This window comes from Actinomyces bowdenii, assembly GCF_017592395.1.
Taxonomy (GTDB): domain Bacteria; phylum Actinomycetota; class Actinomycetes; order Actinomycetales; family Actinomycetaceae; genus Actinomyces; species Actinomyces bowdenii.
Window position 1 is genome coordinate 1 of sequence record NZ_JAGFOU010000004.1, and the last position, 57,671, is coordinate 57,671.

Sequence of the window (57,671 nt, forward strand, 5' to 3'; positions counted from 1 at the left end):
ACCAGCCAGACCCAGCGCGAGACCGCCTACCAGGACTGGCTGCACTCCTACAATCACCACCGCCCCCACACCGCCCTCGACGGCCAAACCCCCGCCAGCCGCGTCCACAACCTCACGGGGAAGTACATCTAGGCCTGGAGCCTAGGCCCCGCGGGCTCCGCCTCAGTCGCCGAGGCCGCTACTGCCGGCGCTGCTGCGGCATGGCGACGGCCCGGTGATCATCCGTGATGGACGATCACCGGGCCGTCGTCGGTCTCAGCCCGCCTCAGGAGCCGGTCATGCGGATCAGTAGCCGATGAGGGCCTCGGGCTGGGCGGAGTCCCGCACCTTCGTGGGGTGCAGGCCGCCCTTGCCCGCGTCGATGTCCTCGGCATTGATCCGCTTGGCGAAGACCTTGTAGCTCCAGATGGTGTAGGCCAGCACCCCGGGCACGAAGACCACCGCGGCCGCCGTCATGATGATGAGCGTGGTCTCGGCACTGGCCGCCTGGGTCAGCGTCAGGGAGTAGGCCGGGTCGATGGAGGAGCGCATGACATCGGGGGCCATGGAGGCGAAGATGAAGACCACGGCCATGGCGATGCCCACGAAGTGCAGGGCGAAGGCCCAGCCGTCGCGGCCGGTGGCACTGGCGCTCATCGAGGCCAGCAGCCCGACGGCGGCGATGATCAGCGGCAGCCAGGACAGCGCGTTGGGGGAGTGGGCGATCTGCGCCCAGACCGCCCAGACCGCGGTCACGGCCGTGGCGGCCGGGCCCAGGCGGCGCGAGAGCCGCAGCGCCCGCTGGGACAGCTCGCCGGTGGTCTTCAGGGCGATGAACAGGGCCCCGTGGTTGAGGAAGAGCAGGCAGGTGACCACGCCGCCCAGGAGGGTGAAGGGCGTGATCATGGAGAGGAACCCGCCGGTGATCTGGTGGGAGCTGCCGTACAGCAGGGTGCCGGCAGGGACGTCGGCGGCGGGCACCACCTGCCGGGTGGTCATGTCCAGCACCTCGATGCGCATGCCCTGCACCAGGTTGGCGAAGGCCACGCCCCACAGGATCGAGGGCACCCAGGCGCTGACGGTGTGCGCCCAGTCCCAGCGGTCCCTCCAGGTCTGGGAGTTGATCTTGGGCCTCCACTCGATGGCGCACACGCGCACGATGAGGCACAGCAGGATGCACAGCAGGGGGATGTAGGCCCCGGAGAACAGGGTGCCGTACCACTCGGGGAAGGCCGCGAAGGTGGCGCCTCCGGCGGTCAGCAGCCACACCTCGTTGCCGTCCCAGTGGGGGCCGATGGCGTGGAGCATGGCGCGGCGCTCCTTCTCGTCGCGCCCGAGGATCTTGAGCAGCATGCCCACCCCGAAGTCGAATCCCTCCAGGGCGAGGTAGCCGATCCACAGGATGGCGATGAGGACGAACCAGAGGATTGCCAGAGTCATGGGGTTCTACCTTCCTTGGCTCGATCGTCAGTAGGCGAAGGACAGCGCGGGCGCATGGGCCCCCGGCTGGTCCTTCTTCCCGTCCGTGGGCTGAGGGGACTGCTCCGGGTCCACGGGGGTGTGCACGCCCTCGCGGATGTAGCGGCGCAGCAGGACGAACCAGACCACGCCCAGGGCGGCGTAGAGCAGGGTGAAGATGATCATCGAGCTCAGGACCGTGCCCGCGGAGACCACCGAGGACACGCCGTCGGCGGTGAGCATGTAGACCTGGGAGACCGGGTCGGCCAGGTTGGGCACGATGACCCAGGGCTGGCGGCCCATCTCGGTGAAGATCCAGCCGAAGGAGCAGGCGATGAAGGGCAGCCACATGGTCCACAGCGCGGCCCTGCCCAGGGAGGGCCGGCTGATGAGCCTGCCCGAGCGGGTCAGCCACAGGGCCAGGACCCCGATCGCCATGGAGGCCATGCCCAGGCCGATCATGAGGCGGAAGGACCAGAAGGTCACCATGACATTGGGGCTGTAGTCGATGGGCCGGCCCTGGGAATCGGTCTCGCCGAACCGCTCCTGGTACATCTCCTGGGCCTCCTGGAGCCCCATGACCTCAGCGTTCATGTCGTTGGTGGCCATGAAGGAGTAGACGCCCGGCACGGAGATGAAGCGGGTCATGCCCTCATCGCAGTCCCCGAAGGCGATGGCGGTGAAGGGCGCCCCGGACTCGGTGTGGCACAGGCCCTCGGCCGCCGCCATCTTCGCGGGCTGCTCCTCGACCACCAGGTGGCCCTGGAAGTGCCCGGAGGTGGCGGTGATGGCGCCGGCCAGCACCATGGTGACGGCGCCGAAGCGGGCCAGGCGGCGCCACAGGTGGCGGGCCTCGTACTCCTGCTCGGCCCGCACCGCCTTGGTCATCCACCACACCGAGACGCCCAGGATGACGGCGGCCGCCACGAGGAAGGCCGAGGCGATGACGTGGACGACCGTGGTCCACAGGATCGGGTTGGACAGGACCTTTCCGAAGCCGGCCAGGCCGTCGAGCTCGGCGCGGCCGGTGGTGGGGTTGACCACGGTGCCCACGGGGTGCTGCATCCAGGAGTTGGCGGCCAGGATGAAGAAGGCGGAGAAGTTGGTGCCGGCGGCCACCGCCCACATGCACAGGTTGTGCAGCCTGGGGGAGAGGCGGTCCCAGCCGAAGATCCACAGCCCCAGGAAGGTGGACTCCATGAAGAAGGCCAGGAGGGCCTCGAAGGCCAGGGGGGCGCCGAAGACGTTGCCGACGAACCGGGAGTACTCCGACCAGTTCATGCCGAACTGGAACTCCTGGACGATGCCGGTGGCCACGCCCAGGGCGAAGTTGATGAGCAGGATCTTGCCGAAGAACTTCGTGGCCACCAGCCACTGCTTGTCGCCCGTGCGCCTCCAGAGCGTCTCCATGAGGGCGACCAGGGGCGATAGCCCGATGGTCAGCGGTACCAGGATGAAGTGGTAGACGGTGGTGATGCCGAACTGCCAGCGAGCCAGGTCGAGGGAGTCCAGCGCCATCGGTGCGAGGTTCATCGACACCACCTTTCAAAAGGATGGCGAAACTTATAGGAAGTGCTGCGGTCCCTTCCGCAGGTGCGATAGGGCAACCATAATGACACGCTGACGCCTTGTCATCAAAGTGTCAATAAGGTTCGATAACGATCGTCGGTGCGGCCGCGGGGGCCCGGCGTCCGCGCAGGTGGGGCGCTCATGGGGGCGGCGGCGGGGTGTGCCGCCGCCTGCCGCCCGGGTCCCGGGCGCCGGCGGGGACGGCGCCGCGGTCCCGTTCGCGCCCCAGTTGCGCCCACAGGTGAAGAGGTGCGGGATGGCGGCTGCCTGCGGCACCCGGGGGCGGGGATGTGAAATACTCTCCTCGGCTCCGAGTGCCCCGTACCGGCACCTGGTGCCCGGGTCCTCGGAGACGAACCCGCCCGGGATTCTCGCGCCGCTATGAGCGCCGCCGCGAGTCCGGCGCGTGCGGACGCCTTCGGGGCAGGCGCCCCATGGCGCCGCACCACTGAGACTTCATGAACTCGCCCTCGCGCTCGCGCAGGGGCACAACCGCGCTGATGCGCCGGGGGTACGACGGCGCCCCAGCGCCCGGAGAGTGCAGCCCACCATGGCACGTCGCACCGAATCAACAGAATCAACAGAATCGGCCGAGACCCGAGGCGAGTCGGTTCCCGCCGTCCAGGCGCAGGCCCCCACCGGTTCCGCCGCCGGGGAGGGAGCGGACCAGGAGCAGCCCCAGGAGCCCGCGAAGGCTCCGGTGCGCCGTCGGCGCAAGGCCACCGCCACCAGCACCACCCCGCCCGCTGAGCGTCCCGCGCGCTCGCGTCGCGCCACCGGTGGGGATGAGCCTCCGGCCTCCGGGGATGACGAGGCGCCCGCCGTCGCCCAGGCCCCGATCACCCGCAGCGCCGCGGCAGCCGGCAGTGCTGCGAAGGACGACGGCGCCCAAGCGCCCGAGCCCCCGGCCCCGCCCGCCCGCCGGCGGCGCCGGGCCACCGCCCCTGCGGCGGCGCCCGAGCAGGCCCCGGCCGCGCCCCCCGCCGCCCAGGCCCCCACGCCGGTCCCGGACCAGGACGGCGAGGCCCACGATGATGGGGCGCCCGAGCAGGCCCCGGCCTCCCAGCAGGGCAAGGCCCCCGGGGATGCCGGGAGTGCGGGGGAGGCCGAGGAGGCCGCCGGGGAGGCCGAGGAGGCGCCCCGGGCCGACGGTGCCGAGGAGCAGGATGAGGCCGAGGACGAGCCGGCGCAGGATCCCGAGGACGATGACGAGGAGGGGGCTCGGGACCGCCCCGAGGACCTCCCCGAGGCGGAGCCGCTGCGGCTGCCCGCCGCCTCCCTGCTCTTCCAGGCCCCCGACCCCAGCCGGGCGCGACGCCGCCGCCGGGTGACCGCGGCCGCAACCTCCCCCGAGCCCCAGGAGGCGGGTCCCCAGGACGCCGATCCCCAGGCCCCCGAGTCCAGGAGCGGGAGGCGCCGCTCCGCCCGGGGCCAGGAGGCGCCGTCCGACCAGGGGGCGCAGCGGGGGCGCTCGCGCCGCGGCCGGTCGCAGGCGCCCCAGGACTCCGAGACCGCCGGGCAGGGGCCCGGCAGCGCCGACCACGACCAGCCCTCCGATGGCGCCCCCGCCGGCGGTGCCGAGGCCGGCGCCGAGGACTCCGCCCCCACGGCCCCGTCCGGCCGCCCCAGGCGCCGCCGTCGTGCCACCTCCTCCACCGCCACCCCGACCGCGGCCCCGGAGCCGACGGGACGGGACGAGGAGCCCCAGTCCGATGAGGGCGAGGCGGACCCCCAGGAGGCCGCTGGTGAGGAGGCCGCCTCCGGGCGCCGTAAGCGCCGCAGGGGAGGGCGCGGACGCCGCTCGCGCCTGCGTGAGGACGAGCGCGACTGGAATGCCGAGGGCGATGAGGATGCCGGGGCCGCCGGGGCCGCTGAGGCCGGGCGGGCCCAGGACGCGCCGCCCTCGGGGGAGGCGCGGGAGGGTGCTCAGGAGGACTCCGGTGAGGAGGGGGCCGAGCAGGGCTCGCGCCGTCGTCGTCGCCGCTCCCGCACCCGCAGCGAGACCGGCAGGGAGGCGCGTGACGAGGTCACCGCGCTCAAGGGCTCGACCCGCCTGGAGGCCAAGCGCCAGCGGCGCCGCGAGGGGCGCGCCGCCGGGCGCCGCCGCCCCATCATCACCGAGGCCGAGTTCCTCGCCCGCCGCGAGAGCGTGGACCGACAGATGATCGTGCGCGAGTCCGATGGCCTCAACCAGATCGCCGTCCTGGAGGACGACCTGCTGGTCGAGCACTACGTGGCCCGCCACACCCAGACCTCGATGGTCGGCAATGTCTACATCGGCCGGGTCCAGAACGTCCTGCCCTCCATGGAGGCCGCCTTCGTGGACCTGGGCAAGGGGCGCAACGCCGTCCTGTACGCCGGGGAGGTCAACTGGGACGCCGCGGGCATGGAGGGCAAGCCCCGCCGCATCGAGGACGCCCTCAAGAGCGGGGACACCATCCTGGTCCAGGTCACCAAGGACCCCATCGGGCACAAGGGCGCCCGGCTGACCAGCCAGATCACCCTGGCCGGCCGCTTCCTGGTGCTCGTGCCCGGGGGGACCATGACCGGCATCTCCCGCAAGCTGCCCGACACCGAGCGCTCCCGCCTGAAGAAGATCCTCAAGCGCGTGGTGCCCAAGAGCGCCGGCGTCATCGTGCGCACCGCGGCCGAGGGCGCCACTGAGGAGCAGCTGGCCGCCGACGTCGCCCGCCTGGTCGAGCAGTGGGAGGCCATCGATAAGAAGGCCGGCTCCGTGCTCAAGGGCTCGGGCAAGGCGCCCGTCCTGCTCAAGGGGGAGCCCGAGCTGGCCGTGCGCGTCGTGCGCGACGTGTTCAATGAGGACTTCCGCCGCCTCGTCGTCTCCGGGGACCAGGCGTGGAGGACGATCTCGGGCTACGTCGGCGAGCTCAGCCCCGAGCTGGTCGACCGCCTGGAGCACTGGACCGGGCCCGACGACGTCTTCGCCGCTCACCGCGTGGACGAGCAGCTGGCCAAGGGCTTCGACCGCAAGGTCTGGCTGCCCAGCGGCGGCACCCTGGTCATCGACCGCACCGAGGCCATGACCGTCATCGATGTCAACACCGGCCGCTTCACGGGTGCCGGGGGCACCCTGGAGGAGACCGTCACCCGCAACAACCTGGAGGCCGCCGAGGAGATCGTGCGCCAGCTGCGGCTGCGGGACATCGGCGGCATGGTGGTCATCGACTTCGTCGACATGGTCCTGGAGTCCAACCGCGACCTGGTCCTGCGCCGCCTGGTGGAGTGCCTGGGGCGCGACCGCACCCGCCACCAGGTCACGGAGGTCACCTCCCTGGGCCTGGTCCAGATGACCCGCAAGCGGGTGGGCCAGGGGCTCGTCGAGGCCTTCTCCACCACCTGCGAGTCCTGCAACGGCCGCGGCTTCATCGTCCACGACGAGCCCGTGGAGAACCAGCAGGCCGACATGTCCGCCTCGGCCTCCCGGGGCCGCGGTCGCGGGCGCAAGCGCCGCGAGGAGGAGCAGGGCGGCGCGCAGGCGGCGACCGCGCCTGAGCCCAAGAAGGCCAGGAAGCCCGGTCGGAAGGGCAAGGAGACCCAGGACGCCCCGGAGGCCGAGGGTGTCGATGAGCAGGCTCGGGCGGCTGTGCGCGGAGCCCTGGCCCAGATCGCCGCCGCTGCGGAGCAGGCCCACGAGCAGGCGATCCAGGACGGCCAGGCCCATGAGGACGGCGCCACTGGCGACGACGGCCGCGCCAGTGCTGAGGGCGGGCGTGAGGACGGTCCCGAGGGGGCTGACGGCGCTGCTGCCGAGAGTGCCGCGCCCGCGACGAGGAAGGCTGCCAGGGCCAGCAGGACCCGCAGGAGGAGCACCTCCCGGGCGGTGGCGGCCGCGCCGGCTGAGGTGCAGGAGCCCGCATCGGCGGCTGCGCCGGCTGAGGTGCGGGATCCCGCTCGGGCCGACTCCGAGGACTCCGGTGGGGCCGGGGCCGATCAGCCCAAGGATGATGGTGCGGCCCCCGCGGAGTCCAAGGCCACCAGGAAGCCGCGCCGTCGAGCGGCCTCCGCGCGCAAGGCCGCTGCTCAGGAGCCCGGCACTCAGGGTGCGGCGGAGGGGACCGGTTCGGAGGCGGGCGAGGGGCCCGACCAGGATGCGGAGCCCGCCCGGGACCCCGGGGCTGAGCCGGGCACGACCGGCAAGACCGGCGCATCCGGCAGGGCCAGCGGGACCGGCAGGGCCACCAAGGCGGGAAGGACTGCCGGCAGGGCCGGGAAGGCCACCGCCTCCGGTGCGGACTCCGAAGGGGCCGGCGTCCCCAGCCGGGCCTCCCAGGCCGGTGAAGGCGCCGGTGAAGACCCGGCCGAGCCCAGCACGGCCGACCAGGACGCCGGCACGGCGGGCCAGGAGGCACCGGTCAGGAGCGCGCGCAAGCCGCGCCGTCGCGCCGGCTCCCCGGCCACCGCGCCCGGGGCCTCGGCCCCGACGGCGGCTGAGCCGGCATCTGGGCCGGCCGACGAGGCCGCCGCCCAGGCGGGCGATGCCGGGGGCCCCGCGCCAGAGGGCGACTGAGGGCCCGTGCCCAGGCCCCGAGCCGCTCGTGGTTCTTCCCTGGGAGGAGCGATCGGGGCGGTCGGCTCGTGCCCCTCTCCCGGCCCGGGAGGGGCGGGGCGATCGGATCACCGTCATGGGTGTACCAGCGGGCCCCTCTCCCGGCCCCGGGGGGTCCGGGGTGTGGATCGGGGCTCTGGGCTCGGCGGCCTTGGCCGCTGGAGGGCTCCGGGATGGCCACGGGCTCGGGAGGGTGGTTGGGGCTTCAGGTTGGGCGTCGCTTCGCGGAAAGCGCGTCACTTCGCGACTTGGACGACACCTGTAGGTACCGTCCAAGTCGCGAAGTGACGCCTCTGTCGCGAAGTGACGTCCCACCGAACCCGCCCCACCACGGCCCTGGCCCGCCACCGGCCCTGGCCTTGCCAGAGGGAGGTCGTGCCCAAGAACACAGGATGATGGGTGGCTGGGAGGTTGGACGGCCGCGGTGCATCGCCTAGAGTTGCCTGTCGGTGCGTCTTGCACCATTGCCCAGGGGATGCCCCTCCTGCACAGGAGGCGGGGCATTCAGAAATCACGACAGAGATGAGCATTCAAGTGGTCTACGCGATCGTCAAGGCCGGCGGCCGTCAGGAGAAGGTCTCCGTCGGCGACGTCGTGGTTGTCGACAAGCTCGCCGGCGAGATCGGTGACGAGGTCTCCCTCGCCCCCCTCATGCTGGTGGATGGCGACAAGGTGACCACCGCCGCTGCCGACCTGGCCAAGGCCTCCGTCACCGCCGAGATCCTCGGCGAGGAGAAGGGCCCCAAGATCAACATCCTGAAGTTCAAGAACAAGACCGGCTACCGCAAGCGCCAGGGGCACCGCGCGCAGCTGACGGCCGTCAGGGTCACCGCTATCAAGTGACCCTCCGGCCGGGGAAACCGGCCATCTGAACGCACACGATCGAGAAGAAAGAAGCCCGAGATGGCACACAAGAAGGGTCTTGGCTCCTCCCGCAACGGCCGCGACTCCAACGCCCAGCGCCTCGGCGTCAAGCGCTACGGGGGCCAGTTCGTCAAGGCCGGTGAGATCATCGTCCGCCAGCGCGGCACCCACTTCCACCCCGGGAGCAACGTGGGCCGCGGCAACGACGACACCCTGTTCGCCAAGGCCGCCGGCAACGTCGAGTTCGGCACCTTCCGCGGCCGCAGGGTCGTCAACGTCGTGCTCCCCGAGGCCTGAGCCTCAACGGGACGCACCCCCATCTTTCCTCGCGAGGGCGGACGGCTCGGGCCGTCCGCCCTCGCGGCATAGGCACACCCGAGACCAGGAGGACCCCATGCCCAGCTTCATCGACCGAGTGGTCCTCCATGTCGCCGGGGGCGACGGCGGTCACGGGTGCACCTCGATCCACCGCGAGAAGTTCAAGCCCCTGGCCGGGCCCGACGGCGGCGACGGGGGCCACGGCGGCGACGTCGTCCTGAGCGCCGATCCCTCGGCCACCACCCTGCTGAGCTACCACCGCTCCCCCCACCGGCGCGCCGGCAACGGCACCCCCGGCATGGGGGACTGGCGGCGGGGCACCGACGGGCAGGACCTCGTCCTGCCCGTGCCCCAGGGCACCGTGGTCAAGGCCGAGGACGGGACGGTCATCGCCGACCTGGTCGATCCCGGCAGCACCGTCGTCGTCGCCCGGGGCGGCACCGGGGGCCGCGGCAACTTCTCCCTGGCCTCCCCCCGACGACGCGCCCCCGGCTTCCACCTCCTGGGCGAGCCCGGCCAGGCCCGCGACGTCACCCTGGAGCTCAAGACCATCGCCGACGTCGCCCTCGTGGGCTACCCCAGTGCCGGCAAGTCCTCCCTCATCGCCGCCATGAGCGCGGCGCGCCCCAAGATCGCCGAGTACCCCTTCACCACCCTGGTGCCCAACCTGGGCGTGGTGGAGGCCGGATCCGTGCGCTACACCATCGCCGATGTGCCCGGGCTCATCCCCGGGGCCTCCCAGGGCAGGGGACTGGGCCTGGAGTTCCTGCGGCATATCGAGCGCTGCTCGGTCATCGCCCACCTCCTGGACTGCGCCACCCTGGAGCCGGGCCGCGACCCCCTCAGCGACCTGGACGTCATCGAGGCCGAGCTGGAGGCCTACTCCCGGCGCCTGAGCGCCCAGGAGGCCGACCCCGCCCTGACCGGCCTGGCCCCGCTCATGGAGCGCCCCCGCGTCGCGGTGCTGACCAAGATCGACATTCCCGAGGCCGCCGAGCTCGCCGACTTCGTGCGGGCCGATCTGGAGGCCCGCGGCATGCAGGTCTTCGAGGTCTCGGCCGTGGCCCACACCGGGCTCAAGGAGCTGTCCTTCGCCCTGGCCCGGCTGGTGGAGCAGGCCCGCGCCTGCGCCCCCGCCGCGCAGGCGGGGCCCGAGCGCCCGGTCATCCGGCCGCGGGCCGTGGGGCGGCGCGGGCCCGAGCCGGTGGCCGAGGTCCGCCAGGTCACCCACCCCAGTGAGGGCAGCGTCTACCAGGTGCGCGGCGATAAGCCCGAGCGCTGGGTGCGCCAGACCGACTTCTCCAACGATGAGGCGGTGGGCTATCTGGCCGACCGTCTGGCGGCCGCCGGGGTGGAGGACGAGCTGGTCAAGGCCGGGGCCCGGGCCGGGGACGCCGTGCTCATCGGCGAGGTGGAGGGCGGAGTGCTCTTCACCTGGGAGCCGGCCATGTCCACCGGCCCCGAGCTACTGGGCGCCCGCGGCACCGACCTGCGCATCGACCAGAGCCACCGGCGCACCAACGCCCAGCGCCGCGAGCAGTACCACGAGATGATGGACGCCAAGGAGGCGGCCCGCGCCGAGTTGCGCCAGGAGGCCGCCGAGGGCCTGTGGACCGACGCCTCCCACTGGGATGAGGGGGAGCGGTGAGCCGGGCGCCCTCACCGCAGGACGGCGGGATCGGCAGCGGGACCACGGTGCCCACGGCCCGCCCCGGGCGCCTGGCGCCGGGCGCCCGGGTGGTGCTCAAGGTCGGCTCCTCCTCCCTGACCCGGCCCGACGGCGGACTGGACCTCAATCGCATCGACATCCTCGCTGGGCTCACCGCGGGCCTGCGGCGCCGGGGCCACGACGTCATCCTGGTGACCTCGGGGGCGGTGGCCGCGGGCCTGACACCCCTGGGCCTGGAGGCGCGGCCCCAGGAGCTGCGGCTGCTCCAGGCGGCCGCCTCGGTGGGGCAGGGCAACCTCATGGCCCGCTGGCAGACCGCCATGAGCGCCTACGGGGTGGTGGCCGCCCAGGTGCTCCTGACCGCCCAGGATGTGGCCGTGCGCAGCCACTACCGCACCGTGCGCGCCACCTTCGACGCGCTGCTGTCCCTGGGGGCGGTGCCCATCGTCAACGAGAACGACGCCGTTGCCACCGACGAGTTCTCCCTGGGGGACAACGACCACCTGGCGGCGCTGGTCTCCCACCTGGTGACCGCCGATGTGCTCGTGCTGCTCACCGACGTCGACGGTCTGTGGACCGCCCGCCCCGGCACCCCCGGCGCCAGGCCCATCCGCCACGTGCGCAGGCCCGCCGACCTGGAGGGGGTCTCGGTCTCCGGGCGCGGCTCGCAGGTGGGCACCGGGGGCATGACCACCAAGGTCCAGGCGGCCACGATCTCCTGCGCCTCGGGCACGGCCACCCTCATCGCCTCCGCCGACGACGCGGCCGCCCTGCTGTCCGGGCCCGATCTGCCCGTGGAGGTGGGCACCTGGTTCGACCCCACCGGCCCCCACCGGCCCAGCCGCCGGCTGTGGATCGCCCACGCCTCCATGCCCGAGGGCCGGATCCTGGTGGACGAGGGGGCGGCCCGCGCCCTGACAGTGGGGAAGAAGTCCCTGCTGCTTCCGGGCGTGACGGCGGTCAGCGGCGACTTCGAGTCGGGGGCGGTGGTCGATGTCGTCGGCCCCGAGCGCACCGTGGCGCGCGGCATCTGCCGCTACTCGGCCGCCGAGCTCGGGGAGGTCCTGGCGGCGCGCTCCGCCGGCACGCCCGCCCCCGATCATGTGGCCCCCGTGGTCCACCGCGACGACCTGGCCGAGCTGCCCCGCACCGCCGGCGCCTGAGCCGGCGGTGCACTCCCGCTGGATCAGCGGCTGCGGTCCTGGGCCTGGAGGATCTGCTCGCGCATGAGCTCGAGGCGGCCGATGGCCCGCTCCAGGCTCGGGCTGTGATTGCGGGCCCGCTCCACGTTCCAGTGCTCGCGGGCGAAGCCGTTGATCCTGGCGACGTACTCCGGGCCGGGCGTGCCGTCGCGGCGCACGAGGTCGCGGCGCACTGACGAGGATCGTGAGTGCTGGCACAGCCTCAGCAGCTCGCGCTTGGCATGCTCCAGATCATCAGGGCGGTCCGTGATCTTCTTCATCGGCACGTGGAAGAAGCGTGAGAAGCCGTCAGCATCAGCCAGGAGCCAGGCCTCCATCATTGAGCACGCCAGGCGGAGCTCGAAAGCGCCGTCGTGCGGGTGAGGGCCGATGAGCTCCTCACGCAGGGCGACCGGGCAGTGCCGATCGGCATCACGGAACACGATCCACGGGTGATGAATGGTCGTGCGCGCAAGACCTGGAATGATGCCATCGAGCCTCGCCGCGCCCCGCTTGACGAGGCACGGCCGGGCCAGGGCGAGGCGGGCATCGACCATGCCCCGGTCGGACTCCCCCTTGATCGCGAGCCTGTACCGCCAGGTGTGCTCCCCCTCTTGAAGGGTGACGTCAATGACCAGGCGGCCCCTGGCGTGGTTCCGGGCGAAGAGGCTGCGGACCTTCTTCAGGCCCCCGCGGTTCTCGATCGCACTGGCAAGTCCGCCCTTCGGGCCGGCCACGTCTGACAGGAAGCGGAAGATATCGAGAAGATTCGACTTTCCCGCTGCGTTGGGGCCGACAATGAAGAGCCGGTCGCCGATGTCGAACTCAACATTCTCGAAGTTCCGCCAGTTGCTGGCAGCGAGATGGGTGATCCGCATCGATGCTTGCTCCCCCTCGTGGCGTGGTTGGCGAGTCTCGGGCCGGGGCGATTCTACAGGCCGCCTGTGGCGGCGCTCCGGCATCAGGGGCGAACAGGGGCCATGACCTGATCGCCGTGATCCGAGGCAGGCAGTACTGGGTGATCTCTGTCTCGCCGTGCTGAGCCCTGCGCGACCTGGCGGTTCTCTTGATGGGCCGGCTCGCAGTCGATGATGGCGGATCCCGCCCCGCTGGCGCTCTTAGGCTGACCCTCTATGGTGGGAGCATGAGTTCTGGACGGATCCCTCAGGCCCCCGGCGGTGCCCAGGGCGCCGGCGCGAGCACCGCTGAGAGCCCGGAGCGGGCCACGGCCCTGGTGGCCTCGGTGACCACGGCCGCCCGCGCCGCCCAGCGGGCCATTGCCGGCGCCCCGCGCGCCGTGAAGGACAACGCCCTGCACGCCATGGCCGATGCCCTGCTGGCCCAGGCCGGGCCGATCCTCGCGGCCAATGCCGCCGACCTGGCCCGCGGCCGGCAGGAGGGGATGAGGCCGGGCCTGCTGGACCGCCTCGCCCTGGATCCCGAGCGCCTGGAGGCGATCGCCGGGGCCCTGCGCGAGATCGCCGCCCTGCCCGACCCCGTCGGCCAGATCGTCGACGGCTCGGTCATGCCCAATGGCCTGCGGGTGCGGCGCGTGCGCGTGCCCATGGGCGTGGTCGGCATGATCTACGAGGCCCGCCCCAATGTCACTGTGGATGTCGCCGCCCTGGCCATCAAGTCCGGCAACGCCGTCGTCCTGCGCGGCGGCAGCGCCGCCGAGGCCTCCAATGCCGCCATCGTCGAGGCCCTGCGCGGAGCCCTGGCCGCCCAGGGCCTGCCCGCCGACCTCGTCACCACCGTGGACTCCGCCGGGCGCGAGGGCGCCCGGGCCCTCATGCACGCGCGCGGCCTGGTCGATGTGCTCGTCCCGCGCGGGGGAGCGGGCCTCATCCGCGCCGTGGTGGAGGAGTCCACGGTGCCGGTCATCGAGACCGGCTCGGGCAACTGCCACATCTACGTCGATGCCAGTGCCGAGCCGGCCTCCGCCGTCGATATCGTCGTCAACGCCAAGACCCAGCGGGTCGGGGTGTGCAACGCCGCCGAGACCCTCCTGGTCCACCAGGGCATCGCCGCCTCCTGGCTGCCCCGGGCGGCCCAGGCCCTGTGGAGCCGGGGAACCATCCTGCACGCCGACGCCGCCGCCCGCGAGATCCTCCGGGGCCCCGCCGCGGCCGACTCCCACCAGGACCTCCTGGTGGAGGCCACCGAGGAGGACTGGGGCACCGAGTACGGCTCCCTCGACCTGGCGGTGCGCGTGGTGCCCGACCTCCAGGAGGCCATCGAGCACATCCGTGCCCACACCACCGGGCACACCGAGGCCGTCCTGGCCCAGGACACCGCCGTCATCACCGCCTTCATCGCCGGGATGGACTCGGCCGCCGTCATCGTCAACGCCTCGACCCGCTTCACCGACGGCGGACAGCTCGGCCTGGGCGCCGAGCTGGGCATCTCCACCCAGAAGCTCCACGCCCGTGGGCCCATGGGCCTGGCCGAGCTGACCACCACCATGTGGATCGTTGAGGGCGACGGCCACGTGCGTCCCTGAAGGAGGGTGCAATGAGGACCCTGTTCCGCCCCCGAGGCCGCTTCATCGCGGTCCTGACCATCCTGGTGACCTCGGTGCTGCTGACCTGGGTGACCTGGTCCGCCATGAGCTCGCCCAGCGGGACCACCAGTGGGCCGGGCATCGACATCACCCCCAGGCCCTTGCCCTCGGGGCAGTCCGCCCCCGCCTCCCACGGCGCCACCGAGACCGCGACCCCGAGCGCGCACCACAGCCCGCAGGTCGTCGAGCCCCCCGCGCCCGCCGCCGTCGACCCCCAGGGGCAGAGCGGCCAGGGGGGCCATGCCGAGCAGCCGGCGGCGCCGCAGGAGGCCCCTGCCGCGCCCCAGGCGCCCCCCGCAGCGCCCCAGGCGCCGTTGGAGGACGACGACGCCGACGACGATGATGTTGAGGACGCCGCGGAGCCCGACGACTGAGGCCCGCGGCGCGGAGGGCTCACACGAGGCGGTAGCCCATGCCCCGCACCGTCTGGAACGTGTCCTTGCCGAGCTTGTTCCGCAAGTAGGACATGTAGACCTCGACGACATTGGAGCCCGGGTCGAAGTCGTAGCCCCACACGGTGCTCAGGAGCTGCTCGCGGCTGAGGACCTGGCCGGGGTGTCGCATGAAGGTCTCCGCCAGGGCGAACTCGCGGGCCGAGAGCTCGATGGTGGCGCCGTCGACCTCCATGGTCCGGGTGCGCAGGTCGAGCACCAGGTTGCGGTGGCTCAACCGCATCGATTCGGCGGCGGGCTGGGCGGCCTCGGCGCGCAGCCGGACCCGGATGCGCGCCAGGAGCTCCTCGAAGGAGAAGGGCTTGGGCATGTAGTCATCCGCCCCTCCCTCCAGGCCCGCGACCCGGTCGGCCACCGAGGTGCGGGCGGTGAGCATGATGACAGGGGTGGTCACTCCCTGGCCGCGCATCTGCTCCAGGGCGGTGAACCCGTCGATGTCGGGAAGGCCGACGTCCAGGATGATGAGGTCGATCTCCCCGCGGGCGGCCAGCTGGACCGCCAACTCCACCGCCTCGATCCCCGAGGCCGTCGTCTGAGCGGTGAATCCGGCTGATCTGAGTCCCTTGACGAGGAAGGCGGCGATGCGCGCCTCGTCCTCCACTACCAGGATGCTGCTCATGGGTCGCCTTCCCTTCGCGATCGGGGCTGGTGGGCGCTACCGGCCATGGTGGTTGATCGGCAGCATGAGGGTGAACACGGAGCCGACCCCCGGCTGGGAGCTGATCTCCATGGTGCCCCCGTGGGCGTAGATGATGTTCTCCACGATACTCAGCCCCAGGCCGGTGCCGGGCGCCCTCTGCTCGGCCTCGGCGCTGCGCCCGAAGCGCTGGCGCACCCGCTCCATGTCGGCCTCGGCGATGCCGATGCCCTCGTCGGCCACCCACAGGCGCGCCTGACCGTCCTCGACGCGCGAGCCCAGGGCGATGCGCGAGCCCGCGTCGGAGTACTTCACGGCATTGGCGGCCAGTTGGAGCCAGGCCTGGGTCAGCCGCGCGGGGTCCGCCTGGCACACGGATGTGGCCGACTCCTCCAGCACCCACTGGCGCTCGCCCAGGGCCCGAGCCTTGTCGAAGACCTGCACCGTCAGCTCGGAGAGCTGTGTGGCACGGGGGCGGAAGAAGCCGGACTCGGTGGTCTTGGCCAGCTCCAGCAGGTCGTTGACCAGGGTGCCCATCCGGTCCAGCTCGTCAATGGCCAGGCACCGGGTCTGGATGACATCCTGGGTGTCCTCGGGGTCCAGGAGCTCCATGTGCCCCCGGATGATCGTGATGGGGGTGCGCAGCTCATGGCCGACGTCGTCGAGCAGGCTGCGCTCGGCCTCCACCGAGCGCTGCACCCGGTCCAGCATCCCGTTGATGGCCCGGGCCAGGGCGCTGAGGTCATCGCGGCCCTTGACCGGCACGCGGGAGGTCAGGTCATTGGCACCGATCGACTCGGTGGCGCGGCGCAGCACCCCGATGGGGTGAAGGAGGCGCTCGACCCCGAACCAGGCCAGGGCGGTGACCAGGGCGACGGTGAAGACCGCGGCGGCCGCGTAGAGCACCATGGTGCGGCGCAGGTTGGCACTGGCGTCCTCCATGTCGATGACCTGGGCCAGGGCCGCCTGGGTGCTGCCGTCGCGCAGGGGCACCACCATGACCCGGTAGGAGCCCGAGGGGGTGGTGATCGTGGTGATGGTGGCCTGTGGCTCGGTGCTCAGCTCTCCCAGGCGCTCCACCAGCGCTCTGTCCTTCTCCGGGCGCAGGGTCACCTCGGCGGAGGGGAACCAGCGCAGCTCCTCATCGACGAAGCCCAGCTCGCTCTCGCCGGGGCGCACCACGGAGCGCTGGATGTGGGTGTAGACCACCTGGGAGGCGTCGGTGAAGGGCGCGCCGGTGGCCGGGTCGACGCCCTCGGTGGCCAGCACCTCGAAGCGGTCGCGGCTGCGCTGGAGGTGCTCATCGATGTCGGCGCGCAGGGTCTGCTGGCCCAGGACCCACACGATGGCGCCGCAGCTGGCCAGGGCGATGCCGGCCACCAGGATGATGGCGGCCAGGACCCGTGCGCCAACCGTGGCCGAGGGGGAGATCTTCTCGGCGTTCACGGCTGCATTGTGCCCCGCGCCACTGCCCCGGTGGTAGGTGCTCATGCCGGGCCCATCACCGGGGTGGCGCGGGGCCTGCCGGCGCTGCCGGACCGCCCGCTCATCTGCCTATGCCCCGGTAGTCCCAGCCGGCCTCCCGCCAGGCCGTCGGATCCAGGGCGTTGCGCGCATCGATGATCACCGGCCGTGCCACCAGCTGGGCCGCGCGGTGGGGATCCAGGCCGGTGAACTCCGCCCACTCGGTGGCCAGGATGACCAGCTCGGCGCCCTCAAGGGCCTGCTCGGGGTCGGAGGCGGCGTGGAGGCGGGGATGGTCCTGGCGCACCCGGTCCATGGCATGGGGGTCGTGGATGGTCACTCGGGCGCCGTGATCGGCCAGGCGCTCAGCCACCTCCAGGGCGGGGGAGTCGCGCAGGTCGTCGCTGTTGGGCTTGAAGGCCGCCCCCAGCATGGTCACGGCCGCCTGGGAGGGGCCGCTCCCCAGGAGCTCCAGGGCCAGGTCCACCACGTGGTCGCGCTGGTCCTGGTTGATGGTGTCGACCTGCTCCAGCAGCTCGGCCAGGGTCTGGGCGCCGTGGGTGGTGGCGCTGGCCCGCAGCGCCCGGATGTCCTTGGGCAGGCAGCCCCCGCCGAAGCCCACCCCGGCGTGCAGGAACCGCCTGCCGATGCGCTCGTCGAGGCCCAGGGCCCGGGCCAGGACGGTGACGTCGGCGCCGGTGGCCTCGCACATCCTGGACATGGCGTTGATGAAGCTGATCTTGGTGGCCAGGAAGGAGTTGGCGGCGGTCTTGACCAGCTCTGCGGTGGCGTAGTCGGTGAGGATGCGGGGGGTGCCCTCCTCCAGCATCGGGGCGTAGACCTCGTCGAGGGCCGCGCGCGCGGCGTCGGCCTCCTGGGGGTCCTCGGGCAGGCCGTAGACGATCCGGTCGGGGTGGAGGGTGTCCTTGACGGCGAAGCCCTCGCGCAGGAACTCCGGGTTCCACACCAGTCGGGCGCGCCCCTCCAGGCGGCCCGCCGCCTGGAGGGCGGTGCCCACCGGAACCGTGGACTTGCCGACCACCAGTGGTTGGCGCCCCCCGGACAGCAGGGGGATGAGCAGGTCGACGGCGGCCCACACCTGGGACAGGTCAGCCTCCCCGGCACGGGTGCCCTGGGGGGTGCCCACGGCGATGAAGTGCACGTCCGCCTGGGCGATCCACTCGGCGGTGCCCTCCTCGGCCGGGTTCGCGGTGAAGCGCAGGACGCCCCGCTCGACCCCCGAGACGAGCAGCTCGGGCAGTCCGGGCTCGTAGAAGGGCGCCTCGCCCTGGGCCAGCTTCTCGGCCTTGACCGGGTCGATGTCGATACCCAGGACTTCGTGGCCCAGGTGCGCCATGGCGGCGGCGTGAACCGCTCCGAGGTATCCGCAGCCGATGACTGTCAAACGCATGAGGTGCTCCCATCAGTGGTGTCGTGGATGGTGTCGTGAATGGATGAGGGGGCTGCCAGGCAGCTGCTCGTCCAGCGCGGCAGCCATGCCCGCGCCCCGGGGCGGAAGGCGTGGACGAAGATGAGGCGGAGCCGTGCGCCGTGGTGGTAGGCCCGCAGACGAGCGCCCGTGGTGGGGCTGGCGGCGGCCATGTCCTCCAGGAGGCCCTGGACGCGGTCGTGGCCCTGGGGGCTCAGGCGCCCCTGGAGCGCCATGAGCTCGGCGTGCGCCATGAGGTTGCCCAGGTCCAGGGCCGCCTCGGCCAGGGCGGGGGTGTCCAGGTCGATGAGGGACAGGTCGCGGCCGTCCCACAGCAGCTGGCCGTCATGGAGGTCGCGGTGGCACAGCGTCAGGGCCGGCCCGGGGCTCTGCTCACCGCCGGCCTCCAGATCGGCGCAGGCCTCCTCCACGGCCCGCCCCAGGGCGGGCCCGGCGTGGGGGTCCCCGGTGGCCTCCTCCAGCAGCCCATGGCCGGCGGCCCGCTCATACCAGTCGCGCAGGACCCGCGCCTCGTGGGCGGGGGAGTGCAGGGGGAGGCTGGCGCCCGCGGGACCGAGCCGGCTCCACACCCGGGCCAGCCGCTGCCACCCCGGCAGCCCGGCGTCGCCGAGCTCTGCCAGGCTGCGGCCGGGCACCAGCTCCAGGTCGATGCGGTCCTCGTCGGCACGCAGGATCCCGGGCACGCGCAGGCCCACGCGGGTGAAGGCCTCGAAGGCCTCCAGGCTGGCCGGCGAGGGCCGGGCCCGCCCGGGGCGGGTGAGCTTGCTGACCCGGTCCGGTCCCAGGACCACGGCCCTGCGCCCGGCGCGGTGGACGACGAGCCGACCGCCCAGGCCGGGTGACAGGGCGGGAAGGGAGGGATCGTCGGCGTAGGGCAGCAGCCTGTGCTCCCCCTGACGGGGATCCAGGATGCCGGCGCGCAGGCGCCCCTCCTGGTCGCGGCACTCGAAGGTGACCTGCCCGTTCCTGGCGGGCCAGGCGCGCAGGACGCCGGGGATGGCCGAGAGCGCCCCCAGGAGCCCTGAGGGCCGGTGCTCCGGGGCCGGCACGGCCCGAGTGCCCCGGCTGCGCGGGCCATCCGCCCCTGGTGTGCTGGTGGGGGGTGCTGCGCTCATGCCTCGGCTCCTGCGCTCTCCAGCCGGCAGATCCGCTCCTCGATGGCCTGCCTCCAGTGGGGATCGGCGTGCCGCAGCGGCTCGGCCAGGCGCGAGAGCTCGGACAGGGAGATGGCCTGCCGCAGCTGGTCCGGGTCCGGCAGCCGCCCGCCTGCCTGCTCGTAGCCCTCCAGCAGCGACCGGCCCATCTCAAGGGGGCAGACCGCGAGGTAGGAGCCCAGGTCGGCGGCCGCCGGGCCCAGTCCGGCGCGATCGAAGTCGGTCAGCCAGATGCGGTCGGTGGCGGGATCGCGCAGCACCTGGTCGGGGGAGGCATCGCCGTGGATGAGGACCGCCGGCCCCGCGAGCCGCTCGGGCATGAGCTGGGCGATCCGCCGGGTGCGGGCGGCCAGCTCGGGGGCGAGGGGCTCCAGGATGCGGGCATGGGTCTGGGCCAGGCGGCGGGCCGAGGAGGGCACACTGGGCAGGCGCCGGCGCAGGCCCTCGTCGAGCTCGTGGGTGGAGGTGTGCAGGCGGGCCAGCAGCGCGCCGGTCCGGCGGGTGCCCTCGGCATCCGGGGAGCGCTCCAGGTCGGTGGTCCCGCACAGCTCCTGGAGGCTGTAGTACCCGGACTCCCAACGCTCGTCCAGCTCCTTGAGGGCGGGCACGGGCACGAGGCGCCCCATGGCGCGGTGGATCTGCTCCGTCCGCCGCCCCGGGGCGGTGCGGATGCGCAGCACGCCGTCCTCGCGGCGCAGCACCAGGCGCCGCGAGGGGTTGTAGCGCAGGACCTCGCTGGCATCCCAGTCGCCCAGCAGGCCGTGCCGGCGCGCCTGCACCAGGCGGGGGGCCAGCTTGGGATCGGCGTCCACCGCTCCGGCCTGGAGGACCAGCCCGTCGGGCAGCGTCCGGGTGATGATCCCCAGGCCGTGGCGCTCGGCGCGCTGCTGGACCTTGACGGCCTTGGAGGCCGAGACCGGCCACAGCAGGCGGGCCCAGCCCGCGGTGCGCCCCGTGCTGCGCTCGGCCAGCCCTGCCAGCAGGGAGACCCCGGGCTTGATGCGCAGCCGCACCGCGCGCACCTGCGCACCGGTGAGCTCGCTGAGGACATCGGCGTCGAGCACCCCTTGCAGGGCGCTGAGTGTTGAGACGGTCATGTGCGGGCTCCTGACTCCTGCGGCTCGGGCTGCGGGTCGGCCAGCGCCTCCGGCTCGTCCTCATCGGAGGCCTCCTGGTCGCCCTGCTCCGGCTCCTGGTCCTGGTCGTCGCTGTGGTCGATGTCGTCGCTGTCCTCCCGGGGCCGGCCGTGCTCCGTGAGCCCGTCCTGCTCCTGGTCCTGCTCCGGGTCGTGCTCCGGGTCGTGCTCCGAGCCGGCCCACGCGCGCAGGATCGCCGAGGTCCTCAGCAGGCGCCGGGGGGAGCCGTTCATGAGGATGTGGCCGTCCTGGATCCACACGATGCGGTCGGCGCGCAGGGCCGCCTGGGGCTCGTGGGTCACGGTCAGGGTGGTGCGGCCCTGGACCAGGTCCTCGATGGCGTCGAGCACCAGGCCCGTGGACTTGGGATCCAGGCCGGTGGTGGCCTCATCGAGGACCACGAGCCTGGAGTCGCGCAGGAAGGCCCTGGCGATGGCCACGCGCTGGCGCTGCCCGCCCGACAGGGTCCCGCCGCGCTCACCGACCTCGGTGTCATAGCCCTGGGGCATGGCGCTGATGAAGTCGTGGGCGTGGGCGGCGCGGGCCGCCTGCTCGACCTCCTCATCACTGGCCCCGGGCCGCCCCAGGCGGATGTTCTCCCGGATGGTGCCCGTGAGCAGCACCGCCTCCTGGTGCAGGACCGAGACCTGGGAGCGCAGGGGCCCCAGGCTCAGCTCGGTCAGGGGGTGGCCATCCAGGCTCACCGTGCCGCTGGTGGGGTCCATGGCCCGCACGACCAGGGAGGCCAGGGTGGACTTGCCCGACCCCGAGGGCCCCACCAGGGCCACATGCTCCCCGGGCATGACGGTGAGGTTGACGCCGTGGAGCACCTCGACTCCCTCATAGGCGGCGCGCACATCCTCGAAGCGCAGCAGGCCGCGCACCGAGCGCAGCTCGCGCCCCTGGTGGGGCGAGACGATCTCGGGCTCGACGGCCATGAGGTCGGCCACCCGCTCGCCCGAGGCGGTCGCCCGGGCGATCCGGCCGGTGTACTTGGCCATGTCGCGCAGGGGCTTCATGGTGGTGCGCAGGTAGGTGGTGAACAGCACCAGGTCGCCCGGGGTCATCGCCCCCTCCAGGACCCGCAGGCCCCCGCCGACCATGACCACGGCGGTGGCCAGCCCGACGATGACGTCGGTGCTGCGCTCCAGGCGCGCGGCGATGCGCCGGGAGCGCACCCCCTCGCGCAGGGAGACCGTGTTGACGCCGCTGAAGCGCTCCTGGAGCAGGGGCTCCAGGCCGTAGGCCTGGACCACCTTGATGGCGCCCAGCGCCTCCTGGGCGGTGTTGGCCAGGTTGCCCTCGGAGCGGCGGCTGCGCAGGGAGGCGGCGGTGATCCGCTTGGAGGAGCCCGATGAGGTCAGGACGAAGGCCCCCACCGCCAGGACCACGATCATGGCCAGCAGGGGGTCGAGCACCACCATGACCACGAGCATGACCACCAGGGTCAGCACATTGGCGGCCAGCGGCAGACCGGCGGTGACCGCCACCTCCTGCATGCGGTTGACATCGGAGATGAGGCGCTGGACGGTGTCGGCGCTGCGGTTGCGGGCGTGGAACTGCTGGGACAGGCCCTGGACGTGCTCGAAGGCGCGGGCCCTCAAGGAGGCGGCGGTGCGTGAGCCCACCAGGGCGAAGGCCACGGTGGCCAGGTAGTTGCACAGCGCCCGGGCCGCGACGATCCCCACCAGGACGGCCCCCAGGCCCAGCAGCATCCTCAGCCCCGCCGGGGCGGTGCCGGTGCTGGTGCCCAGGGAGGCCACCACGGAGTCCACCACGATCTTCATGGGCCAGGGCTCCAGGACCCTGAAGGCGACCTCCGCCAGCAGGGCCACGGTTCCACCGGCCATGAGGCGCCACTGGGGCACGGCGTCGGGGCGCAGCAGCCGCAGGGTCTGCCGCGTGGCCGAGGAGCGCCCACGACCAGCGCTCCCGCCGCGACCGGCTCCGCTACCGCCGCCGACCTCGCCGGACTCCCTGCGCTCAGCCGCGCTCATCGCACCCCCGCCGTCGCCAGGATGGTGGAGACCGCCGACCTCCAGGAGTGGCGCCCCTCGGCGCGGATCCGGCCACGGCGCCCCAGCTCGGCGCGCCGCTGCGGGTCGGCGGCCAGGGCGTCGAGCTCGCGGGCCAGGCTCACCGGATCCGAGGGCGGCACCAGCACTCCCACGCCCTCCAGCAGCAGGGGCACCTGCCCGACGGCGGAGGCCACCACCGGCAGCCCGGCGGCCAGGTACTCCAGGACCTTCAGGGGCGAGAAGTACTGCTGCTCCTCGCCTCCCAGATCGGGGTAGGGGGCCACCCCGATCGCCGAGCCGGCCAGGTGGGCGGGCATGTCCTGCGGCGGGATCGCGCCGCGGAAGTCCACTGCCACCCCCAGCTCCTGGGCGCGGGCGCGCAGGGCGCCCATCTGCGGGCCGTCGCCCAGGATGCGCAGGCTCCACCCGCCCCGCGAGGCACTGGCGGCCTCCAGCAGATCGGCCACCCCGTGCCAGGGCTTGAGGGTGCCCACGAAGGTGACCACGACGCCGTCGGGACCATCCGCCGCCTCGGGCTGGGGCAGGATGCGCCGCACGCTCACCCCGTTGGGGACGGTGTGCACGTGGTCGAGAGCCGATGACGGGGCCGACCCGTCCGGGGAGCTCTCGCGCCCGCCCCGAGGGGCCTGGTCGCCGACAGCGGAGCGCACCCAGTGCGCCACGGGATCGGAGACGCACACGACGCTCGCGGCGCTGGAGGCCTGCGCGCGCAGCACCTGCCAGGCCAGGGGCTCGTCGGCCAGGCTGCGGTGCTCGCGCTGCTCCTCGATGAGGGGGGAGTTGACCTCCAGGATCCCGGGGATGCCCAGCTCCTCGACGATCCCGGACAGCGCGGCGCTGAACAGGGAGTAGCGCTCGTAGACCAGGTCCGCCCCCTGCTCGACGACCAGCTCCACGGCGCGCCGCGCCGCCCGGACCTGGGCCCGCTCGCGCTGGGCCGGGTCCGGGGCGCGCACCGGGATGTGCTCCACGGCCAGATCGGCCAGGTCATCGGGACGGTGATCGCCCAGGCGGGCCGTGTAGAGGACCACCTCGTGGCCCAGGTCCCGCATCTCGCGGATGACCTCCTGGACGTGGACCGAGGCGCCCTTGGTGCCGAAGACGGGAATGCCCGGATCCATGCAGATGTAGGCGATGCGCATGCTCACTGCCCCTCCTGGCCGCCGCGCTGCCAGGCCGACAGCGCCGCCGCCTGCTCGCGCGAGTCGAACTGCTCCTCGATGAGGCGCCGGGCCCCGGCCGCCAGGGCCGCGGTGTCCACCTCTCCCGAGGCCACCCGCTCCAGGGCCTTGGCCAGATCGATGGGCCTGCCCGGGGGCAGGAGGATCCCGGTCTGGCCATCGCGCACCACCTCGGGCAGGCCCGAGACGGAGGTGGCCACCACGGGAGTGCCGCAGGCCATGGACTCCAGGACCACGGTGGGAAGCCCGTCCAGGTTGCCGTCGGAGGCCTCGATGCAGGGCGCGGCGAAGACGTCGGAGCGCGCCAGCAGCGCGCGCACCTCGGCCTGGGTCAGCGGCCCCAGGAAGCTGACCTGCTCGCTCAGGCCCAGCTCCTGAACCTGGTCGGCCAGGGCCTCGCGCTCCTCGCCGTCCCCGGCGATCTCCAGGCGCACCGGCACACCGCCATCCACCAGGAGGCGCACCGCGGTGATGAGGTCGGCGAAGCCCTTCTTGGGCACCAGGCGGCCCAGCGCGCACACCCGCAGGGGCGCGGTCGGGGCCGGGTGCGGGACGTAGGGGAAGCGGTCGAGCTCCAGGGCGTTGTAGCGCAGGGAGATCCTGGCGCCCGTGCCCTCCAGCAGTGAGCCCAGGAACTCCTCGTTGAAGCGGCTGATGGCGATGACCCGGTCCGCGTCGGCGCAGATGCGCTTGAGCCAGGCCTGGTCCACCGACTCGTGGAAGATGTCCTTGGCATGGGTGGTCACCGTGTAGGGGATGCCGGTCAGCGCCGAGGCGATCCAGGCCATGCGCCCCGCCAGGGAGGCGAAATGGGCGTGGAGATGGGTGATGCCGTCGGCGCGCGCCTGACGGGCCAGCTCCACGGCCTGGGCCACCTCGTCGCCGGGCAGCGTGGCCAGGACCGGCAGGATCTGCGCGAAGCGCTCGCGGTCGGACTCCCGGCTCAGGCCCTGGGACAGCTGGGCCCACATGTCGATGGCCCTCAGGGGACGCGGCACCCAGGTGACACGGGCCCGCACCCGGGCGATCTCGGGGTGGAAGCGGGAGTCGGTGGTGGGGCGCAGCGCGTAGATGGACAGGTCGTCGCCCAGGGCCTCGCGGGCAAGGATCTCGGTGACGATGAAGGTCTCGGAGAAGCGGGGGTAGACCTTGAGGACGTAGCCGATGCGCGTCATGCCCCGGCTCCAGCGGTCGCGGACGGGCCGGTGATGAGCTCGTGGGCCAGGCCCGGCACAGTGCTCAGCCCGGTCAGGTCGATGTGGTCGCGGCTGACGGGGCGCTCGACGGCCGATGCCGTCCACTGGGTCAGGGCCGAGGAGCTGGCGTCCTCGGAGCGCAGGAAGTCCACCGCGCCGGAGCGCTCGAGGGCACTGGCCCGGATGAGCTGCTCCAGGCGGGGCACCTCGCGGGGCACCAGGAGGGCGGGGGTCGAGGTCGCCAGGATCTCGCACACGGTGTTGTAGCCGCCCATGGAGATCACCGCCGAGGCGTCATCGATGTGCCGGCTCAGCCCCGGCCAGGTCCGGCGCACCAGGGTGCGCGGGCCGCTGCTGCGCGCCACCTTGGCGAACTCGGAGTCGCTGAGCTGGGGGCCGGAGACCACCACGTGCTGGTGCCCGGCGGGGGGCTCCATCGCGGCGGCCTCCATGAGCAGGGAGAAGCCGTCGGAGCCGCCCCCGGCGGTGGTCAGGATGAAGGGCTCGCCCAGAGCCGTGGCCTGCGCCTGGGAGTCCTCCAGTCGGGAGCGGCCGCGCGCCAGGTAGCCGGTGAAGCGGATCCGGTCGCTGAGCGCACCGGGGGCCTCCCCGGTGTCCACCAGGTTGTGGACCTTCGGGTCGCCGTAGACCCACACCTGGTCGATGAGCTCGCGCAGCAGCTCGCCGGGGCCCAGCGAGGCCCACTCACGGGCCAGGGTCTCGGGGGAGTCGAGGATCTCGCGCAGCCCCAGCACCACGCGCGAGCCCGGGTGGGTGCGCTTGAAGCGCGTCAGGGGATCGCGCAGCTCCTTGCGCACCCCGTAGGGGTGGCGGTCGATGATGACCAGGTCGGGGGCGAAGGACAGCAGCGTGGCCTCCAGCAGGCTGGAGCGCAGCGCCGCCAGCTGGTCGCGGGTCGCGCGCAGGCGGCGCGGCAGGTACATGCCCTCGGACTTCTTGACCCCGGGAAGCACCAGCCAGTCGAAGCCCTGGGGGAGCTCGAAGCTCCCATCGGGCGTCAGGCCGGTGGCCACCAGTCCGGTGACCTCGGTGGAGGCGATGCCGGGCAGCGTCTGCGCCAAGTGGTGGGCCAGCGCCAGGTTACGGCGCAGATGGCCCAGGCCCTGGGCATCATGGCTGTAGAGCATCACCCGGATGGGGGCGGCGTTCATAGGGGGCACCTCTTCATCATCAGCCTGCGAGCGGAGTGCAGGAGGCCCTGGTCCGGGCCACACTGCAAGCCTGGCCAGCCATCGCAAGGTGAGGATGAGGGCAGGATGAGAGAGTTCTTAGGCCCCTTAAGGCCCTGGTGGCGCCGCTGCCGGGGCCGGTTGCGGGCCTGCCTCAGGCGCCGCCGTCGGGCCGCGTGGCACCGCCGGGAAGGCTGGGCCCACCGCGCCCGGGCCGCCCGTCCTGACCGTCCTGCCGGGATCCGACCTCGACCCATCGGCAGCCCATGGCCCCGATCTCCAGATCCCAGATGCGGCCCTGGCCGCGCACCGTGGTGCGCACCGCCTGCCTTGCGTTGTTGATCACCAGGAAGCGGCCCGCCCGCGGGTACCAGGCGATCTCCGTGTGCGGGCTGGAGGTCCACCATTCCTCCACCAGGTCCTCGCGGCCCGCCGCCCAGTACAGGGCCCGCTGCAGGGTCCGGGAGTTGACCTCGCTGTAGGGCAGCCCCGAGAAGTAGACCGCCCGCCCCCGCCCGAAGCCCTTGGCCGCCACCCTGACCGAGCCATCGGCGTAGGACAGCACCTGTGTGCCCGGGCCCAGGGCGTAGACGTCCCCGCCGGCCCCCTCGCCGTGGTCGAGCAGCGCCATGCCCCGGGCATCGCGCGGCAAGTCCTCGGTGATCGGGTGGCGGGGGACCAGGGTGGGGTAGCGGTCCGTGGACAGCGTCAGCTGGCGCTCGCGGTCCACGCCCAGCACGTCGCCGAGCTGGAGGAAGGCCCCGCCCTTGTCCCAGGCGCTGGGCTCGCCCACCCCGATGAGGCCCCCGCCCCGGGCCACCCAGGCGCGCAGCGCCTCGGCCAGGCGCGGGTCGTCCCAGGCCGGCCCCCCGGAGAAGGCGGTGGCGGCCGCACCGGCGTTGACGAGCACGCCGATATCCTCGGGCATGCCGCTGTCGAGCACCTCGTCGAAGGACAGGAAGCGCACCGTGAAGGGCAGGCCCGCCAGCGACTCCAGCACCCCGGCATAGGTGTAGCAGGCCTTGTACCACTGGGCGTGGGCGACCATGTGGGTCTGCCAGCTGCGCAGCGCCCCCCAGGAGTTGAGGACCCCCACCGTGAAGGGGGCGCACCAGGGCTCCCGGCCCCCACTGAGGTCATGGATGTCGCGGAACTCCTGGCAGATCTCGGCGGCGCGGGCCACGAAGCCGGGGAACTCCAGGGCCAGGGACGCATACCCCCCGTAGCCCATCCGGTCCAGCGGGCGGCGCACGATCGCCCGCCGCGAGGACAGCCAGAAGTCATTGGCCTGACCCACAGGGTCACCGCCGTCGTGGTTGAACACATCGGGGAAGAAGTAGGGCAGCAGGCGCACCTCGGTGCACTCCACCCCGGGGATGTCGCTGATGAGGCGGGTGGTGGCGGCCGATCCGGCCGAGCCCACGACGGCGTCCAGCCCGATGGAGGCGAAGTGCGGCCCGTAGGGCTCGGTGCCGATCCAGTTGTCTCCCAGGAACATCATCGCCCTGCGCCCCCGGGCGTGCACCAGGTCCACCAGCTCCTTGGCGCGGGCGGCCACGAATCGCGAGGTGAAGTCGATCCAGTCCCTGAAGGCCCGGCTGGGCGGGCGGAAGGGGGAGTTGTAGTAGCCGGCGTCCACGAAGTCCTCGGCGCGCAGCGCGTAGCCGTACTCCGCCTCGAAGGCGTCGAGGGCCTCGGGGGAGACCGAGGCGGAGTAGCCGAACCAGTCGACGAAGCGCTCCCTGCCCTCGGTGTTGAACACCAGGGTGAAGTGGTAGAAGAAGGTGGTGAAGCGCACCACATCCACCTCGGGGTGCTCCTCCAGCCAGGCCGCCAGCGCCGCCCGGGAGTGCTCCCACACCCCGTTCTTGCGCACGTCGTAGGGCCTCTCCTTGAGCCGCCCCGGCTCGTCCTGCCAGCCGTTGGTGATGTAGTTGTACATCTGGGTGGAGTCCCACAGCTGCTCGGCCAGGAAGGACACCGTGTAGACGTGCCAGGCCCGGGGGCGGGCGATGGTCAGCGTTCCGCGCTCGCGGTCCACGCTCCAGCCCTGGGGCGGGACGACCTCCCCGGTGGTGCGGTCGATGACCTCCCAGAACCGCTCGACGCGCTCGTAGCAGGGCTGGAACTGATCGGCGAAGTAGCCCTCCAGGACCTCGATGACCAGCGGGCGGTCGCTGGGGGCGGTGACCCGCTCGCTCATGAGGTACTGGTTGATGAGGGTCTCGGGGTGGGCCAGGGCGAAGTCCTGGTCGCCGCGGGCGGGGAAGTAGGTGGAGTAGACGGTGTCCACCAGCTCCGAGGCGATGGCGGGCAGGTCGGTGCCGTCGGAGTTGCGCACGGCGTCGGCGCCCAGCAGGGCGACGAGCTCGCGGAGCTGGTCGTCGATGCCCTCCTGGATGGGCAGGGTGACGCGGCCGGTGCTGCGGGGCATGGTGGCTCCTCGGGAGTGGTCGGTGATCATGGGTGGAGGGCGGCCGGGGGATGACCGGGGCGGCAGGCCGCGGCCGGTGTCGCCCGGCCGCTCCCGATGGCTGCGGGCGGCCCTAGACCAGGAGCACCTCGATGCCGGCCGCGCGCAGGGCCTGGACCTGGTCGGCCGGGGCGCCGTCGTCGGTGATGAGCAGGTCGATGTCCGCGGCGCGGCAGATGAGGGCGAAGGCGGTGGCGCCCAGCTTGGTGTGGTCGCAGACGACCACGACGCGCCGGGCGGTGCGGGCCAGGGCGGCGTTGACGGCGGCCTCGCCCTCGTGCTGGGCGTAGGTGCCGCGCTCGTCGATGCCCTCGACTCCCAGGAAGAGGGTCCCCACGGTGATGGAGGGCAGGATGAGCTCGGTGAGGGGGCCGGTGAGCTCGTAGGAGCGGGCCCGGGCCACTCCGCCGGTGACCACCACGCGCACGCACTGGCGCACGGTCAGCTCGCTGGCGATGTTGACGGCGTTGGTGATGACGGTCACGGGGTTGTCGGGATCGGTCAGGCCCGGAAGCAGGGCGATCTCGCGGGCGATCTCCGTGGTGGTGGTTCCGCCGTTGAGGCCCACGCAGTCCCCGGGGCCGACCATGGCCGCTGCGGCGCGCGCGATGCGCCCCTTCTCCTGGGCCATCCGGGAGGTGCGGTAGCGCAGGGGGAGCTCGGCGGAGGTGGGGTTGGCGTTGGCGCCGCCGCGGGTGCGGGTGACGAGCTGCTGGTTGGCCAGGAGGTCCAGGTCGCGCCGGGCGGTGGCGGCGGACACGCCCAGGCGCTCGATGATGTCGTCGATGTGGACGCTGCCCTCGTCGACGATGATGCCGAGAATGGTGGACAGTCGCTCGTGGCGGGACATCGGGGCTCTCCTGGGTGGTGGTCCGGGCGGGGTGCGAGGCGTGATGCGCGGCGGCGGGCCTGGCGCGGTGGGGCACCATGCGCTGCGCTGCGCAGCGATCGCGGTAGCAGCATAGGCCAGGTCAACTCCCATCGCTCGGCTTTTGGTGATGAAAAATGATAGATCTGCTGATACTCTCGTCGTAATCAATCATCTCAGGTGGTGGCCGGCGGGGCCACCGCGAGGATCCTCCAGGAGGCGGCGTGGCCAGCAGGACGACGGCAGAGATCGAATCCCAGCCCCAGGTGTGGCGGCGTGCCATCGAGCGCGCCGGCCGGGACGGCGCTCCCGCCCCGGGCCTTCCCGCCAGCGGCCAGCGCGTGGCCGTCATCGGCTGCGGCACCTCGTGGTTCATGGCGCAGGCCTACTGCCTGCTGCGCGAGGAGCTCGGCCAGGGCCCCTCCGAGGCCTTCACCTCCTCCCTGTTCCCCGTCGAGCGCTGCGGGGACTACGAGCGCATCATCCTGCTCTCCCGCTCTGGCACCACCACCGAGATCGTGGAGGTCGCCCGCGACCTGGACTCCCGGGGCGCGGCGCTGACCCTCATCACCGCGGTGGGCGGGGGCCCCATCGCCGCCCATGCCGATGATGAGATCGTCCTGGACTTCGCCGATGAGGACTCCGTGGTCCAGACCCGCTTCGCCACCAGCGCTCTCATGCTCCTGCGCGCCAGCCTGGGCCAGGACCTCCGGGGCGCGCTGGATGACCTGGCCGCCGTCCTGGGCCAGGAGATCCCCCAGTCCTGGGTGGAGGCCGACCAGGCCTCCTTCCTGGGGGAGGGGTGGTGCTTCGGCCTGGCCAATGAGGCGGCGCTCAAGTGGCGCGAGGCCTCCCAGTCCTGGACGGAGTCCTATCCCGCCATGGAGTACCGTCACGGCCCCATCGCCATCGCCCAGCCCGGGCGCCTGGTGTGGGTCTTCGGCGAGGCGCCCGCGGGGATGGCCGAGCAGGTGGCCGCCACCGGCGCCGACTTCCTCGTCTTCCCCCGGGACCCGGTGGCAGTGCTCGCGCTGGCCCAGAGGGTCGCGGTGGCCCGCGCCGAGGCTCGGGGCCTGGATCCCGACCGCCCGCGCCACCTGACCCGCGCCGTCATCCTGCCCCAGGACGAGGGCTGAGCCGTGGCCGGCGGCCCGACCGGCCCCGCCGACGGCGGACCGGCGCCCCGGGCGCTCCCGGCGTCGCGCTGCGCCCTGGGCATCGACGTGGGCGGCACGGCGATCAAGGCGGTGCTCTGCGACGCCCGCGGCGCGCTGCTGAGCTCCCTGGAGCGGCCCACGCCCCGCGACCTGGCGGGCCTCAAGACCGAGGTCGGGCGTGCGGTCGCCGAGCTCCGGGGCCGCATCCGCTCCGGGCAGGTGCGCCATCGCGGCGAGGACGGCGGGGCCGGCGGGCCGGTGGTGGACCAGGGGGACCTCGTGCCCCCGGTGGGGCTGGCCGTGCCCGGGATCGTGCGGGAGCCCGAGGGCATCGCGGTCCACTCGGCCAACCTGGGCTGGCGCGACCTGCCGATGCGCGACCTCATGGAGGAGGAGCTGGGCCTGCCGGTGGTCCTGTCCCACGATGTGCGGGCGGGGGCCTGGGCGGAGGGCCGCTGGGGGGCCGGCGGCACCGACTTCCTCTACCTCGCCATCGGCACCGGCATCGCCTCGGTGCTCGTGCTCAACGGCTCCCCGGTCGACGGCGGCGGGTGGGCCGGGGAGGTCGGGCTCATGTCGGTGCCCGATCCGGACCATCCCGGGGCCAGTGCGCGCCTGGAGTCCGTCGCCTCGGCCTCGGCCATGGCCAGGCGCCGCGCCGCCGCCCTGCCCGGGGGCCTCGAGGGGGCGCCGGGCAGGGCGGTGCTCTGCGAGGGCTCCCTGGGAGTGCTGCGGGCCATGGAGGCGGGCGATGAGCGGGCCGCGCGGGTCTGGGGCACCGCCCTGGACGCGCTGGCCGGCCTCATCACCACCGGCGCCCTCCTGCTGGGCCCCCTCGACGTCGTCATCGGCGGCGGGCTGGCGCGGGCCGGGCAGGAGCGCCTCCTCACCCCGCTGCGCCAGCGCGTCTCCCGGCGCCTGGAGCTCGTCCCCGTGCCGCGGGTGCTGCCCGCGGCGCTGGGGCCCTGGTCCCAGGCATTGGGAAGCGCGGGGCGCGCGATGGCGGCCCATCGCGGCGCTCGGGCAGCCGCCGGTCGGGGACCCGGGGCGCCCCGCCCGGGCGGGGGCTGACCCGCTCCCGGTTCGCGCACCGCTCAAGGAACCCGGTGCCAGTGCTTCGCTCCGGGCGTTGCGGAGGCCCACAAACGCTGCGGTGCATGGCAGGATATTCAACAACTGCACGAATCCGCACCACGGAGGAGACCGGACGTGACCGCCAGTCATGATGCGAGGCGCACGGCGTGAGTACACCTGCGCGCCCGCTGCGCATCGGCATCATGGGCGGAACCTTCGACCCCATCCACCACGGGCACCTCGTGGCGGCCAGTGAGGTCCAGAACGTCTTCGACCTCGATGAGGTCGTCTTCGTGCCCACCTGGGCACAGCCCTTCAAGAGGGGGAGGCGGGTCTCCCCGGCTGAGCACCGCTATCTCATGACGGTCATCGCCACCGCCCCCAATCCGCGCTTCACCGTCTCGCGCGTGGATATCGACCGGGGCGGCACCACCTATACCATCGACACCCTTCACGACATCACGGCGGAGTACCCGGGTGCCGAGCTGTACTTCATCACCGGTGCCGATGCGCTGGAGCAGATCCTGACCTGGAAGAGCAGTGAGGAGATCTTCGGCCTGGCGCACCTGGTGGGGGTGACGCGCCCGGGGCACGTCCTGAGCGACTCGGGCCTGCCCCGGGATCGCGTCTCGCTGCTGGAGGTCCCGGCCATGGCGATCTCGTCGTCGGACTGCCGTCGGCGGGTGGGGGAGGGGATCCCGGTGTGGTACCTGGTTCCCGACGGCGTTGTGCAGTACATCCGCAAGTACGGGCTCTATCGTATGGCTCTGCGCCCCGCATCGACGACGTCGATGACGGCGCGGGTGGCCCACGAGCAGTCCCTGAGGAAGGAGAACGACGGTGAGCACTGACCAGACCGGCGTGAACGACCTGACGCAAGACGATGCTGCGGAGGGCTCGCAGGGCCGGGCGCCACGCAGCAGCCGTCGCGCCATCCGGCAGGCCGAGCGGGCGGCCGAGCGTGAGGCCATCCTGACCGGGCAGCAGCCCCTGCTCACGCGCCGCGAGATGCGGCGCCTGCGGGAGGAGGCCAAGGCCCTCAAGGCCGCCGTGGAGGCGGGGGAGATCACCCCGGAGCAGGCCCGCGCCCTCCAGGACCCCACCGCCAAGCAGCCCGATGTGCCCGCCACCAGGGAGGCCCGGCCCCGCAGCGCCGGGCAGGACTCCTCCCAGCAGGCCGCCACGCCCAGCTCGGTGCCCGCGGTCGGCTCGGCCGCCCAGGACTCCGCCGCCTTCGACGACACCGTCCAGGCCCCCCGCGTCGAGGAGTTCGGGGAGTCCTCCGGGGATCTCTCAGGGCAGTCGTGGAGCGCCGCGGGCAGTGCGGCCTCCCCGCTCCAGGGCCAGTCCCCAGCGGCCGCGGCGGGGATGGTGCCGTCCCCGGCTGCGCCCGAGGCCCATGGGCCCCACGGGCCCGCCGCCTACGGCGGGGGGGCCGGTGCGGAGCCCGGCCCCGATGCCGAGCCCGCTCCGGCAGCCGGCACCGCCCCTGAGGCGGGCCCGGGCGCTGAGGCGGATGCGGCGCAGGCCCCCCAGGCGAAGAGCGATGAGGCCGGCCCGAGCTGGCGCTCCCTGACGGCTGATGAGGCGGTGGCGATCTCCGAGCTGCCCACGGGCCTCATGGACGCCGTCGACCTGCCGATCATCTCGGCAGAGGTCGAGCGCGCTGCGGCCGAGCAGATGAGCACCAGTGCGCAGCCCGCTCCGGTGCCGACCCGCTCCTCGCTGCGCGAGCGCCTGGAGACGGGGCAGGTGCCCAGCGTTGCGGGGCTGGGGCCCATCGATGGCGCCTCCGCCGACGGCTCCCAGGATGGTCCCGGCAGCGGTGCGGAGGGCGCCGGCGAGGCGGCCCCCGCCGGCTGGGGCGCCCCGCCCGCCCGGCCCGAGGACCTCGCCCCGGCTGGGGCGCCGGGCGCTGCGGCGCCTCAGGAGAGCCCCTCCTGGGCCGTCGACCAGAGGGCCGATGAGGCGGCGGTGCGGGCCGCTGATGCGGTTCCCGTCCAGGATGCCCCGGCTGCCCAGCCGCAGGCCGTCGAGGCGCAGGGAGCGCCTGGGCACGAGGGCGGGGAGGCGCCGGTGGCGGCCTCTCCGAGCTCCGTGCGCCGTCCCATCGTGCGGATCCCGGCCGCGGCCCAGGGGGTGCGCACAGTCAATATCTCCACCGGCGAGCTCAGCGCGGTCCAGCCCGTGGGCTCCGCCGAGAGCGCGGCCCCGGGACAGGAGGCGCAGTACGGGCAGCCCGGGGAATCGGTGGATGGCCTGGGCGAGGTGACGGCCGACGCCCAGGAGACCACGGTGCAGGATGCCATCGCCGTGGGTGAGGCGGTCGACGGCGAGGAGGGCTCAGCCGCGCCGCAGTGGAAGTCCCTGCGCGAGCGGATGACCTCGGAGGGCTCCCTGGTGGGCGGCCAGCAGCCCGTCAGCCCCTACTCCACCACGGGCATGGAGCAGACCACCTCCGTGGAGTACGCCCCGCTCTCCGACGCGGGACTGCCCGAGACGGGCGCGGCGGGCCCGGCGGGCCCGGCCTGGGACCAGCGGATGCCCTCCGCGGCGGCCTCAGCCCAGCAGGCCCAGGCGGGACTGCCCGAGGAGGAGCCGGAGCGCTCCTCCGGCGCGGGCAAGGTGCTGCTCATCCTCCTGGTGGTGCTGGTGGTCGCCCTGGTGGTGCTCGCCATCGTCTGGTACCTCATGAGCGGCGGCTCCTCCAGCGCGGCGGCCCAGGTGCAGGGCGCGGCGGCGCAGGGCGTGGAGCCCTGGATCAGTCAGGTCATCTGACGCCTCCAGTGACCCGTGTCGTCGTGGAGCCGGGTGCACTGCCCGGCTCCATGGCCGTATTGTGGCGCGTGCCCCGGTCGTCCGCCGATCATCACCGAACCCTGAAGGAGCACCGTGCCCGCCACTGACCGTGCCATCGAGCTGTGCGTGGTCGCAGCCCGCGCCGCCGCGCAGAAGAAGGCTGAGGAGATCATCGCCATCGATGTCTCCGAGCGCCTGGTCCTCACCGACGCCTTCCTCATCGTCTCTGCCGCCAATGACCGCCAGGTGCGCGCCGTCGTCGACGCCATCGATGAGGCGATGCTCCGGGCGGGCGCCAAGCGCCAGATGCGCGAGGGCCTGGCCGAGGCGCACTGGGTGCTGGTGGACTACCGGGATGTCGTCGTGCACGTCCAGCAGGCCCAGGACCGCGAGCTCTACGACCTGGAGCGGCTGTGGAAGGACTGCCCGCGCATCGCCCTGCCCGCGGTGGACGGGGAGGGTGAGGGCCCCGGGCATGACTCGCCGGTCGTCCCGGCCGGGATCTGATGGGCCGATCGTGACGGATCTTGTTCTGTGGCGGCACGGCCAGACCGACTACAACCGCCAGAAGCGCGTCCAGGGGCGCATCGACATCCCGCTCAATGAGGAGGGGCTCGCCCAGGCCGCCGCGGTGGCTCCCGCCCTGGAGGCGCTGGGCCCGCGGCGGATCGTGTCCTCCCCGCTGCAGCGCGCCCGGGGCACGGCGCGCATCCTGGCCGATCGCTGTGGGATCGAGGTGGGCATCGACGACGACCTGGCCGAGCGCTCCTTCGGGCAGTGGGAGGGCCTGACCCGCCGGGAGATCAAGGCCGGCTGGCCCGAGCAGTACCGGCGCTGGCGCACGGGGGAGGAGCCCGAGGGCGTGGGCGTGGAGGCCCGCGCTGATGTGGCCGAGCGCGTCGGCGCTGCCCTGGCGCGCCTGGCGCAGGGCGCCCGGGAGGGCGAGGTGACCGTGGTGGCCTGCCACGGCTCGGCGCTGACGGTGGGGGCCTGCCGCCTGCTGGGGCTGGATCCCTCCGCCTGGTTCGGGCTCAGAGGGCTGGACAACAGCCACTACGCGGTGCTGCGCCGCTCCCGGCGGGAGCCTGGCTGGACGCTGGTGGCCTGGAACCTCGGGTGAGCGGCCTCGGGCGAGTGCGACGGCGGGGCAGCGGACCCTGGGGCGGGCGTGGTGAGGTAGTGCACGCGCCGGGGATTTGCCCCGGTGGCCTGGGACTACATACAGTTGTCCGCGTCGCCCGCCGGGCGGCGCCCGCATGACGGGGCTATGGCGCAGTTGGTAGCGCGCTTCCATGGCATGGAAGAGGTCGGGGGTTCGAATCCCCCTAGCTCCACCAGCAGTCGAGGTCGCGAGGCCGGAGGGATCCGGTGCGCGGGCGGCGGCTGGAGTGGGGCGCTGAGCGCCCTGCGAGCACCATCACGGGGCTATGGCGCAGTTGGTAGCGCGCTTCCATGGCATGGAAGAGGTCGGGGGTTCGAATCCCCCTAGCTCCACCACCTCAACTCTGAGCGAGGGCCCCGCCTGACGGCGGGGCCTTTTGAGTGCTGGTGGCGCTGTGCGCCTGGCATTCGGTGAAGGGGTGGGGCCTGGTTCCTCGCCTGGTGGTGGTTCGCGGGTGTGGTCGGCGTTGCGCGGGGGCCGCGGGAGTGGCCTATCCTCCCCCACAGCGGCAGAGGCGCCGCGATCCCCGCGCCCGCCCGCCGAGCACAGGAGGGAGCATCCATGAGCCCGATGAGGACAGTGCCCCTGGGCGCCACCGGGACGCGGGCATCCAATGTCATCTCCGGCATGATGCGCATTGCCGACCGCAGCGATGAGCAGATCCGCGCCCTGTACGACGCCGCGCGGGAGGCCGGCATCGATGTCTTCGACCACGCCGACCTCTACGGCTTCAACCACCGCGGGGGCGGCTACCACCACTGCGAGCAGCGCTTCGCCCGCGCACTGAGGCTCAGCCCCGCCGAGCGCGAGCAGATCATCCTCCAGACCAAGACCGGCATCGTCTCCGATCCGTGGGGGTACGACCACTCCTATGAGCACATCGTCGCCTCCGCGGAGGGCTCGCTGAGGGCCCTGGGCACGGACTACCTCGACATCCTGCTGCTCCACCGCCCCGATGCCCTGGTCGAGCCAGAGGAGGTTGCCCGCGCATTCGACCACCTGGAGTCCACCGGCAAGGTCCGCTTCTTCGGGGTCTCCAACCACACCCCGCGCCAGATCGACCTGCTGGCCACCGCTGTGAGTCAGCCCATCGTCGTCAACCAGGTGCAGCTGTCGATCACCCATTCGACGATCATCACCCAGGGACTGGCCGCCAACATCATCCCCTCCCAGGACTCGCTGACCCGCGATGGCGGCGGCCTGGTCGAGCACGCCCGCATCCACTCCACCACCCTTCAGGCCTGGTCGCCCTTCCACACGGGTCTGGGCCCCGGGACGCTCATGGACTCCCCGGACCACCCCGAGCTCGTTGAGGAGCTGCGCCGCCTCGCCGAGAAGCACGGTGCTACGCCAGCAGCGATCGCCGTGGCATGGATCGCCCGCCACCCCGCCGGCATCCAGACGGTCGTGGGCACCACAACCCCGCAGCGCCTGCGTGAGGCAGCGGCCGGCTCGGACATCCCGCTGACCCGGGGCGAGTGGTACGGGCTCGTGCGCGCGGCCGGCCACCACGTGCCCTAAGGCGCTGCGCGCGTGCTCTGCGGACAACTCCGTATCCTGGGCCCGCGCCTCATCGACTCCGCTGACCGAGGCTGATGGTGGAGGCATCATGCGGCGATGCGCCCTGCGAGGATCGCGCCACGAGTGCGCGTCTCGGTGCGCGTGACGGCGAAGCCTCCACGGGCAAGGCTGACTCAGGAATCGATCACGGTCCGCCCAGCGCGGACGAGGGTCGGATGTGCAGCGTGAAGGCTATGGATGCATCATTGATCATCGGATCCGTCGTCGTCCTCCTTGCCGTGATGAACCCCTTCCTCTACGTTCCCCGGTTCCTGGAGCTCACCGGCGGGCAGTCGGTTGCCCAGCGCCGCCGGAGTGCGATCGTCACTGTGCTGTGGTGCCTCGCCTTCTGCGCCCTCGCTCTCCTCCTCGCTCCTCGCCCCCTCACCGGCGGGAGCGTCCTGAGTGCTCTCGGTATCGGCATCGGCCACGTCCAGGCTGCCGGTGGCCTGGTGCTTCTGCTGATCTCCTTGGCCATGCTCGCCGGGAAGGACTCGGTGCTCCTTCTGGGGAGCGAGCAGGAGGTGCGTGGTGATGCGGTGGGTGACGATCACCGGGGCCATCACCGTACCGCCCCCTACCCCATGGCCTTTCCCCTCATCGCGGGGCCCGCCACGATGGCGGTCATCGTCGGCCTCAGCGGCATGGTGATCTCCCAGCAGCCGGGGCCCGATCAGGCCGTAGGCGGTCTCCTGGCCATCACGGTGGCCTTGGCGATCGCGCTGCTCGTCCTGGGGGCGGTGCTCGTGTACTGCTCCGGTGCGGCCGAGCGCCGATGGGACGCCGCCCGCAGCGTGACCATGCGACTGGGCGGCATGCTCCTGGCTGCCTTCTCCGCCCAGCTGCTCCTGCCCGTCATATGAATCCGGCTCCCCAATGGCCCTGCGGCAGTCCCGCCCCGGGGCGGCGCCCGCCCTTGCGGCCCTGGGCCCGCATCGCGCCTGCTTGATCCTCACATGATGTCAGGTCCCATGATGGGGCCATGACCGAGACACGGCTGCTGCGCATAGGCGAGTTCTCCACCCTGACCAGGCTGTCGGTCCGCATGCTGCGGTACTACGACGCCCACGGCGTGCTGAGCCCCGCGCGCATCGACGCCGCCACCGGGCACCGGTTCTACGACGCCCATCAAGTCGTTGATGCCAGGCTGGTGCGCCAGCTGCGCGACGTCGGCTTCTCCGTCCCGGCCATCGCCGCCCTGCTCCCGCTGCGCGAGGACCCCCAGGCCCTGGGGCGCGCGCTGGCCGTGCAGCGCGATCAGCTCACCGCCGACGCCGAGGCCGCCCGCCGCCGCGTCGCCGAGATCGACCAGCTCATCGCACACGTCAGGAGAACCCTCATGACCGACATCACTGTCACCACCCACCCCGCCCAGCACGTCGTCTCCCTGCGCAGGAGGATCGACACCTACCCCGATGAGCGCCGTGCCTGGGAGCAGCTGATGGCCTGCGTCCAGGAGCAGGGCGTGCCCTACACCGGGGGCCCCTGCGGCGCCATCTTCCACGACGAGGAGTACCGCGAGGCCGACATCGATATCGAGGTCTGGCAGCCCGCGCCCCGGGGCGCCCGCGTCGCCGCCCCACTGACCGCCCGGGAGCTTCCCGCCCAGCGGGTGGCCGTGGCCGCCTTCCACGGCGACTACTCCCAGTTCGAGGCGCAGAACGCCGCCCTGGCCCAGTACATCGCCGAATCCGGCCTCCAGGTGAGCGGGCCCATGTACAACCGCTATCTGGTCAGCCCTGCCGACACCCAGAGCCCCGAGGACTACGTCACCGAGATCTGCGTGCCCGTGGCCTGAGCGCCTGCGGGCCCGGGCCGGCCCCCCCCCCGGCCGGGGCCGGCCCCCCCCCACCCCCCAGGCACCCCCCCCCACCCGGCCAGTGGCCGGTCAGCATCTGGTCAGCCACTGAGACACGATCCACGCCCGGAAGGCGGAACGGCACTGGATCAGCCCTGCTGCTGAGGGTAGCCTCACCTCTGGCAGGTGCGGTATCGGAACCGCGCCCTCGCGCAGGAAAGGCACTCGTGTGACGTCAGCACAGGCAGGCAGCGGCAGCGCTCCCGACATCGCCCACCGCGCTCGCCGCACCGCCCGCAGGCTCCTGTCGGGCGCGGGCAGCGCCGCGGTGACGGCCTACCGCATCGATCCCTCCGCCCCGGCGGCCTATGTGGCGCATGCGCTGCTCAACGATGGGCGCATCCTCATCGCCGCCTGCCCCGCCCCGGGGGCGCCCCTGGCGATCGCCCCCGACGGCCTGGCCACCGAGGTCCGCCTGGACATCACCCTGGACGCCGCCGAGCCGGGCGTTCGCATCACCGCTGCCACCGCCCACCTGCTCGGCTCCCTGACCTGGATCGAGGAGCAGGGCACCGAGGGGGTCCTGGCCTCGGCCCGCACCCCGGCCTGCCACTGCGCCATCACGGGGGATGATCCCCTGGAGCGCGTCGGCCAGGTCGCCGGCTGGCCCGGTGGCCGCCTGGGCGTCATCGCCACCGAGCGCGTCATGCTCCACTGCGTCACCGGGGTCTCCAGCCACACCATCCCCGAGGTCCTGGCCATCGATGGTCAGGGCGCTGAGTCCGCGGCTCAGCATCCCTCCGCCAGCGCCTGGAGCTCCCACGAGGTGCTCGCCGCCCACGAGTCCGTCGCCGCCGTCGGGGAGCTGGGGCTGCAGGCCATCTGCGACGCCGTCAGCAGTGGCGAGGCGCTCGGCTGGGTCTGCTCCACCCGGCCCTCGGTCGGCGTGTGCTCCAGCCTGTGGGGCAGGATCCTGTGCGTCGACGTCGACGCCCACGGGGCCACCCTCATGCGCATCACCGCCGAGGAGATCACCACCCTGGTGGTCGCCTTCCCCGACGGTCCCAGGGCCGCCCACGAGGTGGGCCAGAGCCTGGAGTCGATGGCTGCGGTGCTCCTGCCCGACCGCCTCTCGCGCCCCTGAGGACCTGGGCGGGCCCGCGCCCACTCCGCGGGGCGCCATCGTCCCGCGCAGGTGCCTCACGCAGCCTTCGGGCCCCGGCACGCCGCCGGGGCCCGAAGGATGATGCGCCGCCGCCCGCAGCCGCCCGAACTGGTGGGCGGCTGCTCAGCGCGCCTCGTAGGACAGGCAGGTGGCGGTGTCCCCGCCGACGCTGACCGCCTCAGCAGTGCACATGAGGTCGGTGTTGTGCACGCACTCCAGGCGCTGGCAGGCCCCCACGTGGCCCTCGGCCACGGGCAGGCCGCCGCGAGCATCCAGGCTGATGAAGGTGCCGCAGGTGGGCGCCCCGGCATCGCCGCCGACCGTGATGGCGAAGGCGGTGCAGCCCCCGTGGTTGAAGGCGCAGGAGGTGGTCTCGCAGGACTTGATCTGGGTGACGGTGGCCATGATGGACTCCTTCTCGAGCGGTCGGATGATAGGTACGTCATTAACGTAAATCCGTCCCGGTTCAGCGGCAACGAAGGCGAGCCTGGCCTTGTGCCATCGGGAGTCCAGAATGCTGGAATAACGCCGTTTTCTCGGTGGTGATGATCGGGGTGGGTGCCCTGTTGCGGGGGCTGCGGCCGTCCCTATTGTGTGCCGGGGTATTTCGTTATTCCGGGTAGGTGAGGCAGACCTGCGCCACTCAGCTGTGGGCCGCGGCCACCGCCAGGCGCAGGGCGCCGGTGAAGCGGGTCTCGCGCTCCTGGGCGCTCATGTCCTCGGAGTGGTCCAGCAGATGATCCGAGATCGTCAGGATCGCCAGCGCCTGCGCCCCGAGCTCCGCGGCCACGCCGTACAGGGCCGCGGCCTCCATCTCCACGGCCAGGACGCCATGGGCGGCCAGGCGCTCGGTCTGGCCCTCGGGAGTGAAGTAGAAGTGGTCGCGGGAGATGATCGGGCCGGCGTGAACAGTCCCGTCCTGGGGCGCCTGGGCGCTGCGGGAGGCCTCCCAGGCCGCCTGGGCCAGGTGGAAGTCGGCCACCGCTGAGAAGTTCACCCCCGGGATGCGCAACTGGTTCATGGCCGAGTCCGTGTGGGCGCCGGTGGCGATGACGACGTCGCCCACCCGCACCTGGGGGGCGATCCCGCCGGCCGTGCCCACGCGGATGATGCGCTCGACCCCGAACTGGCTGAGCAGCTCGGTGGCGTAGATGGTGAAGGAGGGCTGGCCCATCCCCGAGCCCATGACGCTCAGCGGCTTGCCGTCCACGGTGCCGGTGAAGCCGAGCATGCCGCGCACATCGGTGACCAGGCGGGCATCGTCCATGAGCGCCTCGGCGATGCGCTGGGCTCGCTTGGGATCGCCGGGCATGAGGACCGCGGGGGCGAAGTCTCCGGGCTCGGCGGCGATATGGGGGGTGGCCATGGTGGGTCCTTTCAGGGTCGGCGGATGCGGAGCGGGGCGCCCTGGGACGGGGGCGGAGCCCTGCGCCCGACATCATCAGGTGACCATCAAGTGTGGCATATGCCGCCCCGGGCCCCGCCTTCCCGTCCGCGCCGCCTCCGGGGCCGGTATCCGCCGCGCCTCCCGCCGGTCCGCATGCTGGACGCCGGGAGACAGATACTGGCTGTGCGCCTACCGTGCAGGGATCTACGCGTGCGCCGAAGGCGCCCGCATGCGCTGCATCACCCCGCCGTGACCAGGCACGTCAGGCCCCTGCGCAGCGCACCGTCCCGCACAGCAGAAGGTCCATATGGCTTCAACTCCCGCAGCCCCGCAGGGCTCACACCCATCCCAGGCACCGGCGCGCGAGCAGTGGAGCGGCCAGGTCGGATTCCTCCTGGCCGCCATCGGCTCGGCCATCGGCCTGGGCAACATCTGGCGCTTCCCCGGCGTGGCCTACAGCAACGGCGGCGGGGCCTTCGTCGTGCCCTACATCATCGCCCTGCTCGGTGTGGGAATCCCCGTGCTCTTCCTGGACTACGCCCTGGGCCACCGCTACCGCGGCTCGGCCCCGGCGGTCTTCCGCCGCGTGCACGCCGGGCTGGAATGGCTGGGCTGGTTCCAGGTCTTCATCTGCTTCATCATCATGACCTACTACGCGGTCATCGTGGCCTGGGCCCTGCGCTACACGGTCTTCTCGATCAACACCGCCTGGGGGGACGACGCCGCGGGCTTCTTCCAGCGCTACATCGGACTGGGGGAGCTCTCCTCCAGCGGCACACCCGCCTACTCCTTCACCCCGGTGGCCGGGGTCATCATCCCGCTCATCCTCGTGTGGGCCTTCGGGATCCTCACCATCGCCCGGGGCGTGTCCAACGGGGTGGAGAAGGCCAACCGCGTCTTCCTGCCCCTGCTGGTGATCATGTTCCTGACCCTGGTGGGCCGCGCCCTGCTGCTCCCGGGCTCCACCGACGGCCTCAACGCCCTGTTCACCCCCAACTGGGCCGCTCTGTCGGACCACCGCGTCTGGATGGCCGCCTTCGGGCAGATCTTCTTCTCCCTGTCGGTGGGCTTCGGCATCATGCTCACCTACGCCTCCTACCTCAAGCGCCGCTCCAACCTCGTGGGCACGGGGACGGTGGCCGCCTTCGCCAACTCCGCCTTCGAGATCCTGGCCGGGATCGGCGTCTTCGCCACCCTGGGCTTCATGGCCCACACCCAGAACGTGAAGGTCTCCGAGCTGGACGACATCGCGGGGGTGGGCCTGTCCTTCACCACCTTCCCCACCGTCATCTCCCAGATGCCCGGAGGCCCGGTCTTCGGGGTGCTGTTCTTCGCCTCCTTCACCATGGCGGGCCTGACCTCCTTCATCTCCATCATCCAGGTGGTCATCGCCGCGGTCTCCGAGAAGCTCGGCCTGCCCACCAGCAGGGCGGTCCTCGTGGCCGGACTGCCCTCGGCACTGCTGTCCTTCATCCTGTTCGGAACCTCCTCGGGCCTGTACACCCTGGATGTGGTCGACGCCTTCATCAACAACATCGGCGTCGTCTTCTCCGCCATCGTCATGTGCGTGGCCCTGGGGATCGTGCTGCGCCGCCTGCCGGTCATCGAGCGCCACCTCAACCTGGTCTCGGAGTCCCGGATGATCGGACCGTGGTGGCGGGCGGTCATCATGGTGCTGGTCCCGCTGCTGCTGGGCGTCATGCTGGTCCAGACCGTCTCGTCCTACATCACCGAGGGCTACACCCCCGACTACTCCCGGTCCTTCGAGCTGGTCTTCGGCTGGGGCGCCCTGCTCATGGTCGTCATCGCCGTGGTGGCCATGACCCTGGCGCGCTGGGCCACGCCGGTCGACGACTTCACCCCACTGGATCTCGATGCGCTCGAGGAGGTGAAGTGACATGACCGGAGCGGCCATCTCTCTCATGCTCACCGCCATCGTCATCATCTGGGGCGGCCTGGCGGTCTCCGTGACCGCGCTGATCTCCCGGGGGCGCCGTGAGGACCGCGACGCCCGCGAAGAGGCCTCCCGGCTCGCCCACAGCCACCTGCGCGGCACGAGCACCGAGGACTGACAGGTCGCGCAGGCGCCGGCAGCCGGCACATCTTCATCACAGGTGCCGCCGACCTGCCAGGATGTCCCCGCAGCTTCCCAGGTCGGTGGGGGACAATGCGACCATGACTGACTCCGCCGCAGCCGGCCATCCGCCCTCACTCGTCGCCTTCGACCTGGACGACACCCTGGCCCCCTCGAAGACGGCCATCCCGGCCCCCATGGCCCGGGCCCTGCGCGGGCTGCTCGAGGTCGTGCCGGTGTGCATCATCTCCGGGGGGCAGATCGGGCAGTTCCGCAACCAGGTGCTCGCCCACCTGCAGGCCACCCCGGCCCAGCTCGCAGGCCTCCACCTCATGCCCACCTGCGGCACCCGCTACTACACCTATGAGGGTCCCGGCCACGGCGAGCAGTCGGGCCACGACGGCGGATCGGACCAGGACCCCTGGCGCCTGGTCTACGCCAATGACCTGTCCCCCGAGCAGGTGCGCGAGGGCTTCGAGGTTGTCGAGGCCGAGGCCCGGCGGCTGGGCTTGTGGGAGGAGCTGACCTGGGGCCCGGCCCTGGAGGACCGGGGCAGCCAGATCACCTTCTCCGCCCTGGGGCAGGAGGCGCCCCTGGAGGCCAAGGCCGCCTGGGACCCCACCGGGGAGAAGAAGAACCGCCTGCGCAGCGCCGTCGCCGCCCGCCTGCCCGCTCTGGAGGTGCGCTCAGGCGGCTCGACCAGCGTCGATATCACCCTCAAGGGGGTCGACAAGGCCTACGGCATGCGCCGGCTGGCCCGGATCACCGGTATCGCCCTGGAGGACATGCTCTTCATCGGCGACCGCCTCGACCCCGACGGCAACGACTACCCCGTCAAGGCCCTGGGCGTGCCCTGCTGGGCGGTCACGGGCTGGCAGGACACCGTGGAGCGCGTCACCGAGCTGACCGCCCGCCTCTCCGCCGGCCGCACCGGCGCCCCGCCCGCCCCGGCATCCGCGCCGCCCGCCGACTCCTGAGGAGGATCGTGCCCGATTCCACGGCCTCAACCGCCCGCGCCCCCGCCCGGCCGCCCCTGTGGCGCAGGGCCATGCGCACGGCCCGTCGCGCCTCGGCGGGAGCGGGGCGCGCCCTCTGGCTGTGGTGGCGCCGGCGCACCGTGGTCTTCCGCAGGACGGTGCGGGCCCTCGTGCTGGTCGTGGCGACCTCGGCCCTGTCCCTCCTGGTGGGGCTGGGCACCGCCACTGCCCAGGCGCCCCTGGGCCCCCATGAGGCCACCTGGTCCACCACCCTGGACTCCACCATCACCCTGGACCTGGGGCCCCTGGGGATGGCCTCCATGGACTCGCCGGCAGGGATCCTCGGCCTGGAGGTCGTCCCCGGGGAGATCCCCTCCAGGCCGCAGCCCGGGGCCGCCGACGCCCAGAGCGTGGGCCAGGCCCTGTCCTCCGACGTCGCCTCCTACATCGGTGTCGTCAGCCACCCCGAGCTGACCATCCACCGGGGCCTGCACGCCCTGCTCCACGACGGGCTGCGCCGCGCGGGCCTCATCGAGGCCCTCATCCTGTGCCTGGCCACTGCCGGGCGCCTGGCCACGACCGGCAGCCTGCGCGACACCCTGGCCGCGGGCCTCAGGCGCAGGCCGCCGGCGATCATCGCCAGTGCCGCGGCGCTGTGCGCCGCCGCGGCACTGCTGGTGCCCGCCGTCAGATCGGAGGCCCCGCGCGGCACCACCCTGGCGGCCCTGGAGGGAACGCCCCTGGCGCAGGCCCGCTTCTCCGGGCGCATCGCCGACGTCGTCGCCGCCTACAGCCCCCGCGTCACCTCCTTCCTCAAGGACAACGAGGCCTTCTACTCCACCGCCGAGACCAACCTGCGCGCCGCCTGGAGCGCCGCCCAGGACACCGGCGGGCTCGTCGACGTCACCGCCGCGCAGGGCGGCGTCGACCGCCAGGACCTCGACCAGCGGGTGCGGGCCGTCTCCATGCGCCGCCTGGGGCGGCCGGCCCCGGAAGCCGGCCGGCCCACCGACCAGCCCACTGATCAGCCCATTGAGCCGGCCACGGGGCGGGCCGCCGATGGGACGGGCGCCGCCCCGACGCCCTCGGGCGGGCCTGGGCGCCGGCCCCCGCAGGCCACCGGCGCCCGGGCGGTGGATCGGCGGGGCACCACCACCGCGGTGATGTCCACCGACCTGCACTGCAACCTCGATGTCATCGCCTTCAGCGGCATCCTGGACCGGCTGGCCGGCGCGGACATCCACATGGACGACGGCGACCTGACCATGACCGGCTCGGAGCCCGAGCAGCTGTGCGTCGACGCCCTGAGCGAGGCGGTGCCCTCCTCGGCCGCCAAGGTCGCCACCGTGGGCAACCACGACTCCGACTCCACCGCGCAGAGGCTGCGCTCCCAGGGATGGACGGTGACCGACGGCACCATCCAGACCGTCGGCGGCCTGCGCATCCTGGGTGACGACGACCCCGACCGCACCACCGCCACCGGCACCACCAGCCGTCGGGGGCGCAGCGCCGAGCAGGTGGGAGCCGGCCTGGCCGCGACCAGCTGCACCGCCCCCACCGACGTCGTCCTCATCCACCAGCCCGCCACCTTCGGCCCCCTGGCCTCCCAGGGCTGCGCCCCCCTGCTCCTGGCCGGGCACGTCCACGCCGAGCGGGGCATGAGCACCACCGAGTCCTCGCAGGGGCGGGTCTCCGCCCTGGTCTCGGGCGCGGGCAAGGGCGGCACCTCGCTGGGCCCGGTGACCGAGGACTCCTACCTGCACGTGCTGTCCTTCGATCGCGACGGCTCCCTGGTGGCCTGGCGCGCCGTCATCCTGCACCCCGACGCCTCTGTCACCGTCGGCGCCTGGCAGCCGGTGCCCCCGCCCCAGGCGCCCGACCAGACGGAGCCGGAGCCGCAGGAGGCCAGTGCCGCCGCCACGGAGGGGGCGCCGGAGCCCGACCAGACTGCGGCCCCCTGAGGACGGCGGGTCGCGGCCCTGAGCCAGGGGACCCGTGCCCATCCCAGGGAGCCGGCGCTCGCGCCCCCATCGCCCGCCATGGGGCACAATGGCGCCCGACCTTGTGGATCGGGCAGACCAGGGATGAGGAGGCGCTGAGAGATGGCACAGGTGCCCACTGAGGCTGATATCGACGCGATGAGCCAGGAGGAGCTCGACGCCTACCTCGCCCGGGCGGGCGAGCGCGACAGCGCGCTGCTGGCCCAGGTGCGCCGGGAGGAGCAGGGGCCGGGCTGGCTGCGGCGCAGCGGAGCCCCCCGCTCCTACGCCTGGACCCTCATCGTCTGCGCCGTGGTGGGCATCTACGCCTCCTGGAGCCTCCTGGCCGCTCAGATCCAGCTCCTGAAGAACCCCCTGGCCGACCTCACCTGCGATGTCAACCCCCTGGTCGCCTGCGGGGACAGCCTCAACGCCTGGCAGGGCAATCTGCTGGGCGTGCCCAACTCCCTCATCGGGGCCATGGCCTTCGCCGTCCTGGCCTGCATCGGGGCCCTGCTGGCCAGCGGCCTGCGCCTGCCGCGCTGGGCCTGGTGGGCTCTGAGCGCCGGGAGCCTGGGGGGCATCGCCTTCGTCGCCTGGTTCCTGTGGGTCTCCGTGGCGGCCTTCGGCAAGCTGTGCCCCTACTGCATGGTCGTCTGGGCGGCCACCATCCCCGTGGCCGCCACCACCTGGTGCTGGGCCGCCCTGGGCGGGCACCTGGGCCTGGGGACCGAGCGCGCGGCCGACCTGGTGCGGATGCGCTGGTGGATCACCGGCGCCATGTACCTGGCCGTCATCCTCGTCGTCGTGGTCTCCTTCTGGGACCAGTGGCTGGCCCTGCTGGACTGAGACCATGATGAGACCATGACAAGGTCGACAAGCGCGTCGTCCGGGCCCGCCCCCGGGCCCGCCCCCGGGCCCTCAGGCCGTGCCGCCCAGCGCCGTGCCCAGCGGCCCGGCCCCGCCGTCGACTCCACCGTCGCCCAGGACTACCTCAAGGCCGTGTGGGCCGCCTGCGAGTGGGGCGGGACCGGCGCCTCGATCACCGGGCTGGCCCGGCGCATGGAGGTGGCCCCCTCCACCGCCTCGGAGAACGTCGCCCGCCTGGTGGAGGAGGGGCTGGTGGCCCACCAGCCCTACAAGGCGGTCACCCTCACGCCCGAGGGCAGGCGGCGGGCGATGGCCATCGTGCGCCGTCACAGGCTGCTGGAGACCTACCTGGTCACCCGGCTGGGCTTCGAGTGGGATGAGGTGCACGAGGAGGCCGAAGAGCTGGAGCACGCCGTGTCCGACCGGCTGCTGGCGCGCCTGGACGCCGTCCTGGGCCACCCCACCCGCGACCCCCACGGCGACCCCATCCCCACCGCGGAGGGCCGCCTGGACATCCCCGAGCTCGTGCGCATCGAGACCCTGGAGCCGGGCGATGAGGGGGTCGTGGGAAGGATCAAGGACGACTCCCGGACCCTGCGCCGGCTCACCCGGGCGGGCATCAGCCTGGACACCCGTGTGCGCGTCCTGAAGCGGGTGGCGGACGCCGGCAGTGGTGGGTGGGCCAGCATCGTGCGCGCCGTGGCGTGCCAGGACGGGAGGGCGGCCGGCCAGGACGGCGACGCGCACGGCTCCGGGGCCACCGTCCCCGACGGCTCCCTGTGGGTCCTGTCCTGAGCTGCACATCTTCAGCACCCAGACGGCCGGCCGCCGCCGTGGGAACCGCATGATTCCAGGGCCGGGCTCCTTGGAGCGCCCGGTGGCGCCTCTGAAGATGTGCCACCGCAGGGCCGTTGCACATCTTCGATTCCAGCGCGGACGTGATCATGCGGGAAAACCTCGGTTCGGGGAGCGCTGATGCGTTGAAGATGTGCAGCGCGCACCAGGCGCGCACAATGGGGCCATGAGCCTCTTCACCCAGATCATCGACGGCGAGATCCCCGGCCGCTTCGTGTGGGCCGACGACGCGGTCGTCGCCTTCGCCACCATCGAGCCCCACACCGCCGGGCATGTCCTGGTGGTGCCCCGGATGGAGGTCGACTCCTACGTCGATGCCCCCGACGAGGTGGTGGCGCATATGGCGGTGGTCGCCAAGCGCATCGGCGCCACCCAGGTGCGGGTCTTCGACGCCCCGCGGGCCGGGCTGGTGGTCGCCGGCTACGGCGTGGACCACCTCCACCTCCACGTTCTGCCGATCCGCTCCGAGGCGGACCTGTCCTTCTCCTCGGCCCGCGCGGACGTCACCGGCGAGGAGCTCGACGAGGCCATGGAGCGGCTGCGCGCCGGACTGCGCCAGGACGGCTGGGGGCAGTACGTGCCCACCGCGATGGGCTCGGCGCGCACCTGCTGAGCACCAGCTCCTGGCGGCGCCCGGATCAGTGCTCGTGGTGGGGGCGCATGACGTGGCCGCGGGTCGAGGGCTGCCCGCGCCGCGGCTGGCGCACCCGGTGCTGGAGCAGGCCGGCTCCCAGAACGGCCGAGATGAGGGTGCCCAGGATGACCGCCGCCCGGGCGTGATCCGTTGTCGGGCCCTCGCCGAAGGCCAGGCCCGCGATGAGCAGGGAGACGGTGAAGCCGATCCCCGCGATCGCTGAGAGGGCCAGCACGTCGGCGCTGTCCACGCCGTGGCCCAGGTGCAGGCGGGTCAGGCGGGTGAGGATCACCACCGAGCCCCAGATGCCCAGGACCTTGCCCAGGGGCAGCCCCAGGTAGACGCCCATGGACACCGGGTCGGCCAGCACCTCGCCCAGGCCCCCGCCATCGATGATGCTGACCCCGGCGGCGAACAGGGCGAAGACCGGCAGGGCCAGGCCCGCGCTCCAGGGGTGGACCAGGTGGGCCAGGCGGGCGGTCATCCCCTGGGGCTCGCTGCGCGTGGGCTTGGCCGGAACCGTCATCCCCAGCAGCACCCCGGCGATCGTGGCGTGCACGCCCGAGGAGTGCATGAGCCACCAGGCCACCACGCCCAGGGGGATGAGCAGGTACCAGTGGGTGATGCCCCTGCGCACCAGCAGGCCGAAGACCGCGACCACCGCCAGGGCCCCGAGCAGCGCCAGGGGGTTGAAGCCGTGGGAGTAGAACAAGGCGATGACGATGATGGCCAGCAGGTCGTCGACCACCGCCAGGGTCAGCAGGAAGGTGCGGGCGGCCGGGGGCATGCCGCGGCCGAAGATCGAGAGCACCGCCATGGCGAAGGCGATGTCCGTGGCGGTGGGCACCGCCCAGCCGGTCAGCTCCCCGCCGCCCGAGGCCAACTGGATCCCGACGTAGACCGCTGCGGGCCCCGCCATGCCGAAGACGGCCGCCAGCATCGGCAGCGCCGCCTCCCGCAGGTCGCGCAGGGAGCCGACGACGAACTCCTGCTTGAGCTCCAGGCCCACCACGAAGAAGAAGACGGCCAGCAGCCCGTCGGCGGCCCAGGCCGACACCGTCAGGTCCAGGTGCAGGGCGTGGGGGCCGATCACCGTGGAGGAGAGCGCGGCGTAGGACTCCCGCCACGGGGAGTTCGCCCACAGGAGCGCCACCGCCGCGGCCGCCACCATGAGCAGCCCGGAGAAGACCTCGGACTCCAGGCGGTGGGCGATGCGCCCGGGCAGGTCGCGCAGGCGCAGGGGCGGGCGGTGGGGGCGGGGCCGGCGCCCCGGGGAATGACCTGGCGAATGGCCCGGGGTGTGGGGCGCAGGGGCGTGCGCGTGGTCGGGCCTGCGGGCTCCGCTCGCGGATCGGGTCATGCCTTCCTCTCCTCAGGGCCGGGCCCGCAGCGGGCTCACCGGGCTGGTGGCCGCGGGCGGCCTCCCGTCGGGAGGAGCCGCCGGGGCCACCGGAACGAGAACGGACTCAGACTAACCGATCCGCGGGCGGGCGATCCGGCGCGCTGCGCCGGCGAGACGGGGCGGACGTGACCAGGCGGACGTGACCGGGCTCGCCCGCCCACGCGCTGGACAGCCCCGGGCGCGCGCTGCGCCGGGGGATAGGCTGTGCACCTGCACGGCCGGCTCCCGCCCTTGATCAGGCCCGGGACGGCGTCGTCCAGCATCCACGCCACGAGCACGGAAGAGAGCATCCCCGCCATGACGGACACCACCCCCCAGGGAGCATCCCAGGGCGCCGCCGAGGCCACCCCCTACCGCTACACCGCTGCCCTGGCCGACTCCATCGAGACGGCCTGGCAGGACCGCTGGGAGGCCGAGGGGACCTTCCGTGCCGACAACCCCGTGGGGGACCTGGCCGGCCCGGGTGCTGCGCAGGAGAAGTTCTTCCTGCTGGACATGTTCCCCTACCCCTCGGGCAAGGGGCTGCACGTGGGCCACCCGCTGGGCTACATCGCCACCGACGTCGTGGCCCGCTTCACCCGCATGACCGGTAGGAACGTCCTGTACACCATGGGCTACGACGCCTTCGGGCTGCCCGCCGAGCAGTACGCGGTCACCACCGGCCAGCACCCGCGCATCTCCACCGAGGCCAATATCGCCAACATGCGCCGCCAGCTGCGGCGCCTGGGGCTGAGCCACGACCCGCGCCGCTCCCTGGCCACCATCGACGTGGACTACGTGCGCTGGACCCAGTGGATCTTCCTGCAGATCTTCAACTCCTGGTTCGACCCCGCCGCCCCGCGCCGTGACGGGCGCGGCACCGGCGCGGCCCGCCCCGTGTCCGAGCTGCGCGAGAAGCTGGCCCGCGGCGAGGTGGCCGTGCCCGGCGGGCGCGACTGGGCGGGCCTGAGCGCCGCCGAGCAGGCCGGGGTCATCGACTCCTTCCGCCTGGCCTACGTCTCCTCGGCACCGGTGAACTGGTGCCCCGGCCTGGGCACGGTCCTGGCCAATGAGGAGGTCACCGCCGAGGGCCGCTCCGAGCGCGGCAACTTCCCCGTGTTCAAGCGCAACCTGCGCCAGTGGATGATGCGCATCACCGCCTACGGCGACCGCCTGGCCGAGGACCTGGACACCGTGGACTGGCCCGAGAAGGTCAAGCTCATGCAGCGCAACTGGATCGGCCGCTCCGAGGGCGCCCAGGTGGCCTTCGCCGTGCCCGGGGCCGGGCAGGGCGCCGAGCTGGAGGTCTACACCACGCGCCCCGACACGCTCTTCGGGGCCACCTTCATGGTGGTGGCACCCGAGCACCCCATCCTGGGGGGCATCGACTCCTCGGCCTCGGTGCGCAGCCCCGAGGAGATCGCGCAGGACGCCGCGGCGCTGAGCGTCCCGGCCGCCTGGCCGCAGGGCACCCGGGAGGCCTGGACCGGCGGGCACGCCACCCCGGCGCAGGCGGTGGCCGCCTACCGCGCTCGGGCCGCGGCCACCACCGAGGCCGACCGGACCGATGAGGGACGGGTCAAGACCGGTGTCTTCACCGGCCTGTTCGGCATCAACCCGGTCAACGGCGAGCAGGTGCCCGTCTTCGTGGCCGACTACGTGCTCATGGGGTACGGCACGGGCGCCGTCATGGCCGTTCCCGCCCACGATGAGCGCGATCACGCCTTCGCCACCGCCTACGGCGTCGACATGATCCAGACCATCGGCCCGGTCGAGGATCCCGACGGCGTCGACCTGTCGCAGGGCGCCTACACGGGCGACGGCGTCGTGGTCAACTCCGCCCGTGGGGACCTGGACATCAACGGCATGGGCAAGGAGGAGGCCAAGGCCGCCATGATCGACTGGCTGGAGGCCAGGGGGGCGGGCCGCCGGGCGGTGACCTACCGCCTGCGCGACTGGCTCTTCTCCCGCCAGCGCTACTGGGGCGAGCCCTTCCCGATCGTGTGGGACGAGGAGGGCGGCGTCCACGCCCTGCCCGAGTCGATGCTGCCCGTGGAGCTGCCCGAGGTCACCGACTACTCGCCGCGCTCCTACGACCCCGACGACGCCGAGTCCTCCCCGGAGCCGCCGCTGGGCAAGGCCGCGGACTGGGTGGAGGTCGAGCTGGACCTGGGGGAGGGCCCCAGGACCTACCGGCGCGAGACCAACACGATGCCCCAGTGGGCGGGCTCGTGCTGGTACGAGATGCGCTACGCCGACCCCACCAATGAGGATGCGCTCATCGACCCGGCCAACGAGGCCTACTGGATGGGGCCGCGCCCCGAGGCGGGCAACACCTCGGGGGGCACGGACCTGTACGTGGGCGGGGTGGAGCACGCGGTGCTGCACCTGCTGTACTCGCGCTTCTGGCACAAGGTGCTCTTCGACCTGGGCGTGGTCAGCAGCTCTGAGCCCTACCACCGCCTGTTCAACCAGGGCTACGTGCAGGCCTACGCCTACACCGACGCCCGCGGCCAGTACGTCCCGGCCGAGGAGGTCGTGGAGGAGGCGGGACAGGACGGCGAGCCGGTCTTCACCTGGAGGGGCGAGCCGGTGCGCCGCGAGTACGGCAAGATGGGCAAGTCCCTGAAGAACATCGTCACCCCCGACGAGATGTACGAGGCCTACGGCGCCGACACCTTCCGCGTCTACGAGATGTCCATGGGGCCCCTGGATGTCGACCGCCCCTGGGAGACCCGTGCCGTGGTGGGCGCCCAGCGCTTCCTGCAGCGCCTGTGGCGCAATGCCGTGGATGAGGCCACCGGGGAGCTGCGCGTGGGCGAGGAGCCGGCGGACGAGGCCACCCGGCGCCTCGTGGCCCGCACGATCGTGGGGGTGCGCGAGGACTACGAGGGCATGCGCCTGAACACCGCCATCGCCAAGCTCATCGTGCTCAACAACCACCTCACCGGCCTGGAGACGGTGCCGCGCGAGGCGATCGAGGCCCTGGTGCTCATGACGGCGCCGGTGGCCCCGCATATCGCCGAGGAGCTGTGGAGCAGGCTGGGCCATGAGGCCTCCCTGGCCCGCGAGCCCTTCCCGGAGGTGGAGGACGCATCGCTGCTGCGCGCCGAGGAGGTCACCTGCGTGGTCCAGGTCAAGGGCAAGGTCCGCGACCGCCTCCAGGTGGACCCGGGTATCAGCGCCGAGGAGCTGGAGAGGCTGGCCCTGGCCGCCCCCGGAGTGGTGCGCACCCTGGATGGCCGGGGTGTGCGCAAGGTGATCGTGCGGGCACCGGGGCTGGTGAGCATCGTGCCCGAATGAGGCCTGGCTGACGGGTGCGCAGACGCGCCGCCGCGGAGCGTGGCCCGCTCCCGCAGCCGTGTGCTGCCCCTCGGAATGGCGGCGCATCCGCGCAGGTTGCTGAATTGTTAGCATTACCTGTGAAAACCATCATGGTTTTCTGAGTCCTCAATCCTTACGGTCGTTAGTGCCCTGCACGGGTGATCGTGGACCGGGACGGACGGAGAGTGATGGGAATGAGGATTCTCAGGAATGTCGTGCTGCTGGTGGCGGGGGCCGTGGTGGTGGCGCCGATCCCCGCGGCCGGGGCGCATACCGGAGCGGCCTGGGCCGGGCACCCGGCGCCCGCCGTGCTCGCTGCGCAGGCGGATGCTGGGAAGCACGCCCCGCGCGGGCATGCCAATAGCGTGTTCACCCCGGTGGGCACGCCGGTCACGGTCCAGGTGGAGGTCGACGACGAGGACACTCCCGCCGACCAGCTCACGGTGACGCTACTCACTCCGGTCGAAGGGGTGGAGTTCGATGCCGCGACCCGCACGCTCCATGTCCCGGCCACGAAGCCGATCCCGTTGACCGTCCTGCGCTTCCGGGTCTCCGATGGAGAGCACACCAATCTGTTCGAGAGCACGGTCATGGTGTACGCCGTGCCCAAGCCGACGATCACCCTGACGCCCGAGGCCGTTGAGGTAGAGGAGGGGCAGGAGGCCGGCTTCGAGCTGGTGGTGGATCCCGATGGCCGCAACGATCTGGAGGTCACCATCCCGGACCTGCCCGACTGGCTGACATGGGACAAGCAGACGAACCGGATCAGCGGCCTGGCCCCCGCGCCGGGCGTCTTCACCTTCACGGTGGAGGCCGATGGCAAGACCTATGCGACGGGGAGGGTCACGGTGACCGCTAAGCCCGCCCCGTCTCCCACCGCGACCGCGAAGCCGTCCACAGAACCGACGGCCGGTGCCACCCCGTCGGCCACGGCGACGGCGGCCACGCCCGCCCCGGATGCGACGACCCCGCCCGGGGCCACGGCGGAGCCGACAGCCTCGGCGAGCACGGCGACGACCGCCGTCGTGCCGGGAACCCCGGCCCCCGCCTCTCCGCAGGGGACGCCTGGCGGCTCCCTGGCCCGCACCGGTGCCAGCGCCCTGCTCCTGGGCGGGCTCGCGGTGAGCGGTCTGGCCCTCGGCATGGCCTCGTTGATGTGGCGCAGGATGCGCCGCGCCGGCTGAGGCGCCGCCAGCATCGGGAGCAGCGACCCGTGCCGGTCAGTGGCGCATGATGCCGCACTGAGCGGCACGGGTCCCGAGTGCTTCCCCGGGTGAGGTCATTGGCGCCGGGGACCGCGCTCCCGGTGGCCCTGCCCGCCCTGCGCGGACTGGCAGAGGTGCTCATGCCCGCCGGCAAGGCGGAGGCGGTCCATGAGGGCATGCGCGCAGCCCGGGCGGGCGCGCCCGAGGTGAAGGGGACCTACCTGTCCCTGACCGGTGTGGAGCCTGCATGGCGGGGCCGGGGAGTGGGAGTCCGACTCCTGGAGCCGATGCTGGGGCCCGGCGCGGGCGTGCGATGGCTGGAGTCGACGAATCCGAGGAATGTGCGCTTCTATGAGCGTGCCGGTTTCCGTGTTGTCCACCGGGCCCCGGTGGGTGGCAGTGAGGTGACGATGTGCCGGATGGTGGGCGAGTTCTAGGCCCATTGCATGCCGGGCTCCGCCGTTCGTGCGCGTGCGACTTCCCAGCGCCGCCTGGGACCCGCCGAGCCCGGCATCTCCCAGCGGAGCTGACGGCGGCGCCGTCGGTCCGGGCCAGGAGAGCCGGGCTCGGCGAGGGCAGGCGTGCTGGGCTACCGCCGTCGCAGGGTGCCGAAGATGGAGCGGGTGATCTCCCGGGTGATCTGGCGGCCCACACTGCCGATGGTCCTCTCGATCTCCCGGCTGCGGCGCTGGGCGGCGCGCTCGGCCTCCCGCTGACGGCGCTCGGCCTCCTTGGCGGCCTCGCGCTCCAGCCTCTCAGCCTCCTTCTGGCGCTGAGCCGCCTCCTTCTCTGCAGCCTTCTGGGCTGCGGCCTCGGCCTTGGCGGCCTCCTTGGCCGCCTGCTCCGCGGCGCGCGCCTCTTCGGCGGCGCGGGCGTCGGCCTCCACGCGGCCGGCCAGCAGCTCGTAGGCGGATTCGTTGTCCACCGTCGTCGCGTACTTCGAGGCCAGGGCCGAGGAGGACAGCACCTGGGCCACGGTGGTCTCCTGGGCCGGGCCCATGACCGCGGCGGGGGCGTTGATGACCACGGGGGCCACGGGGGCGGGGCGGCCCTTCTCATCCAGGACACTGACCACCGCCTGGCCCGTGCCCAGGCTGGTGAGCACCTGGCTGAGGTTCAGGGGGCTGGTGGGGAAGGTGGAGACCGCCTTCTTCAGGTTCGCCGCATCGGCCGGGGTGTGGGCGCGCAGGGCGTGCTGGACGCGCGAGCCCAGCTGGGCCAGGACGTCGTCGGGAACATCCGTGGGGGACTGGGTGATGAAGACGATGCCCACCCCCTTGGAGCGGATGAGGCGGACCGTGCGCACCACGGCCTCCAGGAAGGCCTTGGTGGCGCCGGAGAAGAGCAGGTGGGCCTCATCGAAGAAGAACACCATCGTGGGCTTGTCCGGATCGCCCACCTCGGGCAGGGTCTCGAAGAGCTCGGCCAGCAGCCACATGAGGAAGGTGGAGAAGAGGGTCCCCTGGGACTGGATATCGGCCAGCTCCAGGGCGGAGATGAGCCCCCGGCCGTCAGGGGCGGTGCGCATGAGGTCGCGCACGTCCAGGGCCGGCTCGCCGAAGAAGGCGTCCCCGCCGGCCGCCTCCAGCGCGGCGATCTCGCGCAGGATGACCCCGGCCGTGGCCGCCGAGACCCCGCCGATGGTCTTGAGCTCGGCCTTGCCGGCATCCGTGTTCGTCAGGTAGTCCACGACGGCGCGCAGGTCCTTGAGGTCCAGCAGCGCCAGGCCCTGGGCGTCGGCCCAGTGGAAGACGAGCTGGAGGGCAGAGGCCTGGGTGTCGTTGAGGCCCAGGACCCGGGACAGCAGGATCGGCCCGAACTCGGTGACCGTGGTGCGGATCGGGGTGCCCTTGACCGCCCCGTCCTGGGCGCCGCCGCCCAGGGTGAACAGCTCCAGGGGGAAGGACTGGGGCGCCCACTGCTGGCCGGTGGCGGCCGTGCGGGCGGTGAGCCTGTCGCTGGTGGCGCCCGGCTCGGCCAGGCCCGTGAGGTCTCCCTTGATGTCGGACAGGAACACCGGGACGCCCGCCGCGCTCAGCCCCTCGGCCAGCAGCTGGAGAGTGCGGGTCTTGCCGGTGCCCGTGGCGCCCGCCACCAGGGCGTGGCGGTTGAGCAGCCCCAGGGGGATGCCGACCGACAGGCCCGCCACGGGGGCGGGCTCGCCCTCGGCCTGGGTGTCCAGGTAGGTGCCCACCGGCAGGGTCGGGGTGGAGAAGGAGTAGCCGTCGCGGACCTGGGCCGCGTAGCCCGACGGCGCTGGGGCGTCCGACGGCGTCGTGGGCCCTGATGGCGCTGCGGGCTCTGCCGGAGCGGCCTGCGGTGGCCCTGACGGCGCGGCGGCGGCCGGCTGGGCGGCTTCCTCGGTGCCTGAGGCCTCCTCGGCGGCTTGCTCCGCGGGCTGGTGATCGGCGGAGGGGGCGTCGGGGAAGGCGCCGGAGGCCAGGGCGGCGTCGAGCGCGGCCTGGGCGGCGGCCGCCTTGGCCGCGGCGGCATCGGCGGCGGCCTGCGCCGCCTCGGCCTTGAGGCGTGCGATATCAGCGGAGTCGGTCATGATGCCATCGTAAACGCTCCCTGTGACATCGGGGCCGAGCTCCCGGGGCGGTGCTGCGGGAGGGGCCCGCCGCCCAGGCCGCTGCCCGCCCGCCCGGGGCCGCCCAGGGCAGCCGTCGCCGCAGATCCGGGCCCCCGGTGCTCCAGAACTCTCCAAGCCCCCGGTGGACGATGCGCGCCGGGATGCCAGTAGCCGCCGGGGAGGGCCCTCACCCACCGCCCTGACGCTGGCTCCCGAGGAGGGACGGATGGACCCGCCATCCGGGCCGGTTGAAGGGGAAGCCGTCCTTGTGACGCAGCCCTCGTGGGGAA

46 protein-coding genes and 2 tRNA genes are annotated in these 57,671 nt (G+C 72.8%); 30 read left to right on the top strand and 18 right to left on the bottom strand.

All coding sequences use genetic code 11. The annotated features are described in order from the left end of the window. Positions 1 to 132: integrase core domain-containing protein (locus J5X07_RS02500; protein ID WP_208478634.1), on the top strand; the 132-nt coding region annotated here is incomplete at its 5' end. Positions 133 to 285: 153 nt separating this feature from the next. Here the strand turns inward: J5X07_RS02500 and cydB are convergent. After that, complete coding sequence (gene cydB, locus J5X07_RS02505) at positions 286 to 1,419, bottom strand: cytochrome d ubiquinol oxidase subunit II (protein WP_208478568.1); 1,134 nt, start codon at positions 1,417 to 1,419, stop codon at positions 286 to 288. 27 nt (positions 1,420 to 1,446) lie between these two features. Further along, the gene (locus J5X07_RS02510; protein WP_208478569.1) at positions 1,447 to 2,970 is read right to left on the bottom strand and encodes a cytochrome ubiquinol oxidase subunit I; all 1,524 of its coding nucleotides are present in this window, start codon (positions 2,968 to 2,970) and stop codon (positions 1,447 to 1,449) included. A gap of 586 nt (positions 2,971 to 3,556) precedes the next feature. On the opposite strand from J5X07_RS02510, the gene J5X07_RS02515 reads away from it, so the two are divergent. The 5 genes from J5X07_RS02515 to proB all read left to right on the top strand — a co-directional run bounded on the left by J5X07_RS02515 (position 3,557) and on the right by proB (position 11,587). Further along, positions 3,557 to 7,534: a ribonuclease E/G gene (locus tag J5X07_RS02515; RefSeq protein WP_243896353.1), complete on the top strand. Its 3,978-nt coding sequence runs from the start codon at positions 3,557 to 3,559 to the stop codon at positions 7,532 to 7,534. A 561-nt stretch (positions 7,535 to 8,095) separates the two neighbouring features. After that, on the top strand, positions 8,096 to 8,416 hold the full coding sequence (gene rplU, locus J5X07_RS02520) for a 50S ribosomal protein L21 (protein ID WP_124934478.1): 321 nt from the start codon (positions 8,096 to 8,098) through the stop codon (positions 8,414 to 8,416). A 60-nt stretch (positions 8,417 to 8,476) separates the two neighbouring features. Beyond that, positions 8,477 to 8,734 carry a 50S ribosomal protein L27 gene (rpmA, locus tag J5X07_RS02525; RefSeq protein WP_124934477.1) on the top strand — a complete coding sequence of 86 codons (258 nt, stop codon included), beginning with the start codon at positions 8,477 to 8,479 and terminating at the stop codon, positions 8,732 to 8,734. Positions 8,735 to 8,831: 97 nt separating this feature from the next. Continuing rightward, on the top strand, positions 8,832 to 10,403 hold the full coding sequence (obgE, locus tag J5X07_RS02530; protein ID WP_208478570.1) for a GTPase ObgE: 1,572 nt from the start codon (positions 8,832 to 8,834) through the stop codon (positions 10,401 to 10,403). Between the two features lie 89 nt (positions 10,404 to 10,492). After that, positions 10,493 to 11,587 (top strand): glutamate 5-kinase, encoded by a 1,095-nt coding sequence (proB, locus tag J5X07_RS02535; protein ID WP_124934484.1) that lies wholly within the window; start codon positions 10,493 to 10,495, stop codon positions 11,585 to 11,587. 23 nt (positions 11,588 to 11,610) lie between these two features. Here proB and J5X07_RS02540 read toward each other — a convergent pair whose 3' ends face one another. After that, positions 11,611 to 12,483, bottom strand: coding sequence for an AAA family ATPase (locus tag J5X07_RS02540; RefSeq protein ID WP_208478571.1), 873 nt, complete (start codon positions 12,481 to 12,483; stop codon positions 11,611 to 11,613). Between the two features lie 266 nt (positions 12,484 to 12,749). On the opposite strand from J5X07_RS02540, the gene J5X07_RS02545 reads away from it, so the two are divergent. Beyond that, positions 12,750 to 14,108 carry a glutamate-5-semialdehyde dehydrogenase gene (locus J5X07_RS02545; protein WP_208478572.1) on the top strand — a complete coding sequence of 453 codons (1,359 nt, stop codon included), beginning with the start codon at positions 12,750 to 12,752 and terminating at the stop codon, positions 14,106 to 14,108. A gap of 11 nt (positions 14,109 to 14,119) precedes the next feature. Further along, complete coding sequence (locus J5X07_RS02550; protein WP_124934473.1) at positions 14,120 to 14,542, top strand: hypothetical protein; 423 nt, start codon at positions 14,120 to 14,122, stop codon at positions 14,540 to 14,542. Positions 14,543 to 14,561: 19 nt separating this feature from the next. Here the strand turns inward: J5X07_RS02550 and J5X07_RS02555 are convergent, their stop codons facing one another. The 11 genes from J5X07_RS02555 to J5X07_RS02605 form a co-directional block, all read right to left on the bottom strand. Then, on the bottom strand, positions 14,562 to 15,239 hold the full coding sequence (locus J5X07_RS02555) for a response regulator transcription factor (RefSeq protein ID WP_124934472.1): 678 nt from the start codon (positions 15,237 to 15,239) through the stop codon (positions 14,562 to 14,564). A 36-nt stretch (positions 15,240 to 15,275) separates the two neighbouring features. Further along, positions 15,276 to 16,703: a sensor histidine kinase gene (locus J5X07_RS02560; protein ID WP_124934471.1), complete on the bottom strand. Its 1,428-nt coding sequence runs from the start codon at positions 16,701 to 16,703 to the stop codon at positions 15,276 to 15,278. Positions 16,704 to 16,803: 100 nt separating this feature from the next. Beyond that, on the bottom strand, positions 16,804 to 18,132 hold the full coding sequence (locus J5X07_RS02565) for a UDP-glucose dehydrogenase family protein (protein ID WP_208478573.1): 1,329 nt from the start codon (positions 18,130 to 18,132) through the stop codon (positions 16,804 to 16,806). Further along, positions 18,123 to 19,286: a phosphotransferase gene (locus tag J5X07_RS02570; protein WP_208478635.1), complete on the bottom strand. Its 1,164-nt coding sequence runs from the start codon at positions 19,284 to 19,286 to the stop codon at positions 18,123 to 18,125. The genes J5X07_RS02565 and J5X07_RS02570 overlap by 10 nt, the downstream gene beginning before the upstream one ends. Continuing rightward, the gene (locus J5X07_RS02575; protein WP_243896354.1) at positions 19,283 to 20,422 is read right to left on the bottom strand and encodes an aminoglycoside phosphotransferase family protein; all 1,140 of its coding nucleotides are present in this window, start codon (positions 20,420 to 20,422) and stop codon (positions 19,283 to 19,285) included. The genes J5X07_RS02570 and J5X07_RS02575 overlap by 4 nt, the downstream gene beginning before the upstream one ends. Further along, positions 20,419 to 22,311: an ABC transporter ATP-binding protein gene (locus J5X07_RS02580; protein ID WP_243896368.1), complete on the bottom strand. Its 1,893-nt coding sequence runs from the start codon at positions 22,309 to 22,311 to the stop codon at positions 20,419 to 20,421. The genes J5X07_RS02575 and J5X07_RS02580 overlap by 4 nt, the downstream gene beginning before the upstream one ends. A 143-nt stretch (positions 22,312 to 22,454) precedes the next feature. Then, positions 22,455 to 23,642 (bottom strand): glycosyltransferase family 4 protein, encoded by a 1,188-nt coding sequence (locus J5X07_RS02585; protein WP_208478636.1) that lies wholly within the window; start codon positions 23,640 to 23,642, stop codon positions 22,455 to 22,457. A gap of 2 nt (positions 23,643 to 23,644) precedes the next feature. Next, positions 23,645 to 24,856 (bottom strand): glycosyltransferase, encoded by a 1,212-nt coding sequence (locus J5X07_RS02590; protein WP_124934469.1) that lies wholly within the window; start codon positions 24,854 to 24,856, stop codon positions 23,645 to 23,647. Beyond that, a complete protein-coding gene (locus tag J5X07_RS02595) occupies positions 24,853 to 26,049 on the bottom strand; it encodes a glycosyltransferase family protein (RefSeq protein WP_124934468.1) in 1,197 nt (398 codons plus the stop codon). The genes J5X07_RS02590 and J5X07_RS02595 overlap by 4 nt, the downstream gene beginning before the upstream one ends. Before the next feature lie 172 nt (positions 26,050 to 26,221). Further along, positions 26,222 to 28,501: a 1,3-beta-galactosyl-N-acetylhexosamine phosphorylase gene (gene gnpA, locus J5X07_RS02600; protein ID WP_243896355.1), complete on the bottom strand. Its 2,280-nt coding sequence runs from the start codon at positions 28,499 to 28,501 to the stop codon at positions 26,222 to 26,224. A 112-nt stretch (positions 28,502 to 28,613) separates the two neighbouring features. Next, on the bottom strand, positions 28,614 to 29,390 hold the full coding sequence (locus J5X07_RS02605) for a DeoR/GlpR family DNA-binding transcription regulator (protein ID WP_124934466.1): 777 nt from the start codon (positions 29,388 to 29,390) through the stop codon (positions 28,614 to 28,616). A 242-nt stretch (positions 29,391 to 29,632) separates the two neighbouring features. On the opposite strand from J5X07_RS02605, the gene J5X07_RS02610 reads away from it, so the two are divergent. The 12 genes from J5X07_RS02610 (at position 29,633) to J5X07_RS02665 (ending at position 40,102) form a co-directional block, all read left to right on the top strand. Next, on the top strand, positions 29,633 to 30,544 hold the full coding sequence (locus J5X07_RS02610) for an SIS domain-containing protein (RefSeq protein WP_124934465.1): 912 nt from the start codon (positions 29,633 to 29,635) through the stop codon (positions 30,542 to 30,544). Between the two features lie 3 nt (positions 30,545 to 30,547). Further along, the gene (locus J5X07_RS02615; protein ID WP_208478575.1) at positions 30,548 to 31,636 is read left to right on the top strand and encodes an ROK family protein; all 1,089 of its coding nucleotides are present in this window, start codon (positions 30,548 to 30,550) and stop codon (positions 31,634 to 31,636) included. Between the two features lie 170 nt (positions 31,637 to 31,806). Further along, complete coding sequence (nadD, locus tag J5X07_RS02620; protein WP_124934463.1) at positions 31,807 to 32,490, top strand: nicotinate-nucleotide adenylyltransferase; 684 nt, start codon at positions 31,807 to 31,809, stop codon at positions 32,488 to 32,490. Then, on the top strand, positions 32,480 to 34,417 hold the full coding sequence (locus J5X07_RS02625; protein WP_208478576.1) for a hypothetical protein: 1,938 nt from the start codon (positions 32,480 to 32,482) through the stop codon (positions 34,415 to 34,417). Before nadD ends, J5X07_RS02625 begins: the two co-directional genes overlap by 11 nt. Before the next feature lie 114 nt (positions 34,418 to 34,531). Then, positions 34,532 to 34,945 carry a ribosome silencing factor gene (gene rsfS, locus J5X07_RS02630; RefSeq protein WP_208478577.1) on the top strand — a complete coding sequence of 138 codons (414 nt, stop codon included), beginning with the start codon at positions 34,532 to 34,534 and terminating at the stop codon, positions 34,943 to 34,945. A 10-nt stretch (positions 34,946 to 34,955) separates the two neighbouring features. Continuing rightward, on the top strand, positions 34,956 to 35,558 hold the full coding sequence (locus tag J5X07_RS02635) for a histidine phosphatase family protein (RefSeq protein WP_185732090.1): 603 nt from the start codon (positions 34,956 to 34,958) through the stop codon (positions 35,556 to 35,558). A 141-nt stretch (positions 35,559 to 35,699) separates the two neighbouring features. Further along, positions 35,700 to 35,775 (top strand) — tRNA-Ala (locus J5X07_RS02640). An 84-nt stretch (positions 35,776 to 35,859) separates the two neighbouring features. Further along, a tRNA-Ala gene (locus J5X07_RS02645) sits at positions 35,860 to 35,935 on the top strand. A gap of 226 nt (positions 35,936 to 36,161) precedes the next feature. Next, on the top strand, positions 36,162 to 37,121 hold the full coding sequence (locus tag J5X07_RS02650; protein WP_243896356.1) for an aldo/keto reductase: 960 nt from the start codon (positions 36,162 to 36,164) through the stop codon (positions 37,119 to 37,121). A gap of 233 nt (positions 37,122 to 37,354) precedes the next feature. Then, positions 37,355 to 38,023, top strand: a complete 669-nt coding sequence (locus J5X07_RS02655) for a MarC family protein (RefSeq protein WP_208478578.1) — start codon at positions 37,355 to 37,357, stop codon at positions 38,021 to 38,023. 119 nt (positions 38,024 to 38,142) lie between these two features. Further along, complete coding sequence (locus tag J5X07_RS02660) at positions 38,143 to 38,958, top strand: MerR family transcriptional regulator (protein WP_124934300.1); 816 nt, start codon at positions 38,143 to 38,145, stop codon at positions 38,956 to 38,958. Between the two features lie 229 nt (positions 38,959 to 39,187). After that, positions 39,188 to 40,102 (top strand): hypothetical protein, encoded by a 915-nt coding sequence (locus tag J5X07_RS02665; RefSeq protein WP_341769383.1) that lies wholly within the window; start codon positions 39,188 to 39,190, stop codon positions 40,100 to 40,102. 144 nt (positions 40,103 to 40,246) lie between these two features. On the opposite strand, the gene J5X07_RS02670 is transcribed toward J5X07_RS02665, so the two are convergent. Both J5X07_RS02670 and deoD read right to left on the bottom strand, forming a co-directional pair. Next, positions 40,247 to 40,528 (bottom strand): DUF1540 domain-containing protein, encoded by a 282-nt coding sequence (locus tag J5X07_RS02670; RefSeq protein WP_124934298.1) that lies wholly within the window; start codon positions 40,526 to 40,528, stop codon positions 40,247 to 40,249. Positions 40,529 to 40,766: 238 nt separating this feature from the next. Continuing rightward, a complete protein-coding gene (gene deoD / locus J5X07_RS02675) occupies positions 40,767 to 41,489 on the bottom strand; it encodes a purine-nucleoside phosphorylase (protein WP_208478579.1) in 723 nt (240 codons plus the stop codon). Between the two features lie 328 nt (positions 41,490 to 41,817). Here deoD and J5X07_RS02680 point away from each other — a divergent pair, with 328 nt between their 5' ends. From J5X07_RS02680 to J5X07_RS02710, 7 genes are all read left to right on the top strand, one after another. Beyond that, positions 41,818 to 43,407 (top strand): sodium-dependent transporter, encoded by a 1,590-nt coding sequence (locus J5X07_RS02680; RefSeq protein WP_208478580.1) that lies wholly within the window; start codon positions 41,818 to 41,820, stop codon positions 43,405 to 43,407. A 1-nt stretch (position 43,408) separates the two neighbouring features. Further along, a complete protein-coding gene (locus J5X07_RS02685) occupies positions 43,409 to 43,582 on the top strand; it encodes a methionine/alanine import family NSS transporter small subunit (protein ID WP_208478581.1) in 174 nt (57 codons plus the stop codon). 103 nt (positions 43,583 to 43,685) lie between these two features. Further along, on the top strand, positions 43,686 to 44,561 hold the full coding sequence (locus tag J5X07_RS02690) for an HAD hydrolase family protein (RefSeq protein WP_208478582.1): 876 nt from the start codon (positions 43,686 to 43,688) through the stop codon (positions 44,559 to 44,561). A gap of 8 nt (positions 44,562 to 44,569) precedes the next feature. Further along, complete coding sequence (locus J5X07_RS02695; protein WP_208478583.1) at positions 44,570 to 46,522, top strand: metallophosphoesterase family protein; 1,953 nt, start codon at positions 44,570 to 44,572, stop codon at positions 46,520 to 46,522. A gap of 141 nt (positions 46,523 to 46,663) precedes the next feature. Next, positions 46,664 to 47,389 (top strand): vitamin K epoxide reductase family protein, encoded by a 726-nt coding sequence (locus J5X07_RS02700; protein ID WP_124934293.1) that lies wholly within the window; start codon positions 46,664 to 46,666, stop codon positions 47,387 to 47,389. A 15-nt stretch (positions 47,390 to 47,404) separates the two neighbouring features. Next, on the top strand, positions 47,405 to 48,205 hold the full coding sequence (locus J5X07_RS02705; protein ID WP_208478584.1) for a metal-dependent transcriptional regulator: 801 nt from the start codon (positions 47,405 to 47,407) through the stop codon (positions 48,203 to 48,205). Between the two features lie 226 nt (positions 48,206 to 48,431). Further along, positions 48,432 to 48,878, top strand: a complete 447-nt coding sequence (locus J5X07_RS02710; protein ID WP_208478585.1) for an HIT family protein — start codon at positions 48,432 to 48,434, stop codon at positions 48,876 to 48,878. Positions 48,879 to 48,903: 25 nt separating this feature from the next. Here the strand turns inward: J5X07_RS02710 and nhaA are convergent, their stop codons facing one another. Continuing rightward, on the bottom strand, positions 48,904 to 50,259 hold the full coding sequence (gene nhaA / locus J5X07_RS02715; protein ID WP_208478586.1) for a Na+/H+ antiporter NhaA: 1,356 nt from the start codon (positions 50,257 to 50,259) through the stop codon (positions 48,904 to 48,906). 339 nt (positions 50,260 to 50,598) lie between these two features. On the opposite strand from nhaA, the gene J5X07_RS02720 reads away from it, so the two are divergent. From J5X07_RS02720 to J5X07_RS02730, 3 genes are all read left to right on the top strand, one after another. Beyond that, positions 50,599 to 53,583 (top strand): leucine--tRNA ligase, encoded by a 2,985-nt coding sequence (locus J5X07_RS02720; RefSeq protein WP_208478587.1) that lies wholly within the window; start codon positions 50,599 to 50,601, stop codon positions 53,581 to 53,583. Between the two features lie 215 nt (positions 53,584 to 53,798). Further along, a complete protein-coding gene (locus J5X07_RS02725; protein WP_208478588.1) occupies positions 53,799 to 54,788 on the top strand; it encodes a hypothetical protein in 990 nt (329 codons plus the stop codon). Positions 54,789 to 54,877: 89 nt separating this feature from the next. Continuing rightward, on the top strand, positions 54,878 to 55,246 hold the full coding sequence (locus tag J5X07_RS02730) for a GNAT family N-acetyltransferase (protein ID WP_208478589.1): 369 nt from the start codon (positions 54,878 to 54,880) through the stop codon (positions 55,244 to 55,246). A gap of 152 nt (positions 55,247 to 55,398) precedes the next feature. Here J5X07_RS02730 and J5X07_RS02735 read toward each other — a convergent pair whose 3' ends face one another. Further along, positions 55,399 to 57,360 carry a helicase HerA-like domain-containing protein gene (locus J5X07_RS02735; RefSeq protein WP_208478590.1) on the bottom strand — a complete coding sequence of 654 codons (1,962 nt, stop codon included), beginning with the start codon at positions 57,358 to 57,360 and terminating at the stop codon, positions 55,399 to 55,401. Between the last annotated feature and the right edge of the window lie 311 nt (positions 57,361 to 57,671).

Excerpts from the sequence above, each read along its gene's own strand:
- cydB (WP_208478568.1), bottom strand. The coding sequence starts at position 1,419 with ATGACTCTGGCAATCCTCTGGTTCGTCCTCATCGCCATCCTGTGGATC.
- J5X07_RS02510 (WP_208478569.1), bottom strand. The coding sequence starts at position 2,970 with ATGAACCTCGCACCGATGGCGCTGGACTCCCTCGACCTGGCTCGCTGG.
- J5X07_RS02515 (WP_243896353.1), top strand. The coding sequence starts at position 3,557 with ATGGCACGTCGCACCGAATCAACAGAATCAACAGAATCGGCCGAGACC.
- rplU (WP_124934478.1), top strand. The coding sequence starts at position 8,096 with ATGAGCATTCAAGTGGTCTACGCGATCGTCAAGGCCGGCGGCCGTCAG.
- rpmA (WP_124934477.1), top strand. The coding sequence starts at position 8,477 with ATGGCACACAAGAAGGGTCTTGGCTCCTCCCGCAACGGCCGCGACTCC.
- obgE (WP_208478570.1), top strand. The coding sequence starts at position 8,832 with ATGCCCAGCTTCATCGACCGAGTGGTCCTCCATGTCGCCGGGGGCGAC.
- J5X07_RS02540 (WP_208478571.1), bottom strand. The coding sequence starts at position 12,483 with ATGCGGATCACCCATCTCGCTGCCAGCAACTGGCGGAACTTCGAGAAT.
- J5X07_RS02545 (WP_208478572.1), top strand. The coding sequence starts at position 12,750 with ATGAGTTCTGGACGGATCCCTCAGGCCCCCGGCGGTGCCCAGGGCGCC.
- J5X07_RS02550 (WP_124934473.1), top strand. The coding sequence starts at position 14,120 with ATGAGGACCCTGTTCCGCCCCCGAGGCCGCTTCATCGCGGTCCTGACC.
- J5X07_RS02555 (WP_124934472.1), bottom strand. The coding sequence starts at position 15,239 with ATGAGCAGCATCCTGGTAGTGGAGGACGAGGCGCGCATCGCCGCCTTC.
- J5X07_RS02565 (WP_208478573.1), bottom strand. The coding sequence starts at position 18,132 with ATGCGTTTGACAGTCATCGGCTGCGGATACCTCGGAGCGGTTCACGCC.
- J5X07_RS02570 (WP_208478635.1), bottom strand. The coding sequence starts at position 19,286 with ATGAGCGCAGCACCCCCCACCAGCACACCAGGGGCGGATGGCCCGCGC.
- J5X07_RS02575 (WP_243896354.1), bottom strand. The coding sequence starts at position 20,422 with ATGACCGTCTCAACACTCAGCGCCCTGCAAGGGGTGCTCGACGCCGAT.
- J5X07_RS02580 (WP_243896368.1), bottom strand. The coding sequence starts at position 22,311 with ATGGCCGGTGGAACCGTGGCCCTGCTGGCGGAGGTCGCCTTCAGGGTC.
- J5X07_RS02585 (WP_208478636.1), bottom strand. The coding sequence starts at position 23,642 with ATGCGCATCGCCTACATCTGCATGGATCCGGGCATTCCCGTCTTCGGC.
- J5X07_RS02590 (WP_124934469.1), bottom strand. The coding sequence starts at position 24,856 with ATGACGCGCATCGGCTACGTCCTCAAGGTCTACCCCCGCTTCTCCGAG.
- J5X07_RS02595 (WP_124934468.1), bottom strand. The coding sequence starts at position 26,049 with ATGAACGCCGCCCCCATCCGGGTGATGCTCTACAGCCATGATGCCCAG.
- gnpA (WP_243896355.1), bottom strand. The coding sequence starts at position 28,501 with ATGCCCCGCAGCACCGGCCGCGTCACCCTGCCCATCCAGGAGGGCATC.
- J5X07_RS02605 (WP_124934466.1), bottom strand. The coding sequence starts at position 29,390 with ATGTCCCGCCACGAGCGACTGTCCACCATTCTCGGCATCATCGTCGAC.
- J5X07_RS02650 (WP_243896356.1), top strand. The coding sequence starts at position 36,162 with ATGAGCCCGATGAGGACAGTGCCCCTGGGCGCCACCGGGACGCGGGCA.
- J5X07_RS02655 (WP_208478578.1), top strand. The coding sequence starts at position 37,355 with ATGGATGCATCATTGATCATCGGATCCGTCGTCGTCCTCCTTGCCGTG.
- J5X07_RS02660 (WP_124934300.1), top strand. The coding sequence starts at position 38,143 with ATGACCGAGACACGGCTGCTGCGCATAGGCGAGTTCTCCACCCTGACC.
- J5X07_RS02670 (WP_124934298.1), bottom strand. The coding sequence starts at position 40,528 with ATGGCCACCGTCACCCAGATCAAGTCCTGCGAGACCACCTCCTGCGCC.
- deoD (WP_208478579.1), bottom strand. The coding sequence starts at position 41,489 with ATGGCCACCCCCCATATCGCCGCCGAGCCCGGAGACTTCGCCCCCGCG.
- J5X07_RS02680 (WP_208478580.1), top strand. The coding sequence starts at position 41,818 with ATGGCTTCAACTCCCGCAGCCCCGCAGGGCTCACACCCATCCCAGGCA.
- J5X07_RS02685 (WP_208478581.1), top strand. The coding sequence starts at position 43,409 with ATGACCGGAGCGGCCATCTCTCTCATGCTCACCGCCATCGTCATCATC.
- J5X07_RS02690 (WP_208478582.1), top strand. The coding sequence starts at position 43,686 with ATGACTGACTCCGCCGCAGCCGGCCATCCGCCCTCACTCGTCGCCTTC.
- J5X07_RS02700 (WP_124934293.1), top strand. The coding sequence starts at position 46,664 with ATGGCACAGGTGCCCACTGAGGCTGATATCGACGCGATGAGCCAGGAG.
- J5X07_RS02705 (WP_208478584.1), top strand. The coding sequence starts at position 47,405 with ATGACAAGGTCGACAAGCGCGTCGTCCGGGCCCGCCCCCGGGCCCGCC.
- J5X07_RS02710 (WP_208478585.1), top strand. The coding sequence starts at position 48,432 with ATGAGCCTCTTCACCCAGATCATCGACGGCGAGATCCCCGGCCGCTTC.
- nhaA (WP_208478586.1), bottom strand. The coding sequence starts at position 50,259 with ATGACCCGATCCGCGAGCGGAGCCCGCAGGCCCGACCACGCGCACGCC.
- J5X07_RS02720 (WP_208478587.1), top strand. The coding sequence starts at position 50,599 with ATGACGGACACCACCCCCCAGGGAGCATCCCAGGGCGCCGCCGAGGCC.
- J5X07_RS02725 (WP_208478588.1), top strand. The coding sequence starts at position 53,799 with ATGAGGATTCTCAGGAATGTCGTGCTGCTGGTGGCGGGGGCCGTGGTG.
- J5X07_RS02735 (WP_208478590.1), bottom strand. The coding sequence starts at position 57,360 with ATGACCGACTCCGCTGATATCGCACGCCTCAAGGCCGAGGCGGCGCAG.